The sequence below is a fragment of the Pseudomonas sp. CFBP13509 genome (assembly GCF_005233485.1).
Taxonomy (GTDB): domain Bacteria; phylum Pseudomonadota; class Gammaproteobacteria; order Pseudomonadales; family Pseudomonadaceae; genus Aquipseudomonas; species Aquipseudomonas marginalis.
Genome location: NZ_QGAA01000016.1, coordinates 1 through 56,489 on the forward strand (window position 1 = coordinate 1; position 56,489 = coordinate 56,489).

Genomic DNA, 56,489 nt, shown 5'->3' on the forward strand with positions numbered 1-56,489 from the left:
GGCGGACCAGGCGTTGCGCCAGCACGCCCAGCAGTGACGAGGCCAGCAGGAACGGCTCGACGCCCATATCGATCAGGCGGTTGACCGCCGACACCGCATCGTTGGTGTGCAGGGTCGCCAGCACCAGGTGCCCGGTGAGCGAGGCCTGCACCGCGATTTGCGCGGTTTCCAGGTCGCGGATTTCACCGATCATGATGATGTCCGGGTCCTGGCGCAGGATCGCCCGCAGCGCCAGGCCGAAGGTCATGTCGATCTTGGCATTGACCTGGATCTGGCTGATGCCCGGCAGGTCGTATTCCACCGGGTCTTCCACGGTGAGGATATTGCTGGTGCTCGCATCCAGCCGCGCCAGGGCGGCGTACAGGCTGGTGGTCTTGCCGCTGCCCGTGGGCCCGGTGACCAGCACGATGCCGTGGGGCTGGCGGATCAGGGTATCGAGCCTGGCCAGTACCGAGGGCGCCATGCCGAGGGTTTCCAGTTGCAGACGGCCGGCTTGCTTGTCGAGCAAGCGCATCACCACCCGCTCGCCATGCCCGGTGGGCACGGTCGACACGCGAATATCAATCGGCCGCCCGGCCACGCGCAGGGCGATACGCCCGTCCTGGGGCAGGCGTTTTTCGGCGATATCGAGCTGGGCCATGATCTTGATCCGCGACACCAGCGCACCATGCAGCGCCTTGCGCGGCGACACCACATCCCGCAACGTGCCGTCGACGCGGTAGCGCACCACCGAATGGCTTTCATAGGGCTCGATGTGAATATCACTGGCCTCGTCCCGCGCTGCCTGTGTGAGCAAGGCGTTGATCATACGAATCACCGGCGCGCCATCCTGGGTGTCGAGCAGGTCGGTGATTTCGGGCATGTCCTGCATCAGGCGGTCGAGGTCGACCTCGTTCTCTGCCGCGCCCACCACGGCGGCGGCGCTGCCCGTATCGGCATAAGCACTGGCGAGAAGGCCGTCGAGTTCATCGTCGCGTACCTGCTCAACCCGCGACTGGCCGAACTGGCGCCGCACTTCGCTGATCGACCAACCGGGGGTGGAGGGGCANAGCATGCCGTCGTCGCCGGGACGCAGGAGGATGCGTTGGGATTTGGCCCAGGCGTAAGGGAGAAGGCTCACAAGACATCTTCCTGACCGAGCGCGGTCACAAAACAACGTACCCGCGATGCGAAGCGAGCCGCTTTTGATCTTGATCTTCGGCGCCCCGTAAAACCACGCTGGCCGAACGCAGGCTTGAATCCGTGGGTAACCCGGCAGGACGCCGGGTTAGCCGTCCTGGGCCAGGGATGGCCCATGACGGCGGCCCACGGATTCAAGCCTGCGTTCGGGCACACCGAGCCTAGGCGAGGTGCCGAGTGGTGGGGCGAGGACCTTTTGGTTACTTTTGGGTCCTTCCAAAAGTGACCCGCTGTAAGAGCGGAACCATAGGTGGCCGTTACCGCAGGAATGGATATGTACACGGTCAAAATGTTCACGGTCGCCCCCCAGAAACCGGCACCGCCCGAATCACCGCCCTCGGCCCCTGCTGCTGCCCGCCCGGAATCCCCTTCTCCACCGCCGGTAACTGCGGCGCCTGCACATCCGGCATCGCCCAGCTGTGTTCCGGCTGGGAATGGCCCTGGGCACGGCGCATGTAGTCATAGCGGTTCAGGGTGATCGCGCGCCCGGCCCCACTGTCGCGGATGATATACGGGCGCAGGAACACCATCAGGTTGGTCTTGGTGACCGCCCGGCGTTCATTGCGAAACAGCACACCCAGCCCCGGAATGCTCGACAGCCACGGCACGGCTTCATTGCTCTGGCTGTAACCGTCCTGGAGCAGGCCGCCGAGGACCATGATCTGCCCGTCGTCGAGCAAAATACTGGTGTCGATCGCGCGCTTGTTGGTGACGATCCCGGCCGACGCGGCGCTGCTGGACGCGCGCTCATCGATGCTGCTGACTTCCTGGTAAATATCGAGTTTGACCGTGCCACCCTCGGAGATTTGTGGGCGCACATTCAGCTTCAAGCCGACCTCTTCACGGGTGACCGTCTGGAACGGATTATTGCTGGTACCGCCGCCACCGGTCACGTAGCTGCCACTGACAAACGGGATAGTCTGGCCAACAAAAATACTGGCCGCCTCGTTATCCAGGGTCAGCAGGTTCGGCGTCGACAGTACGTTGCTGCCGCCTTTGCTTTTAAGCGCGCGGGCCAACACCTTGAGGTCCATGACCTTGCCAATGCCGGGCACATCCACGGTACCGTTGATAAAGCCGAGGCTGAGCCCGCCGGGCAGCACGTCAACGCTGGTCTTGCCATTCAGGTTGAACCCCGCGCCGCCCAGGTTAGTCCCGCCAATCACGCCTTTGCCGGCCAGGTCGCCGCTCTGCCACTGCACACCGAACTCATTGGCATCGTCCTCGCCGACTTCAACGATAAGGCTTTCAATCACCACTTGGGCGCGGCGCTGGTCGAGCATGTCGATGACTTCACGCAGGTTGCGGTACAGCGGCTCCGGGGCAGAAATCAGCAAGGTGTTGGTGGTCGAGTCGGCCTGGAGGGTCACGCCACCGGCGGTGAAGGCGACGTTTTGCTCATTCGTTTGCCCGCCGGGCTGGCTGCTCGAGCTGCTGTTCGTCTGCGCCGACTCATTGGCGCTGGTGGTACTGCCTTGGCCACTGCCCTGCCCGGTCTGGCTGCCGGAGATATTGGCACCCATTGTGCTGAGGGCCGACCGCGCATTGTCACCGCCACCGCTGTCGCTTTCACCGGTCAGCAAACCGCGTAACGACTGCGCCAGTTTCGCGGCCTGGGCGTTGCGCAGGTACACCACGTGCAAATTGCTTGGGTTGGCTTGGGCGTTATCCAGCTTGTAGATCAAGTTACGCGCCAACTCGGTTCGCTCCGGGCTGCCGGCACGAATCACGATCGCGTTGGAGCGCGGGTCGCCCACCACCGTGATTTTCTGCGTCGGATCGCTGCCCGGCTGCTCCAGCAGTTGCGAGACCATCTCGGCGATATCCACGGCGATCCCGTTTTGAACCTGCACCACGTCGGTGTCGATGGCGCTCGGTGTGTCGATGCCGTCGATAAGCTGCGCCACCCGCGCCAGGTTCTCGGCGTAGTCGGTGACAACGATGGTGTTGTTGCCCGGATAGGCGTTGATCGGATTGTTTGGCGAAACGATCGGGCGCAGTACCGGGATCAGGTTCACCGCGTTTTCGTATTGCAGGCGGAAGGTGCGCGTGAGCATGCCGCTGCCGCCCGGCTTGTCGGCACTGTAGATCGGCCCGCCGAGCAGCTTGGCATCGGCCTCGGGCACCACGTGCGCGATACCGCCAACATCCACCACGCTGAAGCCCTGCATGCGCAGTGCCGCCAGCAGCATGTCGTAGGCCTGATGCGCCGGCACCTGCCCTTCGGAAACCAGCGTGAGGGAGCCCTTGACGCGCGGGTCGACCAGGAAATGCTGCCCCGTCGCACGGGACAACGCCCGCACCACGGCTTGAATGTCGGCCTCGACGAAATTCAGCGTGACCGGTTGATCGCCCAAGGGTTTGCTCGGCGCCACGCCGCTGTGACCGGCACCGCTGCCACGTGTGGGGTTGGTAACCTTGTGCAAGGGCCGCGACTGCCGTTCGATTTGCACTTGCGCACGCTGCCGGTCTACCAGGGCATCGCCGCTGCGCTGGGTGGTGGCCAGGGGCAGGCCGAGCTCACTGTCCTGGGGTAAATCCGCCGTGGGCTGCGCGCTGCACGCACTCAGTGCGAGCAACAGAAACGGCACAGCCGTACGGACATAATGGGAACCTGACCACTTCATGATGCTTCCTTAGCGCCGTGCATCCGATCCATACGGACGGTTCCTGTGAGAGTGCCTGCCGTGTTGTCGACCGAGGCTTCGCCGGCGCGCTGCAAACGAGCCTCCACCACGTCCAGCGAGAATTGCCCTGGGTCACTCAATAACCAGCCGAGCACCGCATCGGCGGGGGCCGAGTCCAGTGTCAGTTGCCAGGACGCATCCTGGGCCTGTAACCGGTAGTGCCCCGCCAGTCCGGCGGCGTCGAGGGATTGCCGCAATGAGTGTTCAAGGTCCAGCCCGACAGGCGTGGTGACCTCGCGAAGCAACAGCGCCAGTGCCTGGCTCTGGGCGCGCAGCTTCGGGGTTTCGGCTTGCCAATAGTCAATGTTCTTGAGCGCTGGCTGGATCAGCGACAGCCAGACCAACAGGCTGGCGAGAAACACCACCGCACCGCTGAGCATGGTTTTTTCCCGCGGGGCCAGCGCTTTCCAGCGCCCTTTGAAGGCCATCAGTCTCGGATTATTCATCGTCGTTTTCCACGCTGGAATCACCCTCTCCCGACGCGGGTTCGGCCATCGCACTCAGCGTCCAGATGCGCTCGTTGCGGTGGGCGGAAAGTCCCGCCTGGCTCAGCGCAGCCTGTACAGCGCCGTCGGCAGCGGGAGTGGCTTCGGCGGTCATCTGCAGCTGCAACTGGCGCTCGCTGAAGGTCAACCGCTGGACGCTGCCGGCCATGAACGGCAGCGCCATGGCGGCTTGCTGCACCAGGTAAGCAAAGTCGTGATTGAGCTGCGCGGGCCCTCCCCCTTGCCGGTTCGCCAACTGCTGGCGAGCCTGTTGCAGAGGGTTGAGAATCACCGGCAGCTCGGGAAATGCGTGCTTCACGCGCTGGCTCATCTGCTGCTTGAGCTGCTGCCCTTGCGCAACCTCGCGGGCGGCGTAAAGGTTGAGCCCGGCCACCCAGACACCCACGGCCAACGCACAACAGCCCAACGCCCGCCCCCAACCGGCCGCCTGTGCAGTGCGCCGACCGACCCCGGCGTGCAATCCCCAGCCAGGGGCAGCGCCGTTCCAGCGCTGATGGTCCACGGGCCACAGCACACTTTCGCCGGTGGCGGCGAGCGCTTCCAGACGGTCCTCAACCAACGGTTCCACCGCCCCATGGGCGAGGGTGAAGCGCAGCAGCAACTGGCCCTCTACCACACACCCATTGATCTGCCCGGCCGCTGGCACGGCTAAGCGGTAAGGCGCTGGATACAGGCCGCCCAGCTTCAATCCGTGCAGGCCAAGCAACTGACCGAGGCGATCCAGTACAGCCTTGGGCAGCCAGCTCAGGTGCACCTGTCCATCGGCATCTCGAGCGCTGTGCGCCACATGCATCTGCTCGCTGGGCCCCAGGATCAAGGCCTGCGCAGCGCAGGTAACGGCCGCATCGATACGGGACGCTGACAGCGGCGGAAGTTCAATGCGCGTAAGTACCGTGTCCATGGGGTGAAGGAAACACTCGACGGCCTGAGACTTGACCTGTTGTTCCAGCTGGCCAAGGGTGCTGATGCCGGTATGACTGACGTGCCCCTTGCGGTCCAGTTGCGCGAACTCAAGCTCGGTGTCCGACGTCAAGGACTCCAGCGGCGGCAAGGCAAGACGCAGGCGCGTCATACGCCCAGCCTCGACCAGATCACCCTGGGCATTGCGTCTTCCGGACGATGCAGCAGCGCAGCCAGGTGCACACGGCGCTGATTGCGGCGGGCTTGCCCCTGGAGCAGGAACCACTCACTGGTGATCCCGACATTGAGTTCATCCACGTTCAGGTTGGGCAATCGCGCACGGTTAACGAAGTCGCCGCGATTGATAAACCACTGGCCGCGATCGCGCTCGGCGACCAACGCCTTGGCCTGCGCCCAGGACAAACCCGGCACCACCGCGGCCAGCACCTCCGCGCTGGCCGTATTGCTGTTGACCCAGGTGTTGACCGGAAGAATGCTGACGTAGTGCTCCAGCCGTGCCAAGACCCGCTCATTGAGGCCTTCGATACCGCGTAATTGATCAAGACTGCGCAGCATCGGCTGGGTGGCGGGTAATGGCGGGGGCGGCTGCCCCACTGTTGAGGCAACCGGCCTATGTGGGTAGGCCGCAATCACGCGTTGGCTGATGCGCTGCGCCAGGCGGGCCTCGACACCGATCATCTCGCACAACCGCTCAAAGCTGCGCATCTGCCCGAGATCAACAGACTCTTGGGCGATTAAATTGCGCAGGTTGAACTTGCCTTGCAGGTCCTCAAGGCGGCCTTCGAATTCGCCGTCCTGAGCGGTGTTGATCGGCCGGGCCCATGGCTGGTCAAGCCGCGTCAGCACATCCTGCTCGCGGGCGTCCCGAAGCAATCGCCGGCTGACTTCCAGGCCGCCCAGCAGTGATGCACTGCCCTGCACTCGCGCCTGCTCGGCCTCAAGTGAACGGGTAAAAACGCTCTGGCGGGTGAGCATGCCGGCGGCGAACACAGCGACCACCGCCGCGATCAGCATCGCGCTGATAATCGCCATGCCGCGCTGTTTCGCCCCTGTGGGCGAGTGTGATTTCATGGCGGCGCTTAGAGCTGCCAGGATCCGATATCGGCATTCACACCGTCGCCATCAGGCTGTCCGTCGGCACCGAGGGAGAAGATGTCGACTTCGCCGTTCGCGCCGGGATTCAAGTAATGGTAAGGACGGCCCCAGGGGTCGTTGGGCAGGCGCTCCAGATAAGAACGCCAGTTGGTATTTTTTGCATCTGCCGGGCGCTCGACCAATACCTTGAGGCCCTGGTTCATGTTGGGATAGGTGCCGTGGTCGAGGCGATAAAGCTTGAGCGCCTGCATCAGGCCGGCAACGTCCTGCTTGGCCGCAATCGCCCTGGCCTGGTCCGGACGGTCCAGCACTTTAGGCACGACAATCGCCGCCAGAATGCCGAGGATGACCACCACCACCATGATCTCGATCAGCGTGAACCCTTGCTGAACGTGGCGGGCGCGAGGCCCATATTTGATGCGCGCGAAATCCATATCCACCATCCTTGGCTTGATCCTAATTCGGCGCGCAGTGTAACAAAACTAACTATCTGGATAGCAAAAATAATTGGCCGCTGCCCGCGGCGCTCTGAGTGCTACTCTACGGCGTGTTTTTACGCCAAGAGTGACCCATGGAGCTGTCGCGCAAGGAGCAAGGTTTTACATTGATCGAGGTGCTCGTGGCCTTGGCGATCATTGCCGTGGCGATGGCGGCGGCGGTCCGCGTTGCAGGCTTGATGACCCAGAGCAATGGGTTGCTGCGCGACCGCTCGATGGCGCTGCTGTCGGCCCAGGGCAGGCTCGCCGAACTGCGCCTGGAGGGACGCCTGCCCAGGGGGCACAAAGCGTTTGACTGTGATCAGGGCCGCTTGCAGTTGAGTTGCGAGCAGAGCATCGCACCGAGCGCCGATGGACGCCTGATGCGCGTCACCCTGCAGGTGTCGGAGCGCAAGCGCGAGGCGCCACCGTTGGCGCGGGTGGAAACGCTGCTCAACCCGCCGAAGGCAACGCCCCAATGAGCGTTCAGGGTCGGGTCAAGCGCGGTAGCACCACCGAGTCCGGCAGCGTGCTGACCTTAATGCGGGTGTGCTGCGTGCCACGCTCAATCACTACCGCATCGCCCTCGATCGCCGCCAGGCGCACACCCTGGGCCAATGACTCGCCCACCCGAAAACTGCGCGGCGGCCCCTCGTTCAGGCTCAGGATCGCCACCGCCCCGCGCACGCCCGCCATCAGGCCGGAGACCTTGATGTCCACCACCGCCGGCTGGTTGGAAAACCACTGCAACGCCGGGGTATCCGGGCGAGCGGCCAAAACCGGCGGCTCGACTGGCGGCACCTGGGACTCGGCCGATGTCAGCAACACGGAAGACCAGACCAGCCCCCCCGCGAGCGCCGTGGCCAATGCCACTGCCTGCACCACTCGCGGCGCGGTCAAACGAAAAATAGCGACCACGACAAAACCTCCTTGTTGTCCTGCCGGGCAGTCTACAGGAGAGACCCACGACGAAGGAGCGTTGTGTCATGACCAAGGCCAATCAGCAAGGCTTCACCCTGATCGAGTTGATGGTGGTCCTGGTGATCATCGGCATCGCCTCAGCGGCGATCAGCCTGAGCATCAAACCCGACCCGTTGCAATTGCTGCGCAAGGACGCCAACCGCGTGGTCCAGATGCTGCAGATCGCCCAGGCCGAAGCCCGGGCCGACGGCCGCCCCATCACGTGGCGGGCCGACAATAAAGGGTTTCGCTTCAGTCGGCGCAACGCGCCCGGCGAGGGTTGGGATCACTTCATGAGCGACCCGCAACTGCGTCCCCGTGCCTGGGAAACACCCTCGATGAGCGTACGTGTAACCCCCAGGCAACCGGTGGTACTGAATGCCGAATGGTTTGCCTCGCCCTTGCAACTGCAGCTCTCGGATGGCCAGCACCGCCTCACCCTTCACCGCACGGCGACAGGACAAATACGCGTGGCGAACCAACCATGAAAACAGACCAGCACGGTTTTACCCTCATTGAAGTCATGGTGGCGATCATGCTGATGGCCATTGTCAGCCTGATTGCCTGGCGCGGCCTCGACAGCGTGAGCCGTGCCGACAGCCATCTGCAGGCCAGCACCGAGCAAACCGAAGCGTTGTTGCGCACACTCAACCAGCTGGACCGCGACCTGGCCCTGCGCGCCAGCGTTGAACTGAGAACGCCAGCCTTGAACGATGACGAACAGCCCGACGGGCTCGCCGCAATCAGCGTTCGCAGCTCCGACCAGCATGATTTTCAACTGAACGTGATTCGTAACGCAGCCCTTCCCGAAAACGGTCTGCAACGGGTGCGCTGGTGGCTGGAGGGTGACACGCTGTACCGCGCCACATCCGCAGCCAGTGATCGATACCCGTTGCCTGCGCCCAAAAAAGCAGTGGCCGTCTTATCCGGTGTCAGCGACCTGCAAGTGCGCATCTGGGAACCGGGCCAAGGCTGGCGTCAGCTGGCCGGCAACCGTAAAGCCGATCCCATCGGCCTGGAAATCAGCCTGACCCGCCAGACGCCGCAGGGGGAAGAACGCTATCGGCAAGTGGTGGGGCCGCTGCAATAACCTCATCTTTTCAAAGCCGCTTCGCCTTCGCCAGCTCAGCGATCAGAAAATCCCTGAACGCCGAAACCGCCGCCGGTAGATTGCGCCCAGCCATGCTTTGCAGTTCGATGCGCCGCGCCTGCATGCCTTCATCAAGGATCGGCAAGCATTGCAACTGTTTGTCCGCCACCTGTTGGTGCAAGGTCATTTCGCTGGCCAGGCTGATGCCTCCCTCTTCACGGACGAAACTGTAGAGCGCGGCAACGTAATTGGTGGTCAATACCGGGTCGAACAACAACCCCTGGACGCCGCAACAGATGTCGAAGAGTTGCCGTATCGTAGTGTCGGCCTTGGGTAACGCAATGGGCCAGGGTTGCAACTCGGCGAGGTTGACAGACTCCCGCCCGGCCAAGGGATGGGCATTGGAGACCACGGCAAAAATCGCCCCGCTCAGGACATGTTCGACCTTGATTTCCTTTTGCGGCGTCAGGCTGAACGTCATCGCCAGGTCGGCTTCACCGGAGCGAACCTTCTCGGTCGCTTCAGCGGGCGCACAGACCTCCAACGTAAAATGAATGCCCTGATACTCACGCCTGAACGCGCTGATGCTCCTGGGCATGTATTCCAGGGCAAATCCTTCCGAACAGGCAACATGCACATGCCCCCGTTGCAAGCCGTGCAGCTCGGTAATTTCCAGCACCACCTGCTCGGCCTCAAGCTGCGACTTGCGCGCATACGCCGCCAGTCGCGCCCCCGCCTCGCTGAGCACCATGCCGCGGGCGCGACGCTCAAACAGGCTGGCATCCAGGGCCAACTCAAGCTTGGAAATTTGCCGGCTCACCGCTGATGCCGCCACATTCAGCCGCATTGAGGCCTCGCTGATCGATCCGCATCGGGCGACTTCAAGAAAATAGCGCAGTGCCGTGGACTGCACGCCATACAGCTGCATCGGAGCCCCCAAGGATTGCCTTTTCGGCAAAGGAAGTATCGAAATATTGTGCTTGCGGCATTGATAGCCCTTCCCTACATTCGTGTCCAGACCAAAAAAAACAGCGCCCGACCTTTTCCTCCTCCTTCTACGCATTTGCGATTCGCTGCCCTTTGATTCAACCACTCTCGCCAACGGAGACGACGGCATGGGCATCAAAGGTTTCGCCTGCAGTATCGCGCTGATGGGCCTTATCAGCAGCTTTCCGGCGCATGCCGGCAAAGCCAACGACACCCTGGTTTACGCTTCCGACAGCGAGCCTGAAAACATCAGCCCCTATCACAACGATTTACGCGAAGGCGTGATTCTCGGCCGGCTGATCTGGGACAACCTGATCTACCGCGATCCCAAAAGCGGCGAATACAAACCCATGCTGGCTACCAGCTGGAAGCAGGTCGACGACACCACCCTCGACTTTGAGCTGCGCAAGGGCGTCAAATTTCACAACGGCGACGCCTTCACCGCCGACGATGTGGTGTTCACCCTCAACTACGTGGTGTCGCCCGAAGCGAAAGTCGTTACCGTGCAAAACGTAGACTGGATCAAGGGCGCCGAAAAAACCGGCGACTACAGCGTCCGCCTGTATTTGAAGAAGCCTTTCCCGCCGGCACTGGAATACCTGTCCAACGCCGTTCCGATGTTTCCCAAGCAGTACTTCGAGAAGGTCGGCCTGGCCGAATTCAGTCGCAAGCCCATTGGCACCGGGCCGTATAAAGCCGTGTCGGTGGTGGCCGGCGAAGGCGTGACCATGGAGATCAACAAGGACTACTTCCCGGACAGCCCACAAGGCAAGCCCCATATCAGCCACCTCAAGTTCCGCGTGATCCCGGATGCAGAAACCCGTCTGGCCGAGTTGATGACCGACGGTGTCGACTGGACCTGGCGTGTGACCTCGGATCAGGCGGTCGACCTCAAGGGTATGCCGAACCTGACCGTGACCAGTGGCGAAACCATGCGCATCGGTTTCCTGATTCTTGATGCACGTGGCACCTCCACTGAAAACTCACCGATGAAGAACCTCAAGGTGCGCCAGGCCATCAACCATGCGATCAACCGCAATGCGCTGGCCACGCAATTGGTGGGGGGCGAAGCCAAGCCCTTGCAGGTTGCCTGTTATCCCGGCCAGTTCGGTTGCGATACCACTGCGGCCACGGTCTACGACTATGACCCCGCCAAGGCCAAGGCGCTGCTCGCCGAAGCCGGTTACCCAAATGGCTTCGAGACAGAAATCTTCGCTTATCGCGACCGTGATTACGTCGAAGCCATCATCGGCAACCTGCGCGCAGTGGGCATCAACGCCAAGCTGCGCTACTTGAAGTACGCCGCCCTGCGCGATCAGCAACGTGGCGGCAAGGTGCCCATGTCGTTTCAGGCCTGGGGCTCGTTCTCGATCCTCGACACCTCGGCGTCGGCCGGTACCTGGTTCAAGGGCAATCCGGACGACAATATCAAGGACCCACAAGTCCAGGGCTGGTTGCAGACCGCCGACAATGCCCTCGACCCGCAAGTGCGCAAGGATAACTACCGCAAAGCCTTGCAGCGCATCAGCCAGCAAGCCTACTGGGCGCCGCTGTTCAACTACTCGATGAACTACGCCTACACCTCGGAACTCGCGTTCACACCGTACCCGGATGAGCTGCCGCGTTTCGTCGAGTCCACGTGGAAGTAATACGTAACCGGGCGCACGGACTCTCGTGCGCCACGGACACGTCCTCACACTTGTCATCCATTGGATATGAGGAAACTTGCCATGCTTGGATTCCTTCTGCGCCGCCTGGGCATCGCCATTTGCGTTGCCATTACCGTGTCGGTGATCAGCTTTTCTCTTTTGCACCTGTCCGGCGACCTCGCCACTGCCATTGGCGGACCGGAAGCCACCAGCGAACAGATCGAACAGATTCGCGTGCAGTACGGCTTGAACAAACCGCTGCCGACCCAGTACTTCAACTGGCTGGGCGATTTGCTGCGGCTGGACCTGGGCAACTCGTTTTTCTTTCAGGAATCGGTCTACAACCTCGTCGCCAGCCGCCTGCCGATTACCCTGGGGCTGGGTGCCATGGCGCTGGGGATCGCCTTGCTGGTGGCCATTCCACTGGGCGTGCTGGCCGCAGTCAAACGCGACACCTGGGTTGACCGGCTGGCCTTGAGCATCGCGGTGCTGGGCCAGGCAATGCCAAGTTTCTGGTTTGCGCTGATGCTGATCGTGGTGTTCGCGGTGACGCTCAAGTGGCTGCCGGTGTCCGGCAACGCGACCCTGTTGCACTTCGTCATGCCGGCCATTGCCCTGGGCTACTACGCGACGCCGGCAATCATGCGCCTGACCCGCGCCGGCATGCTTGATGTGCTCAGTTCCGATTACATCCGCACCGCCCGCGCCAAGGGCCTGCGCCCTGCCCGCGTGCTGTTCAAGCATGCACTGCGCAACGCGCTGATTCCGGTCGTCGCGCTGGCGGCGGTGGAGTTCGGTTTCATGCTCGGCGGCTCGGTGGTGATCGAAACCGTGTTCTCCCTGCAAGGCATCGGGCAACTTGCCTGGGACGCTATCGCCCGTGACGACTTTCCGGTGGTACAGGCCGTGGTCCTGTTGATTGCGGTGATCTACATCATCCTCACGTTGCTGGCCGATGTGCTCAACGCACTGCTCGACCCGCGTATTCGCGTGCGCTAGGAGGCCTACATGAGCACCCCCACTACCCTCGCGATCAATGACTACCTGCCACCACCGAGCAGCCTGAGCCGAGTGCTTGGCAAGAGCTTGCGTCATCGGGGTTTCGCCATCGGCGCGGTGTTGTTGCTGATTATCTTCGCAGGTGCACTGTTCGCGCCGTGGCTGGCACCTTACGACCCTTATGCGCAAGACGTGATGCTGCGCATGAAACCGCCGGTATGGATGGCCAACGGCACCTGGGAATACGTGCTCGGCACCGACAAGCTGGGCCGTGACTACCTGTCGAGGCTGCTCTACGGCGCACGTATTTCGCTGTTCATCGGCATTGCAGCGGCGCTGATTTCCGGCTTTATCGGCACGCTCATGGGGCTGTTGGCGGGCTACTACGGCGGCAAGGTCGATGGGTTTATCAGCTACCTGATCACCACCCGGCTGGCGATGCCGGTGGTGATGGTCGCGCTGGCCTCGGCCTCGTTGATGGGCGGCTCACTGAAAGTGGTGATCGTGCTGCTCGGCTGCCTGTTATGGGATCGCTTCGCGGTGGTGGTCAGGGCCTCGGTGCAACAGATTCGCGATGCTGAATATGTGGCGTCGGCCCAGGCGCTCGGCTGCTCGACCCTGCGCATTCTGGTGAGTGAAATCCTGCCCAATCTGGTCGGCGCACTGATCGTCGTCGCGACGCTGGAAATGGCCCACGCGATCCTGCTGGAGTCGGCCCTCTCGTTCCTCGGGGTTGGCGTGCAGCCACCGACGCCGTCCTGGGGCCTGATGATCGCGGAAGGCAAACCCTACATGTTCTTTTCCCCGTGGGTTATCGCCATTCCCGGCGTCGCCCTGATGATTCTGGTGCTGGGCATCAACCTCGTCGGCGATGGCCTGCGCGATCTGATCCTGCCCGACGGCCGTAACTGATAGACCGCCGTAACTGATAGAGGGAACCGAACATGGCACTACTCCATGTAGAAAACCTGCGCGTGGACATCCCCATGGGCAACAGCCCGACGCCGGATGACATGCTGCATGCCGTACGCGGCCTGAGTTTTGAAGTCGAGCGCGGTGAAATGCTGTGCATCGTCGGGGAATCCGGCTGCGGCAAATCCCTGACCTCGCTGGCGTTGATGGACCTGTTGCCACGCAAGGCCAAACGCACCGCGTCCCGGCTGACGCTGGACGGCATCGACATGCTCGGCCAGAGCGAGCGGCGCATGTGCGACCTGCGCGGCAACCGCCTGGCGATGATCTTCCAGGAGCCGATGACCTCGCTGAACCCGGCCTACAGCATTGGCGATCAACTCAGCGAGGTACTGACCCAGCATCGCAAGGTCTCACGCAAGGAGGCCCTGGCGCGCGCCGCGCAGATGCTGGAGAAGGTCGGGATCAGCAATGCCACCGAGCGCTTGCGCCAGTATCCGCATCAACTTTCCGGCGGGCTGCGCCAGCGGGTGATCATCGCCATGGCATTGATGTGCGAACCGGACCTGATCATCGCTGATGAGCCCACCACGGCGCTGGACGTGACCATTCAAGCGCAGATCCTGCGCTTGATCCGCGACATTCAGAAAGAACTCGGCCTGGCGGTGATCTTCATCACCCACGACCTTGGGCTGGTGGCACGGATCGCCGACCGGGTCGCCGTGATGTATGCCGGGGAAATCGTCGAAACCGCCCCTGCCCTGCAACTGTTCGAGAATCCGCAGCATCCGTACACCCGGGGTCTGCTGGCGAGTATTCCAATCCCTGGCCGGACCAAACCGGGTGAGGCGCTGGGTTCGATTCCAGGCCTGGTGCCGAGTCTGGTCGGCGAACAGCAAGGGTGTGCGTTCCGCAATCGTTGCAGTCAGGCGATCCCGGCCTGCGCGCAAAACATCCCCGAAGTCGAACAGGACGGGCACATGGCGCGCTGCCTGTTCGCCGCCCCGGCCCCGGCACCGATTCGCCTTCAGGAGCGTGCAAGGTCATGAAAAAAGATATCGCTTTGGAGCTGTGTGACATCCGCCGTGAGTTTCGGATCAACCAGGGCTTTTTCAAACCCGCCGCCACCCTGAAGGCCGTGGATGGTATTTCCCTGCGCCTGATGCGTGGCGAGACCCTCGGTCTGGTGGGCGAGTCCGGTTGCGGCAAAAGTACCCTGGCCAAGATGCTGCTCGGTCTGTTGCCGCCCACCAGCGGCGACGTGTTGGTCAATGGCAAACACCTGGCGGCGACTGATCGCAAGGCAATGTCCCGGCATATCCAGCCGATTTTCCAGGACCCGTATTCCTCGCTGAATCCACGCAAGACCCTGCGCGAAATCGTTACCCTGCCGCTGATCGTGCATGCCATCGGCAGCACCGCCGAGCGCCGCAGGAAGACCGAAGCGATGCTTGATGTGGTCGGCCTGCCCAAACGGGTGATCGACAGCTACCCGAGCCAGCTGTCCGGCGGGCAACGCCAGCGGGTGGCGATTGCCCGGGCGCTGATCATGCGCCCTGACTTGTTGATCTGCGACGAGCCCACCTCAGCGCTGGATGTGTCGGTGCAGGCGCAGATTCTCAATCTGCTGCAGGACCTCAAGCGTGAATTCGGCCTGACCTATCTGCTGATCAGCCATAACCTGGCGGTCATCGAACACCTCGCCGACCGGGTCGCCGTGATGTACCTGGGGCGCATCGTCGAAGAACGCACGCGCGAATCGTTGTTCGCGGAGCCCGGTCACCCATATACCCGCGCCTTGCTGGATTCGGTGCTCACGCCCGATCCGCGCCTGGGCATTCCCGAGATCGGCCTGCACGGCACCTTCCCCAACCCCATGTCACCGCCGTCCGGCTGCGCTTTCCATCCGCGCTGCCCGAGCTGCCTCGCCCCCTGCAAAACGGCCTACCCGGCCAATGGTCCGCTTATCGGCGGCAACGTGCGTTGCCACCTTCACGACACTTCTGCCCAAACACTGGAGCTTGTCCACTCATGAGTCGTTCACTGGCTATCAGCAACACCACAGCACAATTCGACAATGGCGAGTTTTTCAATCTGCTCCAACGCAGCGTCGCCTTGCACACCGAAAGCCAGGCAGCGGACAGCCAGCCCGAGCTGTATCGCTACCTCAATGAGTTCATCACCCCACATGTCGAGGCGATGGGTTTCAGCGTCAAGATCTATGACAACCCAGTGGCCGAGCGCGGCCCCTTCATGATCGCCACGCGCATTGAACACCCGGACCTGCCGACCGTGCTCAGCTACGGCCACGGTGATGTGGTGCGCGGCTATGAGGCGCAATGGCGCGAAGGCCTGTCGCCGTGGCACGTCATTGCCGAAGGCGATCGCTGGTACGGCCGCGGCACGGCGGATAACAAAGGCCAGCACCTGATCAACCTGACCGCGCTGGAACAAACGCTCAAGGCGCGCGATGGCCAACTGGGTTTCAATGTCAAGCTGCTGCTGGAAATGGGCGAAGAAGAAGGCTCGCCGGGCTTGAACGCATTCTGTGCCGCGCACAGCAAAGAGCTTGCGGCGGATATTTTCATCGCCTCGGACGGCCCGCGCCTGGCGGCATCACGCCCGACGATTTTTCTCGGCTCGCGCGGGGTATTCAACTTCGAGCTGGTGGTCAATTTACGTGAAGGCGCCCACCACTCCGGCAACTGGGGCGGGTTGCTGGCCAATCCCGGCATCATCCTGGCCAATGCCATCGCGAGCATGGTCGATGAACACGGTCGGGTGAAAGTGGCGGGCCTGATGCCCGAGACACTGCCGGAGCCGGTTCGGCAGGCGCTGGCCGATATTGCCGTGGGTGGCGGACCGGGCGATCCGGACATCGACGCCAACTGGGGTAACCCGGCGCTTTCGCTGAGCGAAAAGGTGTTCGGCTGGAACACCCTCGACGTCATCGCCTTCAAGACCGGCAACCCAGACGCCCCGGTGCATGCGATTCCCGGCAAGGCTAACGCCCACTGCCATATCCGCTTCGTGGTCGACAGCGACTACACGACCTTTATCCCGGCGGTACGTACCCACCTGGATGCGCATGGCTTCAGCAATGTCGAGGTCAAGCAAAGCCGCATCGATGTGATGCATGCCACTCGGCTGGACCCGCAGAGCCCTTGGGTCGATTGGGCGCTCGGCTCCCTGGCACAGACCACCGGCAAAAAACCTGCGCTGCTGCCAAACCTCGGTGGTTCGCTGCCCAACGACGTGTTCGCGGACGTGCTGGGCCTGCCGACATTGTGGGTGCCGCACTCGTACCCGGCCTGTTCACAACATGCGCCGAACGAACACTTGCTGGCGCCGGTGGTCAAGGAAAGCCTGCAAATCATGGCCGGGCTGTTCTGGGACCTGGGCAACGATGCGGCACGCCTGACCCGGGAACATCAGTTACGGGAGCAGGCGCAATGAGCGCCACGCCACAACAGGCCCTGGACTGGCTAGCCGACCAGCGCCCAGCCATGGAAGCACTGCTGCGGCGCATCGTCGACACCGACTCCAACAGCTATGACAAGGCGGGTGTCGACGCCGTGGGCGCGCTGCTCGCGGCTGAACTGGAGGCCGACGGCATCCTGCTCAAGCGCATCCCGGTCGAGGGTTTTGGTGACGTGCTGCTCGCCGAAGTGCCAGGCGATTCTGGAAAACCGGTGCTGTTGCTGGGCCATCGCGACACGGTCTTCCCCAAGGGCACCACCACGACTCGCGGCTACAGCCGCGACGCCAACCTCGCCTATGGCCCCGGCGTCGCCGACATGAAAGGCGGCCTGGTGCTCAATTGCTTCGCGCTCAAAGCACTCAAGCGCGCCGGCCGGTTGCCCTATCCGGTGCAGGTCCTGTACACCGGCGACGAAGAAATCGGCTCCGGCAGCGCCAGGCCCCATATCGAAAACGCCGCCCGTGCCGCCCGCGCCGTGCTCAATACCGAACCCGGCCGGGCCAGCGGCAACGTGGTCAGCGCACGCAAAGGCGGGGCCACGCTGATCATCGAAGTCAGCGGCCGCGCGGCGCATGCCGGGGTCAACCATGCCGACGGGGCCAGCGCCATCGAGGCCCTGGCACACAAGATCGTCAAGCTGCATGCCTTGACCGATTACCCGGCCGGCATCACCACTAACGTTGGGCTGATATCCGGTGGTACGTCGAGCAACACCGTCGCGCCCAGCGCCTGTGCGCGGCTGGACGTGCGCTTCATCGAACTCAAGCACTGGGATCGGATCTTCAGCGCAATCCAGGCCATCGTCGCCGAAGAAGAACTGATCGGCACCCGCGCCGTCCTCAAGGAAGCGACGACCTTTCTACCGATGGAAGCACGCCACAGCGAACGACTGCTGCACCTCTATCAACAAAAAGCACTGGCATTGGGTTTCAGCGTCGAAGGCGAATTCACCGGCGGTTGCGCCGACTCCGGCTTTACCGCCAGCCTGGGCGTTCCAACCCTGTGCGGGCTCGGCCCGGTGGGTGGCAAGGTCCACACCGATCGTGAATACCTGGAGCTGGACACCCTGGTACCTCGCGCCCTGGCCCTGGTGGCGACCATTCTGGCGGTCGGCGACAGCGTTTGAGGCCATGGTTTTCTACGTGTGGTCCCCGACAGGTTCACAGGCAGCTCCCGGCGCTGTCGGGTATCGTTTCAAGGTGACGGGAATAGCTCACTCGGGCGAAGTTTTTGACCTGTTCTACTGCTGCAATCACCGAACATTCGGCCGACACGTCTGGCGCTATGGAGTAGAGGCATCGCTTACCCATGGAAAGGCTATGCAATACACGTTCATCCAGTTCACCGAGCACGACAAAAGAACAGTCACTCCTGGCCACTTGCACATCAACGTGCTTGCCAGGGACGGTGTCCACCGCATCGACATGGAGCAGCGCAACATTGTCAAAACAGCTGAACCCTTGATGAATCAAGTCAATATGAGCGCTATCAAGTCCGCACACGATGACCACGATGCGCGTGCAACTTGATGGCTCGCGCATCCACCTCATTGCGTTGGGACGACAATCGACAGCTTGGCTCATAAGCGATGCCTTTATGGTTCCAACAGGCGAATGGACCAGGTCATTGGTTAAATGACGCCGCGTGCCTGCAACACGCTTTTCGCCAGGCTTCGGGTCGCCGCTAACACAACCTCCACCTGTTGATCCATCTGTGCAGTGGAGGAGGCTACTTCTCCAAGCTCGACCACGCGCAGCGGATGACCAAAGACGGACCCCAGCCACGTCATGCCGCAATCCGTGCCAGTTTCGACATCCAGTAAAAAGCTGCCGTGGGAGACGCCGCGCAACAGTTGGCTGGCATGGCACGCGTAGGCCCCGTCGGACGGCTCCGGGCTGGACCCGACCTGCAACCAGTCGAGCCTCAACGCCTCGGACTGTTTGATGGCTAGATAAGCCACCTGGTCCCACTCATCTATCGCCACATGCAGCTTGTCGATCATGTACGGGGGCAACGCGGCGCTGGTAACGATCACTACTCCGGCATCCGCCGAAGGCTCCTTGATCCAGACTGCAGATTGCGTTATCGCATGCATGGCGGTACTTCCGGCGGTTGGATAGGAGCAACGTGCTCCGGGTGGCGATTCGACGATGGGGTCGTGACATTCAATATTGATGCCGACTCACCCATCGCTTCGTGAGCTCCCTGGTTTTTTGGCGTTAATCAGCCGTTGCGAAACAGGAAGCTGTAGGCATTCAGCGCAGGCGCCCCACCCAAGTGCGCATACAGCACTTTGGAGCCTTCGGGAAACTCACCACGGCGGACCATTTCAATCATCCCGTGCATGGATTTGCCTTCGTACACCGGATCGGTCAGCACACCTTCCAGGCTCCCGCACAAACGAATGGCTTCCAGCGTGCCTTCGTTGGGCAAACCGTATTCCGGGTAGGCAAAACGTGTATCGAGCACCACGTCGTCTTCGGTGATCTCACGGCCCAGTTCCACCAACTCTGCGGTGTGCCGGGCGATACGCAGGATCTGCGCCTTGGTTTGCTCCGGCTTGGCCGAGGCATCAATGCCGATAACGTTCTTCGAACGGCCGTCCGCGGCGAAACCGACGACCATGCCGGCCTGGGTACTGCCGGTCACAGAGCAGACCACGATGTAGTCGAACGTGAACCCCAGTTGTTTTTCCTGCTCTCGCACTTCCTCGGCAAAGCCGACGAACCCAAGGCCGCCGTAGGGGTGTTCGGAACAACCCGCCGGTATCGGGAACGGCTTGCCACCCCGCGCCACCACATCGTCCATGGCCTTCTCCCAACTGGGCCGAATGCCGATATCGAACCCGGCGGCGTCCAGTCGTACCTCGGCGCCCATGATGCGAGACATTTCGATATTGCCAACGCGGTCATATACCGCATCGGAGTAGTTCACCCAGTTTTCCTGCACCAGCACGCACTTCATGCCCAGGTGAGCGGCAACGGCGGCCACCTGGCGGGTCTGGTTCGACTGGATGCCGCCGATGGAAACCAAGGTATCGCAGCCTTGCTCGAGCGCTTCGGGAATCAAATATTCGAGCTTGCGCGTTTTGTTCCCGCCGAAGGCCAGGCCACTGTTGCAGTCTTCACGTTTGGCATACAGCTCGACCTTGCCACCCAGGTGTTCACTGAGGCGCTTCAAGGGCGTGATGGGAGAAGGACCGAAGGTCAACGGATAACGTTTAAAACGATTCAGGTTCATGACGCTGCTCCTTGATTACTGGACATCAAAGCGCCAGACCGAAAGGCAAAGGTTGCCTTCCAGGTTCTTTCAGGCGGGCTTCGATGAGTTCAATATTAAGAAGATTTCCAAAAAGATGTGTTGCAAACTTCTACCACTTAAAGAACTATAATTTCTCGCTATAAATATCGAACATACTTTAATTGCGAATAAACAGTCATGAACGCAATAAACACTCGCAAGAAGCCAAGTGTATCGGCCCCGGTGCCGCAGCCGCTGGATCGAACCGACCGCGCCATTCTCAAGGCCCTGCAGCGAGATGCCTCCATCTCCAATGTGGCGCTGGCAGAGAAGGTGAAATTGAGTGCACCGGCGTGCCTCAGGCGCGTCGAGCGGCTCAAGCAAGTCGGCCTGATCAAAGGCATAGTCGCGCTGCTCGACAATGTCGCGCTGGATGCGGGGATGGTGGTGTTGATCGGCGTGGTGCTGGACCGCTCCACACCGGAATCCTTCGCCGCATTCGAGGCAGCCGCACAAAAAGTGTCCGGCTGCATGGAGTGCCATGTGGTGACGGGGGAGTTCGACTACTTCATGTTGATACGAACCAAGGACAGCAACAGTTTCAACCGGCTCCACGCGGAACAGTTGCTTTACCTGCCTGGGGTTCGCCAGATTCGATCGTTCATGGGCTTGCGTCAGGTCTTGTCGACCACCCACATTCCTCTTTGAAGCGTCGCTAGTCGAGCAGTCCGCCCTGCTCCCGTACGTGCTTGATGTCTCTCGAGGGCGGGGCTCCGAAACGCCGGGCATATTCACGGCTGAATTGAGCGACACTTTCATAGCCGACGCGCAACGCGGCGGTGTTCACGTCAACACGATCGGTCAACATCAGGCTGCGTGCGGCTTGCAGCCGTAACGCCTTTTGATACTGAACAGGGCTGGTGCCTGTCAGCTTGCGAAAACTGTGATGCAGCGTAGAGCTGGCCATTCCTGATCGTTCGGCGAGATCGGCCACGTGCAGCGGTTTGTCGTAGTGATGTTTCAGCCATTCAATGGCTCTTACGATGCCCTTGTCTCGATAACCGTCGCGGGTGACGCTGCGCAGCCAGTGCCCTGCACTACTTAGCAATAGCCGAACGCATATTTCCCGCTTGATCAGATCCGACATCAAGCCTGCTTCAAGCGGCCGTTCGATCAGCGTAGCGAGTCGAGCGAATGCGTCGAGCATCTCACTCGACGCCGCACCGGATACGAAGCCCCGCGCTTCAGTAGCCATTTCCTGCGCAGGCGGTTCCAAGGTCTGGATCACCTCGTTGAGCATGGAAAGGTTGAGCTTCAACACGACGGATAAATAGGGGGTTTCCTCGCTGGCAGCGGTAACACGGGCCAGTGTGGGGATGTCGACCGACGTGACGAAGAACGCCCCCTGCCCGAACTCACAGGCCTCCTCACCGAACGTGATCTCCTTCGCGCCCTGCAGAATGATGGCCACGCAAGGCTCATAAATGCAGTAAGTGGGCGTACCCAGGTCAGCCATTCGATAAAAGGCCAGACCTGGAATCGATGTTTTGCAGACCTCGTTCAAACCAATCTGCCGGGTGACTTTTTCGATCAGCCGCCTGAGCGCCTGGAGACGCTCGTTGGGCTGTATGGGATCGCGCAACGCCAGAGAATGCAGATGGCTGGAACCGAACTGCGAGAAGGAACCGCTCGTCATTACATGCGCCCCTGTTTACGGAATGTTCGAGTCTGCTGAGAGTGCGTGACCAACACAAGCGCATCGGCAGGATTGTGCAAAAAATATGGCGTATTAGGGTCACCCGGCCAACCCTCGTTGTTCTAACTTCCAGTACGAATACCGGCTTCGATGATCCCGTGAAACCTCGGTCGCGAAAGGAACGTTGGATGGACAGACGAGATTTTCTTACTTACTCGGCAGTGGGTACTGTTGCAGCCGCTTTGCTGCCAGCCTCGAGTGTCGCCAGTTCGGCAGCCCCAGCGCCCTCTTTACTGACAGAGCGCGGGAGCGTGATGCGTACTGAAGGCCGGCCAGTGCGCACAGGCCTGCCCCTCAATTCACCCTCGCCTACCCTGCGATACATGACGCCTCAACGCTTTGGCATGGGCGGGACACAGATTGGCAATATCTTTGCGCCGCTCAGCGACGAGCAGGCGGGCCTGGTTCTACAGGCCGCCTGGGACGCGGGTGTAAGGCTTTACGACACGTCGCCGTTCTACGGGTTTGGTTTGAGTGAATATCGGGTAGGCCGCTTTCTGCACGGCAAACATCCGAACGACTATGTGGTCTCCACCAAGGTAGGACGCGTTTTGACTGCCGCGGGTGGCCCCCGCGCGGACCATGCCATCTGGAAGTCACCCGCGCCCTTCAACTACCGGTATGACTACACCGCGGCAGGCGCACGGCGTTCCGTGGAAGACAGCCTGCAGCGGCTGGGGCTGCCGCGTATCGATATCGTGTTTATCCATGACATCTCGCCCGATAACAGCGAACTGGAAGGCGGTTGGGAAGCGGCGTATCGCATTGCGCGCACAGGGGCGATGGTTGAGCTTGAAAAGATGCGTGATGAGGGGCTCATCAAGGCATGGGGCTTCGGCGTCAATACGCCGAATGCTGTGGTCCAGGCAATGGCCGGTGATGACCCGACTCCCGACATCGTGTTGCTTGCCTGCCAGTATTCGCTCCTTGAGCACAGCGATGCGTTACGCAACACCTTTCCGGCGTTGAGCAGGAAGGGCACCAGCGTTGTGGTTGGAACACCACTGAACGATGGATTCCTGGGAGGACGCAGCCGATACAACTTCAGTCTGGATCTGCCTGCCGGAGCGGTGGAAAAGCGCGCGCGAATCATGGCGGTTGCCAAACGACATGGCATCGACATTCATACTGCCGCCCTGCAGTTCGCGGCAGCACATCCGCAAGTGTCAGCGATCATTCCGGGTGCCCGCACGCCGGGGCAGATCGTTTCCAATGTGCAGGCGATGAAGGTCGGTATCCCGGCAGCCTTTTGGGAGGAGCTCAAGAGCCGGAACCTGATCGATGCCCAAGCACCGGTCCCTTCCTGAGCAGGGTCTACGCCCGTGCAACCTACTGATGTGACGCTAGCGTCGCTGGCCTCATTTAACCCGAAACGTATCTTCCTGGTTGCAGCAACGCTGCAGATAGCAGCCGCTTGATCCGCCTGTTCCAGTAAGCAAACTGCGCACGCGTCCAACTAAAAACACTCGTCCAAGGCCGTAATAAATGAAGATACGCACGTCTTTCATGATTTTAGGCGGCCTGCTTGCGCTGTCCGGCAGTGGCTACTTACTCGCCGACACACTCGCGCTGAGCGTTACATTGCCGGCTCCACTCCCACAGCTAAAGGTGCTGACACTCCTTATAGGTATACACCTGCTCGGCATGTGCTTCGGTCTCGGTGGGGCGACGATGCTGGACCTCTGGATCCTGCGTTGGATGCGCCGGGGCAGCCTCCCGGTTGAAATCGGACGCACCTTTCACTTCATCAGCGACGCGGTCACTATTGGACTCTGCCTCCTGTGGCTTTCAGGCCTTGGTTTCCTTGCCCTTTACGCGATGGAGTCGCCGGAAAAGTTTGAAAACCCCAAACTCTGGGCGAAAGTCATTGTGGTGATCGTCCTGACCATCAACGGAATAATCATCCACGCGCTTGTGCTGCCAGAAGCCCTACGCGACCTGAGTCGCCCCCTGCTCTTTGGCGTATCCCGCAAAAGAGCGGCCTTGTTTCTCGCCTCCGGTGCAGTTTCGGGGGTGTCTTGGTACACGGCTTTTGCCTTCGGCATTTTTCGTGAGTTAAACAACAGTGTCACCTTCACCCTGCTGGTCATCATGTGGCTTACGCTGATAGTCGCCGCCTCTCTCGCCGCAATGCTGCTCTGGTTAAACTCTGCCGCGGGAACCAGAAAACCTCCGTCGCTCAGTCATCCGACGTGAAGATAAAGACCCGCTTGGGCATTGCGCGTAACTGAGCGCTCGTCATGTGGGAGCTTGGGGGTCACTACCCGCCCGGCTCCAAAACTCTTCAGCAGATTGACTGAGGATTGCTTTCGGGCGGGTCAGATGAATTTCCAGAGGTATGTCCCAGCTTTCGTCGAGCGCTCTGACTAAGCGCCCATCAAGAACTTCCTGCTCGGTAAGGCTCTTGGGCAGCCACGCCACACCTTTGCTTTCCAGGGCCATGGACATGAGTACCGCTGCAAGGTGGCTGCTGAAAAGCGGCTTGAGGTGAAGGTAATCTTCCTTGCCACGCAACCTGTGGGCGACGATACGTCCCAGTCCAGACTCATGGGTGTATGCGAGGTATGGCAATGCCGCGGGTGAGGTGCCGAAGTGAGTGGAAGCACTCGCAAGCGGAACGAGGACGTCCTCCCCCACCTTCTTGCCGGTGAACTGATCAGGCGCCAGTAAAGGCGGAACGTCGGGATGGCGGTGGCAGAGCAGGAACTGAACCTGACCATGTATCAGCATCTGCTCACAGACGGCCATGCTGTCCGAGTGCAGTTTCACTGCCTCAATGGGGGCACCGTTTTCTGAGCTTCGAAGCCACTTGGGAAAAAACGTAAACGACAGCGAATGAGTTGCCGCGAATTGCAACGACTTGGCGGCGATTCCTGCTACCTCTTGAGCCTCGTTGCGCATCCTGTACAAGTGTCGGGCCGCTTCCTGAGCACTGGGCAAAATTTGCCTTCCGGCCTCGGTAAGGGTTGCGCCTTGTGGTGTGCGCACAAACAACTCGACGCCCATCCAATTCTCCAGTGAGCGTACTCTTCGACTGAAGGCTGGCTGAGTAACATGGCGTGCCTCAGCGGCACGGACAAAGCTGCCGTACTCCGCAAGCGCTGAAAGATCTTCAAGCCAAACGAGTTCCAAGGGGCCATGCCTCCTGTGCATAGGGTCCGGCATTAATAGCATTGGGCGGGTGACATCGCAAAGCATAACGTGGGGCCACAAACAACAAGAGGAGCCCGTCATGCGTATCGTAGACATCCGTGAAAAAACAGTTTCCATTGCCTCCCCAATTGCCAATGCCTATATCGATTTTTCCAAGATGACCTGCTCGGTCGTCGCGGTCATCACCGATGTGATTCGCGATGGCAAACCCGTCATCGGCTACGGTTTCAACTCCAATGGCCGCTATGGCCAAGGCGCTCTGATGCGGGATCGTTTCCTGGCGCGTATCACGGAAGCTGATCCTGACACGCTCGTCGACCATGAAAACAACAACCTGGATCCGTTCGCCATCTGGAAAACCCTGATGACCAACGAAAAGCCAGGCGGCCACGGCGAGCGCTCGGTCGCGGTTGGCACCATCGACATGGCTGTATGGGATGCCGTCGCCAAGATTGAGGGCAAACCTCTGTATCGCCTGCTGGCTGACCGCTACCGTAACGGCGTGGCAGATGACAAGGTCTGGGTCTACGCAGCCGGTGGGTATTACTACCCAGGTAAAGACCAGACCAAGCTCAAAGCAGAAATGCAGAGCTATCTGGATCGTGGCTACGACGTCGTCAAAATGAAGATTGGGGCAGTACCGCTGGATGAGGATATTCGTCGCATCGAAGCGGTGCTTGAAGTGGTGGGTGACGGTCGTCGACTGGCGGTCGATGCCAACGGTCGTTTCGATCTACAGACCGGTATTGCTTACGCGGAAGCCATCAAGCAGTACAACCTCTTCTGGTACGAGGAGATCGGCGACCCGCTGGACTACGCACTTCAGGCTGAGCTCGCCAATCACTATGAGCTGCCCATGGCCACCGGGGAAAACCTGTTCTCCCACCAGGATGCCCGTAACCTTCTGCGTCACGGCGGAATGCGCCCTGATCGCGACTTCCTCCAGTTCGACTGCGCCCTGTCCTACGGGCTGGTGGAGTACATGCGCACCCTGAAAGTGATGGAAGACATGGGTTGGTCTTCCCGCCGCGTGGTTCCCCATGGTGGCCACCAGATGTCCCTGAACATCGCAGCCGGCCTGCACCTGGGCGGCAACGAATCCTACCCCGACGTGTTCCAGCCTTTCGGCGGCTTCGCCGACGGAATCAAGGTGGAAAATAGTTATGTCGGCCTGCCGGATATTCCAGGTGTTGGTTTCGAAGCCAAGTCCGCCTTGTACGCAGTCATGCGCGAGTTAGGCGAAGGCTGATCAACCTCGGTCTGCGGTTTCTTTTAAAGGGGCCGCAGACTCAGGCGTCATCCATTGACGCCAAACCACATGCCCATCACAAAAATAAAATGAGGTGCTTCCGTGGAAATGTCCAAGTCCCGCTGGTACAGCCAGCTGTATGTGCAGGTGCTGATCGGTATCGTCATCGGCGCTGCAATCGGTCACTTTGAACCGCAATTCGGAGCCAAGCTTCAACCTTTTGCGGATGGCTTTATCAAACTCATCAAAATGCTGTTGGCGCCGATTATTTTCGGTACTGTCGTGGTGGGTATCGCCAAGATGGGCAGCATCAAGGAGGTCGGGCGGATCGGCGTGAAGGCGCTGCTCTATTTTGAAATCCTTTCAACCATTGCGCTGGTCATCGGCCTTATTGTGGTCAATGTCGTAAAGCCAGGCGCCGGGATGAATATCAACGCTACCACGCTTGATGCCAGCGCTATCGCCAAGTACAGCCAAGCCGCCAGTGAGCAGGGCGGGACTATCGATTTCTTTCTCAACATCATCCCGAGCACCTTCATTGGCGCATTCTCGAATGGCGTCATGCTTCAGGTCATCTTGATTTCGGTATTGATGGGCATCGCCCTCGTTCAAATGGGTGAAACCAGCAAACCGCTGATCAATACCATCGACTTGTTTCTGCAAGGGCTGTTCAAGATCGTAGCAATGGTTATGCGCCTGGCGCCGATTGGCGCCGGCGCCGGGATGGCGTTCACGATAGGCAAGTACGGCATTGGTACCTTGCTGTCACTCGGCCAGTTGCTGGTCGCGCTCTACATCACGACCTTGATTTTCATCGTGGTCGTACTAGGGACGGTTGCTAGATGGTCAGGCATGCCGCTTATGCAATTTCTGCGTTATTTCAAAGATGAAATTCTCATCACGCTTGGCACCTGCTCAACCGAGGCCGTGCTTCCGCGAATGATGGTGAAACTTGAAAAGCTGGGCTGCAAGAAGTCAGTGGTGGGCATGGTGCTACCCACTGGATATGCCTTCAATGCGGATGGCACCTGCATTTACCTCACCATGGCGGCGATTTTTATCGCACAGGCAACCAATACGCCCCTGACGTTTATGGATCAGATGATTCTGCTGGGTGTCTTCCTGCTGACCTCAAAAGGCTCCGCTGGCGTGGCGGGTGCCGGGTTCATAACCCTTGCGGCAACGCTCACGACCATCCACTCCATTCCACTGGTAGGCCTTGTCCTGCTGTTGGGCATCGACCGCTTCCTCAACGAAGCGCGTGCCGTGACCAACCTGATCGGCAACGGTATCGGCACCATCGCCATTGCCAAATGGGACAACTCCTTTGACGTCGAAGCCTGCGAGCATGAAATTGCTGCAATGAAACACCAAAAAGCAGTGCGCAAAGCACTGTTGCCGCAAAAGTAATCAGCACAGTTTACCGGTCATTTGCGCATCAACCATGGCCATGACCGGTCGTGATTTCCAGGTCTCGTTCAACGCGGGACGATCCCAACGAAAACCGCGAATGAAGTGGATGGAGCCGAAAAAATGATCGAGCGATCTCATCATGAATTGCGCAAGACGTTTGGTGACTTACTTCACGGAACCGCCTGTAAATTTGCCGCGTCCGTATTCGATCCTATCTCGGTTCGCATGGCATCCGACCTTGGCTTTGAGGTTGCCATCCAAGGTGGTTCCGTCGCCTCGCTTCAAGTGCTCGGGGCACCTGACATTGCACTGCTCACGCTTGATGAGTACGTCGAACAGGTTTCTAGAGTCGGGCGGGCCAGTCAAATCCCAATCATCGGCGACGCTGATCATGGGTTCGGTAACGCACTTAATGTCATGCGAACAGTGACCGAACTTCAGAAAGCCGGGGTTGCCGCCCTGACGCTGGAAGACACCCACCTACCGGCCAAGTACGACGAGCAGTCGAACGTGCTTATCGAAAGGCAAGAAGCCGCAGCCAAGATCTACGCTGCACGATTTGCCCGTTCGGATGATGCGCTCAGCATCATTGCCAGAACGAATGTGGCCGCTACCACGCTGGAAGACTCCATCGCTCGCACTGCGGCCTATCAGAAGGCCGGAGCAGATGCGATTTGCCTGGTTGGCGTTAAGGATTTCCAGCACCTGGAAGCACTCACGGCACACCTCAGCGTGCCAATCATGCTGATCAACTACGGCAATCCGGCCCTGAGCGATGTCGAGAAACTGAGTGCCGCCAATGTGCGGGTCGTGGTCAATGGGCATGCCCCTTATTTGTCCGCAATCAAAGCGACCTACGAGGCGCTGCGCGAACAAAGCGGCACACACGCAAGCGAGCTTTCCCTTCCTGAGCTGCTTTCAAAATACACGCTCTCGGATAACTATCGTGAGTGGGCCAAGACCTACTTGAAGTCAGGGTACGATTCAAATTGCCCCTGAAACAGGCGGGCGGAGTGACCACCAGGTTGCTGGCAATAGGGCTGCCCTAAAGGCTACACGTTTTTCTTCAGGCTCTCGGGGCTGCCAGCGCACAGACCATCCATCACCAGGTTCATCAATCTGGCGAGACGCGAGCGCCATTCACTCTGGGCATCCATTTGCCATATGCCAGCAATGGCTAGAAAGAAATCGTCGTTGGTAATCCCGCTACGAATAGTTCCGGCCTTTTCATTCGCCCTCAAAAGCAACTCGGCGGCGGCCTGGACTGGAGCGTATCCCGATTTCCCTGGGAACTCGTAAACAGACGCAGCTTGTTGAATCGCAGCAGCGAGTCCTGCCTTTGTCATTGCGTATTCAGCGAGGCTGTCCATCCATTCCCGCAGGGCCTCCTTGGGCGGTTTTGTCGCGAGAAGCTGTTGCGCCAACGATGCCACCTGTTGCATCTCGAATTGATAGACCTCGAATACCAGTTTCTCTCGGGTGGCGAAGTGGCGATAGAACGTGCCCTGCCCCACCCCGGCCTTCTTCGCGATCGTGCTCAACGCAACCGCAGGATCGCTGGTCAGCTCGAGCACAGCGACTTCCAGTATCCGTTCGCGGTTTTTCTTGGCGTCAGAACGCATCACCAATTCGTCAGTCATGGACAAAGTTTTCCTTCATTGCATTGCTAATCGGACAATTGTCCGGTAATTTTGATCAAGCGGACACCTGTCCGTTTAAGCGTCGTTTCTGGAGTTTACTATGAACAGCACTGGCAACACGATTCTGGTTACTGGCGGCACCTCAGGCATCGGCCTCGGTCTGGCGCTCAGGCTTCACAAGGCGGGCAACACCGTCATCATTGCAGGACGTCGCAAGGCTCTGCTCGACAAGATCGTGTCGGAGCATCCGGGGATTGAATCCGTCGTGCTGGACGTCTGCGATCCACAATCCATCCAGCGCAGCTGCACAGCGCTTGCGACCAGCCATCCGAATCTGAACGTCCTTATAAACAACGCCGGGATCATGCACTGGGAGGATCTGACTGATCCGCAAAGCCTGAGCACGGCCGAAGATATCGTGACCACGAACTTACTTGGCACGATTCGTATGGTTTACGCGTTCACTCCCCAACTGATCAAGCAACCCAGTGCAACGATTGTGAATGTCAGTTCGGCGCTGGCATTCGTACCGCTGCCAGCCACACCGACCTACAGCGCAACCAAAGCTGCAGTTCACTCGTTCACTCAAAGTCTTCGAGTACAGCTGGAGAACTCGCCGGTTGAGGTTATAGAGCTTGCACCACCGGGGGTACGTACCACGTTGCTTGGGCAGGAAAACGACGAACACGCCATGCCCCTGGAGGCGTTTTTGGATGAAGTCTTCGAACTGCTCGAGATCTCTCCGACCCCACGGGAACTTGTCGTCGAGCGCGCCAAGCCCTTACGGTTTGCTGAAGCAAGCGGATCACATGATGATGTGCTGAAAATGCTGGCGGGATACAAACCACCGGCAGAATGATGTCAACCGTGTGAGTAGCCTCTGCTGCCATCGCGGTCACCCGATGGCATCTCGCAGCGCCCAGGATTGATCGGCACGGCTTGATAGCTTGATTATTGTTCGTAGGTGAGGATCCAATTGAAATGAAAATCGGAATTATCGGCGCAGGCAACATTGGCGCAACGCTTGCCCGTAAGCTCGCGGCGTGCGGCCATGAAGTCAAACTGGCAAATTCAAAGAGCCCTCATACCCTTGAGAACCTTGCCAACAAAATCGGTGTACACGCGGTGACCAAAGAAGACGCGGTGTGCGACGTGGACGCCGTAATCCTCTCTATCCCCTTTGCAAAGTACCCGGATCTGCGGCAAACATTGAGCAATCTTCCCGAGAAGGTCGTCATCATCGACACCTCCAATTACTATCCAGGACGAGACGGAGCGATCAAAGAAGTGGACGACGGCAAGCCCGAAAGCGTTTGGGTAAGCGAGCAGATTGGCCGCCCGGTGGTTAAGGCATGGAATGCCGTCCTCGCAGCAACGCTTGCCGACCACGGCCAACCGGTCGGGTCTTCCTCACGCATAGCCTTACCTGTAGCTGGCGGTGACATCAATGCTGAAGCGATCGCGCAAGATCTTGTAGAGGACACCGGCTTCACCGCGCTTGCCGCGGGTAGCCTTGAAGACTCGTGGCGTCAGCAACCCGGTACACCTGCCTATTGCACCGAACTGAAGTTGCCAGCGCTGAAGGCAGCCTTGTGCGCGGCAGATAAGTTGAGGGCGCCTCAAAACCGGGATGCCCTGATGGCCACGTTCATGACGCCCGGTGGCCATTTCACACACGAGGACATTGTTGCCATGAATCGGGAACTGACCGCCTGACTATCGGATTGGAGGGACTCTTGCCTAAGGTCCCGCCTGAGTGATCAATAGGTCGCAAGCCCGTTATGAAATCTGGCGAGAGCGTTGTTCCTCCAGAATCTTTGGCAGATTGCCTTCGATCCAGTCAACCAGGCCTTCGACATGGCGGGCTACTTCAGTTCCCATAGGGGTGAGGCTGTACTCAACGTGAGGCGGCACGACCGGATAGGATTTGCGCAGGACGAAACCATCGAGTTCCAAAAACTGGAGGGTCTGCGCAAGCATCTTTTCGCTGACGCCTCCAATCTTGCGACGCAGATCGCTGAAGCGATGCGTACCCGCGAGCAAGGCCACCAATACTAATACTCCCCAGCGGCTGCTGACGTGCTGGAGCACGACCCTCGAGGGACAATCCGGGTCGAATAATTCACCGCTGCGCAGTCGGTTGGCCACTGTTGCGGGACGGGTTGCTCCAGAGGGCTCGGAATCCGGCATGTTTACTTACCTTTAGGTACGTACTTACGAAAAGTTAGTTAAGGCCCTACTCTGCCTGTTCTATCACTTTTTGTAAAAGGAACCCCTCATGATCGCCGTCACCGGAGCCACCGGCCAACTTGGCCGCCTCGTTGTCCAGCAACTCAAGCAAAAAGTACCCGCGTCCAACCTGGTCGCGCTGGTGCGCAGCCCTGACAAGGCGAGTGATCTAGGCGTGGAGGCTCGTGTTGCCGACTATGACAATCCGCAAACCCTGGTCGCGGCGCTCAGCGGAGTCGACACGCTTCTACTCATTTCCTCAAGCGAAATAGGTAAGCGACTCTCACAGCATCGAAATGTCATCAACGCTGCAAGGCAGGCCGGTGTGAGTCGCGTCGTTTATACCAGTGTACTGCACGCGGATACCTCTTCATTGAGCCTCGCCGAGGAGCATCGGCAAACGGAAGCCGAGCTCAAAGCGTCGGGGTTGGCATTCACGATATTGCGTCATGGTTGGTATACCGAGAACTACACCGGCTTTATCGCTGGCGCGTTATCGGCCGGTGAATTTATCGGCAGTGCAGGTGATGGAAAGATTGCCGCGGCGACACGGGAAGATTTTGCCCAGGCCGCTGCCGTCGTGCTGACCCGCGACGATCAAGAGGGGAAGGTCTACGAGTTGGCGGGTGACAGCGCCTGGACGTTATCGGAACTCGCAGCCGAGGTTTCTCGGCAAACGGGTAGGAACATTCCCTACAAGAACTTGCCTGAAACTGACTACGCCTCTGCGTTAATCAATTTCGGCCTCCCGGAGCCACTCGCACAGGCCCTGGCTGGCTACGATGTCAACGCATCCCAAGGCGCACTTTTCGATGATAGCCATCAGCTTTCGACGCTGATCGGCAGGGCCACGACTTCACTTTCAGCAGCAGTGGCAATCGCGCTCAAAGGGCAATGATCGCAGGACACCGTGACGCCGCCGAGCAGCCACACCAACAAAGAGCGCAAGGGCTGTAAACCCCTGCGCACCGTTGAGCAATGGCGAATTCGGGTCAGTGACGATCGGGTGGCCAGCAAGGCTTAAGCTTATTGCTGGTGCATGATTGCTCCATACCGGCGCCCGTCAAAAATCGACGGTCGCCGATAGTTGCAAGGTACGCGGATACCCCGGGGAAAACGCACCATAAGAGGCCACGCCGGACCAGTACTCACGGTCGAACACATTCTGTACCGTGGCGCGGAATGTCGTCGGCCGCCCTTCTATCTTGGTGGCGTAACGCGCACCGGCGTCAATGCGGGTCCAGGCGTCGAGTTCCTGGGTGTTGGCCTGGTTGACGTATTGGCTGTCGGTGTAGATCGCACCACCCGTGAGGGTGAAACCTTCCAGCCAGGGGGTGTCGTATTCCGCCCACAGGTTGGCCTGGATATCGGGCACGCCGACCGGCTTGTTGCCCTGGTTAGCGGCAGTCGCCGACTTGGTCAGCTCGCCATCGAGGAAGGTCACGCCCCCCATCAAACGGGTGCCGGTGGCCACTTCGCCGAACACGCTGAGTTCCAGGCCACGGTTGCGCTGTTCGGCCTGCACCGAATACACGCCATTGGCGCCCAGTTCGCCGGCAGGTTTCTCGATCTGAAACAGCGCCAGTGTGGTCATGAAGGTGCCGTGTTCATACTTCACCCCCAGTTCGTGCTGCTTGGACTCATACGGCGCAAAGGTTTCCCCGGCGTTGCTCGCCGTGCCCGGTGCCGCATCGCCTTTGCTCAGCCCTTCGACGTAGTTGTAGTAGAGGGAGACGTCCTCCCAAGGCTTGACCACCACACCCAGCAACGGCGTGGTGGCGTTGGCGCTGTAACGCGAGCTGACGGTGCCGGCGGCATTGTAGTTACGCGACTCGATAAACTGCCGGCGTACGCCCAGGGTCAGTTGGAAACGGTCATCCAGCATCCCCAAGGTGTCGGTCAACGCCACGCCGGACAACTCCGACTCGGAGATTCGCAGCACCTTGGGCGTGTTGATGTATTGCTTGGGCGTGTCCACCGGGTGGTAGATATTGGAGAGGATTGTGGTGCCGTTGTTGATGCCCCGCGACAGCTCATCCTGGTAACGGGTCGCCATCAGCGTGGTGGTATGGGTTACCGGCCCGGTGGCGAAGAGCCCGCGCATCCCCACATCGGCGGTAGAACGGTCGACGTTGAACTTGTAATAGCCCGGGACGTTGCTGGTGTCACCCGCGTCATTGAGGATGCGCGGCACTTGGTCGGACATGCGTTTCACATCCGACTTGCCGCCCCCTGCATGGGCGAAAACGGTGAGGTTGTCGCTCAGATCATATTCACCGCCGAGCAATGCGGACTGTTCCTTGGTATCCGACCAACCCCACTTTTGCGGCAGACTGGTGCGGCCATTGGGGGCGGATGGCACGTCAACGCCCGGCGCGATGGTGAACGGGCGTGAGGCACCGTCGAAGCTTTCTTTCTGGCTGATGTAGTCCAGGTTCAGGCGCAGCCGCTCGCCACGATAATCCAGGGCAATCGCACCGATCCCTACGTCGCGATGCTGGTCGTTCACCGCCGTGTCGCCGCCCTGCAGGCTGCCGTTAAAGCGCACGCCGAACTGGTTTTCCTCACCAAAACGCCGACTGATATCCAGGTGCCCGCCCGCCTGGGAATCTGACGCGTAGCTACCGGTGAACCGGGTCAGGTCTTCCTCCAGCGGCCGTTTGGGAACGATGTTGATGACCCCACCCACGCCACTGTTGGGCGAGATGCCATACATCAAGGCACCCGGTCCCTTGAGCACTTCGACACGCTCGGCATACTCGGTAAAGACCCGGTAATTGGGGGCTACGCCATACACACCGTCGTAGGCCAGCTCACCCAGGTTGCCTTCGCCGATGGCGAAACCGCGAATGAAAAACGAATCGACGATACCGCCGGTCTGGCCGGTCGAGCGCACCGAGGGGTCGCGTTCCAGGGCATCGGCAACGGTAACGGTTTGCAGGTCGGCGAGGGTTTTGGCGGTGTAGCTGGTGACGCTGAACGGCGTGTCCATCACGTCTTTGTTGCCCATCATGCCCAGCCGCGCGCCGCGCGCCACCTGTCCACCGGGGAGGACTTCGGGCAACGCCGTCGGGCCGTTGTAGCGGCCGTCGATCGTGGTGGTGTCGAGGGTCAGGCTGGGCGTGCTGTCATCCGTGGCGGCAGGCGTTGGTGTCTCAGCCCAGGCATTGGCGCCCGCTGCGACCATGACGAAATTCAACAGGGCGGTTCGAATAGCGAGGGTTAACGCGCGTTCACCGCAGGGCCGACTGGCAACAGGCATGACGAGAGGATCCTTTCAACGAGAGAAAATGGGAATCACTCCTAATGCCAGTCGACGTGCGAAAAAGTATCACCCACCCACCTGATTTTTTTGCACGGCTCACTCGTACAGGCGATCCAGCGGGATCGCGATGACCGGTAGCGCCGGATCAAACACATGCCGTGTGGTCTTGTACGGAAAGATCTCGCCGCGGGCGATGGTGTTGAAAATCCGCGCGACCTCGAACGCGTGCCCCGTGTGCCAGTGCCGTACGCACACCCGTGGGTCCGCGTAGTCGAGCTGGATGCACGGCACCCGACACAGACCCAACTGCAACGCTGCATTCAGGCGATGGTTACCGTCCATCACGATGCCTTGCGAGCGCTCGACAATGATCGGTTCCAGCCAATGCCCTGCGCGGATAATCGAGTCGCATAGCCACTGCACATTCGCCGGGTCCACCTGTTCCGATTGCAGCACTTCGCACACCGGTCGCAGCGCAATCTGATAGGTCTGCGCAATGGCCCCTTCCTGTCCTGGCAGCATGTTCAGCAAGCTCCGGTCTTGGCGACCGCTGCGTGTCGGCGGGCCATGTCCAACAGGCGTTGCGCCTGCTCGATCAGCGGCAGGTCGACCATTTCGCCGTCAACTTGCACCGCATGGCTGCCCCCGGCCACGGCACTCATCACCCGACCCGCCCAGGCCAATTGCTGCGCATCGGGTAGAAATGCGCGCTGCACCGTCGCCAACTGCGCGGGATGGATGCACAGCTTGGCCCCGAACCCGAGGGAGCGAGCGTAGAGCGAGTCCTGGGCGACCACCGCCAGGTCGTTGATCGCCGGTGTGACTCCGTCGATCGGCGCCGGCAAACCTGCAGTGCGAGAGGCCAGCACGATGCGGTTGCGTGCGTACACAAACGCCTCAGGCACCTGGCCGCAATTGATATCCAGGGAAAAATCCAGCGAGCCAAAGGCCAGGCGTGACAGGCCGGGAACCGCAGCAATCGCCTCCACCTGCTGCAAGCCTCTGGCCGTCTCGATGATCGCGACAATGTGCAATTGGGGTTGCCACGCCAGCAACTGCTCGACCACCCGCGCCAAAGCTTGCGGCGCCTCGGCCTTGGGCAGGAATACCCCGGTGCAACGCTCGGGGTAACGCATGTCGCCCAACCACGTCAGGTCCTGGCGGAACAACGCGCTGCCGACGCTGTTGAGCCGGATAAACCGCTGGCACGCCACACTTGGCGCACTCTCCTGCCACGTCCAGATGGCAGCTCGAGCAGCGGCTTTGCTATCGGGATGAACCGCATCCTCAAGGTCCAGGATGATTGCATCCGCTCCGGCCTCAGCCGCTTTGGCAAAGCGCTCCGGACGGTTCCCCGGAACGAACAGGTAGCTGATGGGAAGCAGGGCAGTCGTGATCGGACGATCAGTGTTCATAGCAGTTCTCCTTGGCGTGCATCAGTCGTGGTTTTTGCAAAATTTTCAGGGGCCTCGGGGCGGCTGAATTGCGCCTCTGTCAGCGCCCTCGCCGATCAACGTTTAACCCCTTATTGATCAATGAATTAACAACGCTTTCAAACTTGGTACGAACGCCCGCAAGAGCGTGCAAATACACGTTCGCGCAACGCTGTTCGGCCGGGATCAATTAGAAATATTTGAAAACCTTACTTGATAATCGTTCTCGGTAGCAATATTGTTCACGCCGCCAAGAGAAACTTTTCATGATCCTAGGCAAGTCTTAACGCTCACCGAAAGTATGGCCTCTCGACATCATTTAACCATCACTCAGCGGTGAGTCAGATCAAGAAAAACGGCAGTTAGTGGCCGATAGCTACACCCGTATAAACCTTATGGAATGGGGTTCTTATGCAATTGTTTTATGAACCGGTTATTACCATCAAAGCCACAGTTTCGCCTGCAGGATTCGTGTGGCATCCACCGCCAAACGCATAAGCGTTAAAAACACGACGAACGACAAGACCACATTCATCGATCTCTTCCAGAGATTTAAATATGAATGACGACGCTATAAGCGCCAGGGGATAGTTATGTCTATTGAAATAACGCGCCTCAATGAAGCGCGCACTGAAGTTCATCTTTCGAAAATGCTTAATCCATTATTGGACGCATGTATCGCACAGCTGTTACATAGCCAACCCGACAAACTGCTTGAACTCGTTGCGCAACACGGCTCCCCCCTGAATCTTGTATGGCCACACGCCTTTGCACTGAACACCGGCGCATTGCAATCCGTGCTGGAACAGCATGAAGTCCGACATGCGATCTTCTATGGCGCCAAAGCCAACAAGTCACAATGTTTACTCGGCGCAGCCAAGGCGTCCGGTATCGGCGTCGACGTTTCCAGCATTTACGAGATGCAAGCAGCACTGCGCGCCGGTGTGCCGGCCGCTCAGTTGTGTGCCACCGGCCCGGCCAAAACCGAGGATTTTCATCGGGCGCTGGTCCATGCCGGTGCACTGATCTGCGTGGATTCGCTGGAAGAGTTCGACCATTTGAAAACACTGGTCGAAGCCAGCAGCGAGGCCATAAAGGCCAGGGTTTTACTGCGTTACAGGCCTAAAGCCTGTGGGACCAGCCGCTTCGGAATGGGGGCCGCGGACCTGCTGGTGTGCTTGCACTTACTGACCGGACTCAGGGCATTTTTTGACTTCGAGGGTTTCCATTTCCACCTCGGTGGCTATGGGTTCGAATCTCGAGCACAGGCCTTTCGTGAAGTGACCGATTTCGTCGATGTGGCTCGGACGATGGGGTTGGCTCCGACCATGATCGATATCGGCGGAGGTTTGCCCATCCGCTATGTCGAGCCACACGCCTACGAGCGCTTTCTACAAAACGACAATACGCCCAATCACTATTACAACCAGTCAGTACCCAAGTCTTATTACCCTTACGGCAGCAACTTGACGGCGAGCCAATGGTTAACGTTGTTTCTGGAAAGTGCCTTCTCGCCGCGACAAAACATTGCCCAGTACTTGAAAGCCAACAGCATAACCCTGGCATTGGAGCCGGGCCGAAGTCTGGTGGACCAAGCGGCAATTTCGGTATTTCGCATTACACGCAGCAAAAAACTGGCCAATAACAAAACGGTGTTATTTGTCGAAGGCAGCAGCTTCAGTGCCTGCGAAACATGGTTCGCGTCGGAATATCTGGTCGACCCGATTTTAATCAGCTCAGCGCCAACATCCGCCACACCAATGCAAGCCTATATTGCCGGGCATAGTTGCCTGGATGATGACGTCATCACCCACCGCCTGATCAACTTCACGACTTCCCCCAAGGCCGGCGACTTATTAATTTATGCCAACACCGCCGGCTATCAAATGGACTTACTGGAGAATGAGTTCCATCGTCACCCCCTGCCCCGGCGAATGGTGGCGACCTGTTGCACGTACGGTAACTACGCGTTTTCACCTGACGACTAAAGGAAGTACTTCATATGATACTGACTAAAGTTTCCGAGCTGATCGGCAATACGCCTATGTTGGGTATTTATATTCCGGGCACTGATGCCCGGTTGTTATTAAAGATAGAGAAAAACAATCCCGGCGGCAGTATCAAGGACCGCATGGCGCGCAACATGGTACTCGCCGCGCTCAAGTCCGGACGCTTGAAACCAGGTGGCGTGGTGGTTGAGTCGTCGTCGGGCAATACCGGCATCGGCCTGGCCATGGCCGCCGTCGAATTCGGCCTGCAATTTATCGCCGTGGTCGACCATCACGCGGCGCAGGACAAGATCGCGGTGATGAAGGCACTGGGCGCCGATATTCGGTTTGTCGCGGGAACTTATCGTGAAGATGAAGTCGCGGTGGTAGAGCGCCAGCGCCTGGCGGCCGAACTCGCCGAGCAGATCCCGGGGGCCGTGTTCATGAACCAGTCCGACAACGCGGCCAACGCCGGCGGCTACAGCGACTTTGTGCGGGAAACCATCGTTCAGGCCGAAGGTGTGATCGGCGCGTATGTCGGTTGCGTCGGTACCGGTGGGTCGATGACCGGGATTGCCCGAGGCCTTAAACAGCACAACCCCGACATTGTGACCGTGGCGGTGGAGCCCGCAGGTTCCATCGTTTTCGGGCATCCCGGCTATCCGTACTATCAGTCCGGTACCGGCACGCCTGCCGGGGACACAGTGGGGCTGGTGCTCGATTACAGCTGCATCGACCTGGGCGTGCAGGTCACCGACTCACAAGCCTTCGAGACCTCGCGCTATATCGCCCGCCACCTCGCCCTGCTGGTAGGCGGCTCGACCGGTGGCGCAATTTTCAAGGCCCTGGAGCTGATTCACAAAGGTGTACTGAGCGGCAATGTAGTAGTGCCGATTGCCGATGGCGGCGAAAAATACCTGCACACGGTCTTCGATGATAAGTGGCTGGAGGAACGCGACTTGCTCGACCCCGGCGTCGCGTCGCAGTTGGATGCCTGGCTGGGCAAGAACCACTGGCAGGAGTCCAGCTCCGCCCCGCTGCAACTGAGCGTCGCATGACCCTCTTTCGACCAAGGAGCGCCTCTGAATGAAACCGCTGAAAGTCGCCATTTGCGGCGGTGGCCGAACAGGTCATCTCAACGCCATTCTGTTCAAGCAACTGCCTGACGTCCAGGTTTCGCTGCTGACCAGCAACCTGGAAGTCGTCGACCACCACACGCGGCAGGTGCCGCTCCAGGCCCTGCTGCCGGACGGCTCCACATTGAACGCCCGGCTGGATCGGGTGACCGCCGAGGCCAGGCCCGCCGTCGAAGACGCCGACATCGTCATCATCACGGTGCCAGCCCATGCCCGTGCCAAAACCCTGCAGGCCATCGCGCCGCACTTGAGCACGAGCAAACCGGTGTACATCGGTGCGATTCCGGGCTTCTGCGGGTTCGACTGGCTGGCCGAGGCCACACTGGCAAACCACCCGAACCTGGTGATCTGGGGCATGAAGGACGTACCTCATACCGCCTTCGATCTCACCCCCGGTAGGTCGATAAAAATGGGCGGCGGCAAAAGCCAGTTATATGTCGCGACCCATGCCCGCGAATCCCAGGTGTCGCGCCAGCACTTGCACGACATCCTCACACGCCTCTACGGCCCTTGCGTCACGCTGCTCGATCACTACCTGGAGATCACCCTGACGCCCGGTAACCCGATCATGCACAGCTCGGTGATCTACGGGTTGATCGGCCCCTACGGGCAATGGCACCGCAAGATCTTTCCCCAGCGCCTGTGCTGGTGGACGGAGTGCCCCGAACTGGGCGCCTACTTCCTGGAACGCATGGATCAGGAAAGCCAGGAACTGTGCGCGGTCATCAGTGCGCGCATGGGCGTCGACCTGTCGTCCGTCAAATCCTTGAAACAGGAAATCGTCGAGGCGTACGGCGATCAGATTCGCGACCAGAGCAGCATGTTGTCCATTCTGCGCACCAACCAGGCCTACAACGACATCCTCGCGCCCATGGTGCCAGCCGGTGATAACCGCGCCGGGTATGTGATCGAGCGTGAGAGCCGTGCGTTCAACGAAGACGTCGCCTATGGCCTGGTGCTGCTGGTGGAAATGGCCAGGCGTTTTGAACTGAAAGTGCCCTATATCGAAGAAGTCCTGCACTGGAGCGTTGCCTACATGCAAGGCCTGCGCGACTCGGCGCTGGATTACTTCCCGAGCCAATGGCCTCGCACGGCATAACCCTTTTAATGAATGACTCAACAAGCAGAGAGCTGATATGGATGACCTCAACACCTTGATCGCCTACTCCCGCAAGAACGCCCTGCGCCGGCTGATTCGTTGCTTGTTTGCGGAAAATATCCTGGATCGTTCGGCGCTGGCGTTTACCCACGACGGCCAGCAGGCCACCTACCCGCTCAAGCAGAACGGCGCGCAGCTGTTTTTCTCCGAGATTGCGCTGGGCCCGGCCGACACGCTGGTCAATGACGGCGACGTGGTGCTACTGACGGCCGAAGGCGTGCGCCAGGTGATCACCCGCCATCAGGACCTGCTGGATGTACTGCGCGACAGTTTCGACTTCGAGCCCAGCGACGAAGGTGTGGCCGGTCTCAAGTCGGATATGGAAAACAGCCTGCTGAACGACGCCCACGCACGTCAGTTCCGCCAACACTGGAACGCGCGCCTGGCGCAGGCCGCTCAACGCCAGGGCCTCAGCAGCCTCACCGATTACCTGCGTCGGCATGCAAGCACCAAGGACGCCGCGATCTTGCTGGATCAGTGGGGCTCGCTGGAAGGCCACCCCTACTACCCGACCTGGAAAGCCCGCCCCGGGCTGAATGACGCTGAGGTCGAGCAACTGTCTCCGGAGTTCAACGCCCAGGTGCCCCTGCGGATAGCCGCCTTGCGTGCCGACATGGCCAAAAGCGAAAGCATGCCTCACGTGACCAACTACCACGCCTGGTTCGCCAGCAATTTCCCGGCACACTGGGAGCAATGGAAAGCGGCGCTCAACGCCAAAGGCCTGGATGAAACGCAATGGCTGCCCCTGCCGATTCATGTCTGGCACTTGCAGGCCTATGTGCTCAAGACGTTTGCTGCGGAAATCGAAGAAGGCCTGCTGATCACTGAGGGGCCGGATATTCAGACGCTGCCGACCATGTCATACCGCACGATGATGCCGGTCCTGGACCACGCTGCACCGCTGATCAAATTGCCCATCGCGTTGTGGATGACCAGCGAGTTGCGCAGCCTGCAAGCCAAGTCGATCCATATGGGGCCGCGCATCAGCACAGTGATCACGCAAATCCTGGAAGCCGAAAACGGTTTCGACCAGCAACTGGAAATCTTCCCGGAAGAAATCGGCGTGCGCTACCGCCACGCAATCACCCAGGACGACGTACCGGGAAAACACCTGTCCGTGGTGTTTCGTGCCAGCCGGCAAGCGTTCGAACGCAGCGATGAGCGTCTGCCGATCACCGTGGCTTCGTTGTTCACCCGTTTACCGGGCAGCGGTCGGCCGCTGTTTACCGACCTGATCGAACGCGACGGGGTGCGTGCCGACGCCGCCAGCGTAGAACAGTGGTTTCGCCACTATGCCAAGGTCGTCACCCACCCCGTGGTGGCAATCTATCTGCTGTACGGTATCGGGCTCGAAGCGCACCAGCAGAACACCATGGTGCTGTTCTCACCCGATGGCGTGCCGCGCAGCCTGCTGATCCGCGATTTTGGCGATGGCAGAACCTACGCCCCCCTGCTGGAAGAACGCGGTTATACGTTACAGCCGCATGTGCAGCCTGGCATTCTGCCTACGGTATTTAGCGGCGATATCGAGCCGGTGCGCATGTTTGTACTGGACGCCGCGTTCCTCACCCACTTGCATGAAATGGCCCTGTGGCTGACCAAGGAGTACGGCATGGACAACACACGTTTGTGGGCAATATTGCGCGAGGAAACCGAAAACGCCTTTGCCGCCGTGCGCGAGCGGGTCTCGCCGCAGGTGTGGGAGGTCGAGCGGCAGGCCTTTGTCGAGGATCCATGGCCTACCCGTTCGTTACTGCGCATGCATTTGATGCAGTATTCCAACTATCGTTTGCAGCACACCCTGACCAACCCGCTAGCTGCCGTTTAATCACTGAGGCCGTCTCATGTCCCAAGCAGGTGCCATCCAGGGTTCGCGTGTAAGAATCCTCATTTATCTTCTGTTCGCGATCCAGCTGGTCTCCATGGGCGCGATGGAAATGAGCGGGCCGTTCTGGCCCGTGCACCTGCGCGGGCTGGCGTCCTCGGAGTCGGTATTCAGCTTCGCCAGCATCGCCGTGTACGTCGGGCCGATGCTGGGCATCATGCTGACCAGTGCATTCTGGGGCCGTATCGGCGATCGCTACGGCCACAAGCTGATGATGATCCGCGCACTCGCGGGGTTGTCCCTGACCCAGCTCGGGCTGGCCTTTTTCAGTGACATCTGGGTCATCCTGGTCCTGCGTTTTCTGCAGGGCGCCTTTGCCGGCTATATAGCCCCGGCGCAGGCTTACGGGGTCAGTATCGAAGCGCCGTCGCGGCGGGCGCGGTTATTCGCGATCCTGCAGATATCGACCAATGTCGGCTCACTGCTCGGTGCGGTCGTAGGCGGCCTGATCCTCGATTACGCGACGTTTTTCTGGATCAACATCGTCGCCTCGGTGCTCTGTGCACTCTGTACCGTCATCGCCGCCGTGACCTTGCCGGATGTGCCTCCCGTACCAAAAAAGCCGACGGTGGCCACCCGCACGCCGGTCGCAGGCACCGACAGCGTATGGCGCAGCTCTCCGCTGCTGTCGCTGCTGTGCGTCATGGGCATCCTGCTGCTCGCGCGCATGCTGCCGCAGACCTCGTTCTCGCTGTATGTGAGCTCGACGTTCGAGGTCAACAACTCCGTCGTCGGCTTGTGCTACGGGTTGCTGGCGCTGGGCTTCATCCTGTCGGCAACGGCATGGTCGCGCTACTTCGAGCATCGTTCCCAGGCAGAAACCCTGCAACGCATCACATATGTCGTCATGGGCTGCATCGCCCTGACCGCCGTGGCGGGCGTAACGCGCAGCGCCGTGGTATTTATCGTCGCCTACTTCATTTGGGGGGTGCTGTTGGGGGCGACCACCCCCGTGCTGATGGCGTTGGTCTCGAAAACCGCCGACAGCTCGCGACAAGGCTACGTACTGGGTATTGCCCAAAGCACTGCGCAGTTCGCCTCGATTGCCGGCATCTCCATCGGTGGCTTGCTGAGCCAGGTCTACGGCCTGCAATACACCTATCTTTTCGTGTGCCTGGCCTATGCAGTGGCGCTGATTCCCATGGTCGCGCTGCGGTACTGGTCGGTGTCCGCGCCTTCCAATGGCGTTGCAGGCAGCGACTGAACAAGGAGTGAGGGTTTGAACATTGAACAACTGCGTGCCGATACACCGGGTGTCGAGCATCTGATCCATTTCAATAATGCCGGTGCGGCGCTGATGCCTGAGCCGGTGGTCCAGGTCATGACCGGGCACCTGCAACAGGAAGCCCGCCTCGGCGGGTATGAAGCGGCCGCCCGATGCGCGCCTGAACTGGACAATGTCTACACCGCCGTCGGGCGCCTGATCAATGCGCACCCCACTGAAATCGCAGTGGTCGAAAACGCCACCCGAGCCTGGGACATGGCCTTCTATTCACTGGCGCTCAAGCCCGGCGACGCCGTGCTGACCTCCATGACCGAATACGCCGGCAACTACATCCCATACCTGCAATTGAGGCAGCAGCGCGGGATCGAGATCCGGATCATCCCCAACGATGAACACGGCCAGGTGTGCCTCGCAGCCTTGGCGGCCATGCTTGAAGACGAGCGCGTCGCCCTGGTATCGCTGCCGATGATCGCCACCAACGGCGGGCCTGTGCAACCCGTCGAGCAGATCGGTGCCCTCGCCCGGGCGGCGGGTGTGTTGTTCCTGCTGGACGCTTGCCAAGGGGTGGGCCAGGTGCCGATCGATGTGCAAAAGATCGGCTGCCATATGCTCGCCGCCACCAGTCGAAAATACCTGCGCGGGCCGAGGGGCGTGGGGTTCCTGTACGTAGAACAATCCCTGTGCCAACGCCTGGAGCCGGTTTTTCTGGACCTGCATGCGGCGTCCTTGCTCACGGCAGACAGCTTTGAAATTCGTGCGGATGCGCGACGTTTTGAAAATTGGGAATGCAATGTTGCGGCCAAGCTGGGCCTGGGGGCCGCAGCGGAGTATGCGTTGGCGCAGGGTATCGAACCGATATGGCAGCGCATCCAGCACCTGGCGGGTTACTTACGCCATCGACTGACCGACGTGGCGGGTATCACCTCGCAGGACCTGGGCCCTGTAAAGTCCGGCATCGTCACCTTCAGTCATCGCCACCACAGCGCCCCACAGGTGCAGCAGTGGCTCGCAGCGCAACCCAAACGCATCAACGTGAGCACTTCGACAGCAGGCTCGACCCTGCTCGACATGCAGCAGCGGGGCTTGCTTGAGGTCAGCCGTGCATCGGTTCACGCTTACAACACCGAAGCTGAAATCGATTTGCTGATTGACGCCTTGATACGCCTGTCACACGCCTGATCACGGGACACGATGGCGCTTGCGCTCAAGCTGGTTTGTCAACTAGCATTGGGAATACTTCTCAATTACAAACAAATCTGCCGCCATGAGCGAAATCTCTTCCGCGAATCACCTCAATCACCTGCGCGCCATCGAGGCCCTGTACAGCGGGCATCACGGCTGGCTGTATGCCACGCTGAAGAGAAAACTGGGTAACGCCATGGATGCGGCGGATCTGGCGCAGGACACCTTCACCCGGATCCTCGCCTCACAAGTCACGGTGATTGACCAGCCACGGGCGTACCTGAGCTGCGTGGCCAAGGGCATCCTGGTCAACTGGTACCAGCGCAAGGCACTGGAACGCGCCTACCTGGATGCGCTGGCGAACGTGCCCACCCACGAAGCGCCGTCGCCCGAGGCGCACTTCATGGTGCTGGAAACCCTGCACGAAATCGACGCCATGCTCGATACCCTGGCGCCCCTGGTCAAGCGCGCCTTCCTGCTGTCGCAGATCAACGGCCTCAAGTACGACGACATCGCCGAGCAACTGGGTGTATCGCTGATCACCGTCAAGCGCTACATGAAACAGGCCTTCGTACAGTGCCTGATGCTGGTGGAGTGAATGCTCGGTCTGCGCAAGGAGCCGCCGCTGGACCCGCAGGTACTCGAAGAAGCCGCCGAGTGGCTGATGCGCTTGAGCGAACGCGAACTGAGCGAGCACGAGCGCGCCGAATGGGAGCGCTGGAAGGTCAGCAGCCCGGAGCGGGATCGCGCCTGGTCCCGTGCGCAATTGCTGCAGAGCAAGTTCGGCGGCCTGCCGCCCGCCCTGGCGATGTCGGCGCTGGACCGGCCAGACAGCCCTGAACGTCGTGCAGCACTGGGCAAGCTGGCGATCCTGCTGGCGCTGGCGCCCGCGGGTTGGGGGAGCTGGAAGCTGGCGCAATCGCAGCAATGGTCAGCGGACTATCGCACCGACGTTGGCCAACGCCGCGAACTGACCCTGGCCGATGGCTCACGTATCACCCTGAACACCGCCACCGCCATCGACGTCGTATTCGACGACCGTCAACGGCTTATTCACCTGCGCGAGGGCGAAATCCTGGTGCAGACCGCCGTGGACACCGCCCCCCTGCCCCGGCCGTTCCTGATCAGCACCCGCCAGGGAAGCATGCAGGCGCTGGGCACACGGTTTACCGTGCGTGAAGTCAGCCCCCGCACCCATCTTGCGGTCATCGACGGCGCGGTGCGGGTGATATTGGCCGATAACCGCCAGACCCCGCCGCTGATCGTCAATGCAGGGCAGCGCACCGACTTCTCCTCACAGACCTTTGGTGACCTGGCGCCGACCGATCGCTACATCGGTTCATGGACCCAAGGCATGTTGATGGCCGACAAGATGCGCCTGGCGGATTTCGTCGCGGAACTGACGCGCTACCGCCGAGGTTTCCTGCGCTGTGATCCGGCCATCGCCGACTTGCGCATTTCCGGGGCCTTTCCGATCAGTGATACCGATCGCACCTTGAGCATGCTGGTGCACACTTATCCCGTGCTGGCGAACAGTCATTTGCGCGGTTACTGGGTCACCCTGTCGCCCGCCTGACTCTCACGCAAAAATAAACGGCGGCCGGGGTGATACTTTTTTCGATCTCGACTGGCAAAGACAGGAACAGCCTTTTCCTCTCGTCCATGGGTCATCCTTTCATGCTCGTAGCACGGCCCCTGCGTCCGGCTCGTCCGCTCAAACCGATGGTGCACGGCGTTGTGCTCAGCCTGCTGCTGGCCGGAGCCATGTGCCCGGTGGCGTTGGCGGATGCACCGGCCCAATTGGACTCAGTCGCTGTGCAGGCCTACCACATTGCCCCCGGCCCGCTCGGCGCGACGCTCTCAAGCTTTGCCGTGGACGCCGGTATTGCCCTGTCGTTCCAGCCGTCGATCACGGAGGGCCTGATCAGCCCCGAACTGAACGGCACCTACTCCACGCAGGAAGCCGTCACGCGTTTGCTCGAAGGCAGCGGCCTGGAGATGGTGTTGCGCAGCGATGGCAGCTACACCCTGGTACTGCGCAGGCTGACGCTGTCGGCGACCACGGTGGAGGCGGCGCAAAAACACACCGATAGCCTGCCGCCGGTGTACCCGGGCGGCCAGGTGGCCGAGGGCGGGCGTCTCGGCCTGCTGGGCAATACGGATGTGATGGACGCGCCGTTCAGCATCAGCACCTATACCGCGTCATTGATCAAAGACCAGCAGGCGACCACCGTGGGCGACGTGCTGGAGCGCGACTCTTCGGTCCGCTCCACCGGCCAGACGGGAGGGATCGTCGACTCATTCTTTATCCGCGGCTTTCCGGTGGGCGAAGGCAACCTCGGGGAACTGGCGTTCGACGGTGTGTACGGCGTGGCCTCCAATTACCGGGTATTCACCGACTACGCCGAACGCATCGAAGTGGTCAAAGGCCCTGGCGCCCTCCTCTACGGCATGTCCCCCAACAGCGCCGTCGGTGGCGTGATCAACGTGGTCCCCAAGCGCGCCCTGGACGAGGACCTGACCCGCGTCACGGCCACCTATGCCCAGGACCGACAACTGGGCACCCATATCGACCTGAGTCGGCGGTTTGGTGAGGACCGGCGATTCGGCATGCGCGTCAACGGCCGCGTGCAGCAGGGTGACACTGTCATCGACAAGCAATCGCGGGATGTCGGGGTCAGTGCCATCGCCCTGGATTACCAGGGCGATCGCCTGCGCACCAGCCTGGACCTGATCAACCAGCAAGAGCAATTCGACGCGGCGTCACGGCCCTTCCTGATCGCGCCCGGCGTGCCGATTCCCCACGCCGCCAACGGGCGTACCAACGTCAGCCAGGCGTGGGGCTGGTCCAAGACCCGCGACGAGTCGGCATTGCTGGGTGGCGAGTATGACGTGAGCGACGCACTGACCCTGTTTGCCCATGCCGGCGGTGGGAAGTCGAACGTGGCACGCCTTTCCGACCAGACCCCGACCATCATCAACACCGTCGGCGACACCTCGTCGATCCCCGGCTATTACAAATTTAAAGTACGGCGCTACACGGTCGACAGCGGTGCCCGACTGCGTTTCGACACCGGGCCGATCAGCCACAGCACCACGCTGCAAGTGACGCGCTATCGCGACGAGTTGTCGCGCGGCATTATTTCCGGCCCGCCGATCCTGTCGAACATTTACCACCCTGTCTCACGACCCGAGGCCGACATTGCTACGCCTGCCACGCCGAAAGTCTCGGCGACCGAATTGTCCGGCGTCGCCGTTGCCGACACCTTGTCGATCCTCGATCAGCGCCTGCAGGTGACGGCCGGCCTGCGCAAACAGACCATCCGCTCCAACAACTACGACGCGGCGGGTACGGTGACCACGGCTTACGACGACGGCAGGACCACGCCGCTGTTCGGCGCAGTTGTCCGGCCCTGGGAGCATGTGTCGTTCTACTACAACTACCTGGAAGGCTTGAGCAAAGGCGATATCGCCCCCGCCACGGCCTCGAACGCGGGCCAGATCTTTGCCCCCTACGTCTCACGCCAGCATGAGGTGGGGGTCAAGCTCGACTACGGCACGGTCATGTCCACACTCGCGCTGTTCCAGATCACCAAACCCAGTGGCGAGCTGTCAGGTACCACCTTTGCGGTACAAGGCGAACAGCGCAACCGCGGCCTGGAGCTGAACGTATCCGGTGAGGCCGGCCAAGGCACACGCCTGCTGGGCGGGGTGACGCTGCTGGATGCGCAACTGACCAAAAGCGCGGTTGCGGCCAACCGGGGCAACACCCCAGTGGGGGTGCCGAAGGTGCAAGCCAACCTCTGGGCCGAGTGGGACGTGCCCTGGGTCGAGGGGCTGACGCTAACCAGCGGGGCGTTGTACACCGGCAGCCAATATGTGAACCAGGCCAACACCCAGCAGTTGGACCCCTGGACCCGCTTCGACATGGGCGTGCGCTACAGCACGCGCATCGCCCAGCGGCCGACGACCTTTCGCGCCACGGTACAGAACGTGTTCGACCGTGAGTATTGGTCGGGGGTCGCTTCCTATGGTGCGTTCTCTCAAGGCTCGCCACGCACCCTTCTACTGTCGACCACGGTCGATTTCTGAAACCTTCGGCCCGGCACGGCAAGCTGCACCGCCACCCGGCCCGACCACTGCAAAGGCTTTAACCATGGTTACCATTGTTCGACGCAGCCACGCCTTCGCCGGGCTGCTGCTTGCGGGTTTGTTGGGATGGGCTCTGCCGTCGACGGCCGCCGAGCCGCAGGCACCACGCAGCACCGTCACCGATTTGCTCGGGCGCCAGGTCAAGGTGCACCTGCCGGTCCGGCGGGTGATTCTCGGGGAAGGCCGTCAGTTGTACCTGGTTGCCGCGCTGGATACGCAAAACCCCATCGAGCGAATCGTCGGCTGGCGCAAGGACCTGATCCAGTCCGACCCGGACACCTATGGCGCTTACCTGCGTAAATTTCCCGCCATCGCCAAAATCCCCACCTTTGGCGGCTTTGAAGACGGCACCTTCGATATCGAGCAGGCCATCTCCCAGCGCCCGGACGTGATCATCCTCAATATCGAGGCCCAGCACGCGACCGAGGACGCCCGCTATATCGAAAAGCTCGATGCCCTGGGGATTCCAGTGGTGTACGTCGACTTTCGCAACCACCCGATGCAGAACACCGAACCGACCATGCGCCTGTTCGGCCAGTTGTTCGGCAAAGAGGCGCGTGCCGAAGCGTTTATCGACTTTCGCAACCAGCAGATCCGCCGCGTCACCGACGTGATCAACGCGCAACACCCTTCGCGCCCCAGCGTGTTCATCGAGCGTATCGGTGGCTACACCGACGATTGCTGCCTGAGTTTCGGCAATGAAAACTTCGGTCTGTTCGTCGATATGGCGGGGGGCAATAACATCGCCAGAGGCGTTATTCCCACCACCTTTGGCCAGCTGAATCCCGAGCAAGTGATCGTCGCCAACCCGGAACAGGTGGTGGTCACCAGTGCCAACTGGGAAGCCTTTGCCCCCGGTGGCCACTGGGTCGGGGTGGGGCCCGGTGCCGACATGGCCCAAGCCCGGCGCAAACTGGCCTGGTATACCCAACGCCCGGCCTATGCCGGGATCAAGGCGCAGGATGACCAGGCGTTCCATGCCATCTGGCACCAGTTCTACAACAGCCCTTATCAGTTCGTGGCCATCCAGCAGTTGGCCAAGTGGTTTCATCCGACATTGTTTACCGACCTGGACCCTGAAGCCTCGTTTCGCGAATTGCACGAGCGATTCCTGCCGGTGCCCTATGAGCCGGGTTACTTCGTGAGCCTCAAGCCATGAGTGCCGTGATCCAACGCGACACCTACCGGGCCCTGGTGCTGCGCAAACGCCTGATCCTCAGTGGCCTGCTCTTGCTGCTGTTGTGCAGTGTGCTGCTTGACCTGGCCCTCGGGCCGGCGCGCTACAGCTTCAATGAAGTACTCGGTGCACTGTTTGCGCCGGACAGTGCGCCGGCACAGGTTCGCGTGGTGATGTGGGACATCCGCCTGCCGATCGCCCTGATGGCCGTTGCCGTGGGTGCAGCGTTGTCACTGGCCGGCGCGCAGATGCAGACCATCCTCAATAACCCGCTGGCCAGCCCCTTCACCTTGGGCATTTCCGCCGCCGCCAGTTTTGGTGCAGCCATGGGGCTGGCGTTTGGTGTGGCGCTGTTTCCGTTGGCGGCGCAGTACATGGTGCCGGTCAACGCGTTCATCATGGCCATGCTGTCGGCGTTGCTGATTCACTTCCTGAGCATGCGTCGCGGGGTCACCGCGGAAACCATCGTGCTATTGGGTATTGCCCTGGTCTTCACGTTTAACGCGTTATTGGCCCTGGTGCAGTTTTTCGCCACCGAGCAAGCCGTGGCGGCCGTGGTGTTCTGGACCATGGGCAGCCTGACCAAAGCCACCTGGCCCAAACTCGGGGTGATCTGCCTGGTGATCGTGATCACCCTGCCGATCTTTGCCAAGCGCGCCTGGGCCCTGACCGCACTGCGACTGGGGGACGACAAGGCCGCCAGCTTCGGGATCAACGTACGCAGCCTGCGCTTTCAGACGCTGATCATGGTCAGCCTGCTCGCCTCGTTCCCCGTGGCCTTTGTGGGCACCATCGGCTTTATCGGGCTGGTCGGCCCGCATATTGCGCGGATGTTGATCGGCGAGGACCAACGCTTCTTCCTTCCGGCCTCGCTGCTGACCGGCGCACTGATTCTGTCCGCCAGTTCAGTGGTGAGCAAAACCCTGATCCCCGGCGCCATCTTCCCGATCGGGGTGGTCACTTCACTGATCGGCGTGCCGTTCTTCATATCACTGATCCTCAGCGGGAAGAAAAACACATGGTGAAGATTCAGCTGCAAGACCTGGGTGCCCGCTATGGCCAGCGCACGATCATCCGTGGCGTTACCACCGCCGCGTTCACCGGCGGCCAGGTGGTCGCGGTGGTGGGGCCCAATGCGGCGGGCAAGTCCACCTTGTTCAAACGCATGGCCGGGCTGATCGACGGGCCTGGACAGGTGATCCTGCAGGACTCGAAAAAGGGCCGGCAGGGCATCTGCTACATGCCCCAGGGCTTGAATGCCAGTGCGCGGTTGACGGTCTACGAATCGGTACTCCTGGCCCGCAAGCAACTGTCGCCGCAATGGACCGTCCACGATGACGAGTTGAACCTGGTCGACGAAATGCTCGAGGCCCTTGGCATCAGCGACTTGTCCTTTCGCAACCTCGGCGAACTCAGCGGCGGCCAGCAGCAACTGGTGTCCATCGCCCAGACCTTGGTGCGCGAACCGGAAGTCCTGCTGATGGACGAACCCACCAGCGCCCTCGACATGCATCGCCAGGTGCAAGTGTTGAACTTCATGGGCGCACTGGCCCGCCAACAGCAGGTCATCGTGTTTATTGCCCTGCATGACCTGAACCAGGCGTTGCGCTTTGCCGACCAGGTATTGGTGATTGCCGACGGCACCGCCCAAGGCAGCGGCGCGAGTCATGAGGTGATCACCGAACGCATGCTGCGCGAGGTGTACCAGGTTGAGGCGCGGATCGAGCAGTGCAGTCGGGGACAACGGCATATTTTGATCGACGGCATAACTTGACCGCGTACCCAGCACGAGCCATAGATTGATGCGAGAACATGCCGATAGCCGAAACCCGCGTCGTCAGCTTGGCTTGTTTCGTCCTCGCAGTGACTCCAGGCTTAACCCTCATTGACCGCGCGTTCGCATTGCACCTTCACAGGTCAGGCAACGACACGCTCTGGAGCGCCGTCAGCCCAAGCAACAGGTACCCTGGCTACTGCCGACGGCGCCAGGTCACTCACGCTATCAAGTCGACCAATTTGCTCCGCAGAGAGCTGCAGTGTCAGCGCTCCAAGGTTATCGGTAAGTTGGCCAAGTGAGCGCGGGCCGATAATGGGAACCGCACCATGCGTGCCTGCCCAAGCAATGGCAACCTGGCCCGGGCTGACGCCGTGTTCACCCGCTATAGCGACTACCGCGTCCAGCGTCTGCGTGCGCTGTGCCGAGTTCTCCGGCTGGAACACACGCCCTGCGAACCCTTCAGCACGCCCCTTTTCACCTTGCCGGTACTTTCCGGTCAACATACCGCCCCCCAGGGGCGACCACGTCACGATGCCGAGACCGAGCGCATGCGATGCCTTGAACAAATCGGCCTCGGGCTCGCGATGCACCAAGCTATGTTCGAATTGTGCAGCCGCAATCGGAACGGCATGGGACAGTTCGGCCAACGTGACCGCACGGGCGAGGCGCCAGGCGGGGAAGTTCGACAGGCCCGCGTACAGGATCTTGCCGGCACGCGCCAGGTCCTCGAAGCCTCGGACGATTTCCTCAAGGGGCGTGGTGCCATCCGGGTGATGCGCCCAGTAAATATCAATCCGATCGGTTTTGAGCCGTTTCAGGCTTGCCTCCACGGAAGCCACCATGGCCTTACGGCTGTTGCCGGTGACCAGTCGGTTCGCATTCTGCACTGCGCCACTGCTGAACTTGGTGGCGAGCACAAAATCCTCACGCCGCCCTTCCAGCAATGTACCGAGCAGTTCTTCGGATTGCCCGAATTGGTAGACGTCAGCCGAATCGATGAAGTTGCCGCCAGCTTCGGCATAAGCGTTGAACACAGCTTTGCTGGCGTCGGGATCGGCGCCATAACCCCAGCCTGTGCCGAAGTTGCCCGTGCCGAGCGCCACCTGTGAAACCTGCAAACCGGTCTTTCCAAATGATGTGTACTTCATGCTGTGCTCCGTCAATTGAATCGGCCCTGTTGTCGGGATCGACTGGGCGCATGACCGCCTCGATAGCGTTCCCCTGCGCTTTAGTGACTTTCATCTTCAAGATCTGTGTAGATAGGCCAGCAGTGAAGCCTATAGCCTTCATTGATGTCAATCGCAATCAAAGATCTTGACGACGAAGATTATGATCGACATCATTGAGGTGCTTGCCTCACCAGGGTGCTGGAAATTTGCGCGCCCATCTGACCGCGCCCACCTGCTTTCGTCGAGGCGGGCTTGGCCTTCGAGTTTGCCGCCATGGTCCAGGAAAACCTCGCTGGGACGCGCAAGGACAAGGGCATCGTCACCTTCAACTACCCTCAGGTGGGTCGCAGGCGAACCCAAGGTTTTCCAGCTGGGTCAACTGATTTAGCACAACGCACGTGGTCACCTGACCAGGAGAAGACGATGACATTCAAGGCACTGCTCGCCAGCAAGACCGGTGACACCCTTTCAACCCGCTTGGTTGACTTTGAGGACGAGGATTTGATGCCGGGCGACGTCACCGTCGCGGTCGAATACTCAACGGTGAACTACAAGGACGCGATGGCGCTCAGTGGCCGGTCACCGATCATCCGCAAGTTTCCGCTGATTCCGGGGATCGACTTTGCCGGGGTCGTAGAGTCGTCGACCTATCCCGGCATTGTGGCCGGCGACCGTGTGCTGGCCAACGGCTGGGGACTCAGCCAGACTCACCACGGCGGCTTCGCCCAAAGGGCACGGGTGAGCGGTGATTGGCTGGTCAAGGTTCCCGCAGCGTTTTCGGCCCGGGATGCCATGGCCATCGGCACAGCGGGGTACACCGCAATGCTGTCCGTGCTGGCACTGGAACATGGCGGTCTGACGCCTGCGCGCGGCGACATCCTGGTGACCGGCGCCAATGGCGGCTCTGGATCGGTGGCGATTGCCCTGCTGTCCAAACTGGGCTATCGCGTGATCGCGTCGACCGGGCGGCTTGAAGAAGCCGATTACCTGCGCGCGCTCGGCGCGAACGAAATCATCGACCGCCACACCCTGTCCGCACCGGGCGCACCGATTTCCGAAGAGCGCTGGGCGGGCGCCATTGACTCGGTCGGCAGCCATACGTTGGCTAACGTGCTGGCGCATACCCGGTATCGTGGCGTGGTCGCGGCCTTCGGACTTGCACAAGGCGCGGATCTGCCCGCCTCTGTGCTCCCCTTCATCCTGCGCAACATCACCCTTGCTGGCATTGATTCGGTCAATGCGCCTCAGCAGATACGGCTGCAGGCTTGGTCGCGCCTTGCCAGTGACTTGGATCTGGACAAGCTTGCCCGAACCTCAAAGGTGGTTGGCCTCGGCGATGTTCCTGACATCGCCAGCCGCGTGCTCGCAGGGAAAATTCAGGGGCGGACCATTGTTGACGTGAACGCGTGACGGGGCGGCGGGGTTTTCCAGTGCCACAACGCGCTCTTGTCCGAGGCGCTGCCTCTGCTGGCGAAAATCGATGATCAACCGAGGATCGACCGCTTGCTCTCTCGCACCCCCATGAAGCGCATCGGCAGGCGCGCTTGAGGTCTCCCGGACTATTGCTCGCTGCCTGGCGATACCGGCAAGGAAGCCGATATCCGGGCGTGGCAAACCTCGAGTATTTCATCGGCGAGCGGCGAATCATCCGGACACGCTCGCGACAACACCATCGCGCCAACGGCATGAGCCAGTACGTCGATCATCTTCGCTCTCGTCTCGCCCGGCGCAGCGTCTTCGACGGTCGGAGACTTTTGCACCAGCGCTTGCAGCATGCGGTCTATGCCTTCGGCGAATGCACGCTTCAGCTCATCCGACTGACGCGCGGCGTCTCCACACAGGGCCGCCATGGTGCAGCCCTCGCCACGCCGGTCACGGTGATCCCTCGACACGTAGATATCGATGAACGTCTGAATATCAAGCGCCTCGGTGCCGGCGAGCGACCGGGAAAGACTGCTGGCTGCAGCCTCGGCCATCAGATCGGCCTTTGAGCCGAAATGTTTGTAGAAACCTCCGTGGGTGAACCCGGCGGCCCCCATGAGATCCACCAAACCTACGCCGTCAAACCCCCGCTCACGAAACAACACGGAGGCCGTCTCGACGATGTGCTCGCGATTTGCCTGCGCCTGCGCTTTGGTCACTTTCACCTGCGATACCTCGAACTTGCACAAAAAACCTACGCCCATAGTACATAGATGTTGATTGCAATCAAAATAATTGACAGCTTTGATTATGATCACCATCATAAAGGCAAACCAAATCCCTCTTCCGCCACAGCCACAGAAGACACCTCACATGACCGATCAAAATCTGTTTACTGCCTATACCCTTGGCTCACTGACCCTCGCCAACCGCATCGTGCTCGCGCCCCTGACGCGCAATCGCGCCGGCACTGGACTGGTGCCCAGCGAGTTCGCCCCCACTTACTACAGCCAGCGCGCTTCGGCCGGACTGCTGATCACCGAGGCCACCCAGATTTCGGCGCAGGCGCAGGGTTACCAAGACACACCCGGTCTTTACACCCAGGCGCAGATCGACGGCTGGCGCCGGGTTACCGAAGCGGTGCATGCCAAGGGCGGCAAGATTTTTGTGCAGCTGTGGCACGTTGGCCGGGTTTCCCATGTGGAGCTGCAACCGGGCGGTGCCGCCCCAGTAGCGCCGTCAGCCATCCGTGCCCAGACCAAGACCTTCGTCAATAACGGCTTTGCCGACGTGTCCGAGCCACGCGCACTCGAACTCGACGAACTGCCAGGCATCGTCAACGATTTCCGCCAAGCGGCAGCAAACGCCATTGCGGCCGGCTTCGACGGAGTGGAACTCCACGGTGCAAACGGCTATTTACTCGATCAATTCATCAAGGACGGCGCCAACCAGCGTACCGATGCCTACGGCGGTTCGATCGAAAATCGTGCGCGCCTGTTGCTGGAAGTGACCGCTGCAGTGGTCGCCGAGATTGGCGCGGACCGCACGGGCATTCGCCTGTCGCCGGTCTCGCCCGCCAATGGTGTGTCGAGCAGTGAGCCGCAGGCTCAGTTCGATTACATCGTCGACCAACTCAATGCGCTCGACATCGTTTACCTGCACGTCGTCGAAGGCGCGACCGGTGGGCCACGCGACGTGGCGCCGTTTGATTTCGACGCCTTGCGCCAGCGCTTCAAGAACACCTACATCGCCAACAATGGCTACGACCAAAACCTGGCCAACTCGCGGCTTGCGCAGGACAAGGCTGACCTCATCGCCTTTGGCCGCCCGTTTATCGGCAACCCGGATCTGGTGGAGCGGCTCAAGGCCGGTGCGCCGCTGTCCGCCTTCGACCCCA

At 60.4% G+C, this 56,489-nt stretch carries 53 protein-coding genes and 1 pseudogene (1 of these 54 running past the window's edge); 33 read left to right on the plus strand and 21 right to left on the minus strand.

What is annotated here, in order from left to right; all coding sequences use genetic code 11:
- The 7 genes and pseudogenes from PspCFBP13509_RS23350 to gspG all read right to left on the minus strand — a co-directional run.
- Positions 1-1,048: ATPase, T2SS/T4P/T4SS family (locus PspCFBP13509_RS23350; protein ID WP_242001096.1), on the minus strand; the 1,048-nt coding region annotated here is incomplete at both ends.
- Position 1,049: 1 nt separating this feature from the next.
- Positions 1,050-1,120: pseudogene (locus PspCFBP13509_RS31830) on the minus strand (hypothetical protein); the annotation flags it as partial.
- A gap of 352 nt (positions 1,121-1,472) precedes the next feature.
- Entirely contained in the window at positions 1,473-3,806 is a 2,334-nt protein-coding gene (gene gspD / locus PspCFBP13509_RS23360; protein ID WP_137212764.1) for a type II secretion system secretin GspD, read from the minus strand.
- Positions 3,803-4,312 (minus strand): type II secretion system protein GspM, encoded by a 510-nt coding sequence (gspM, locus tag PspCFBP13509_RS23365; RefSeq protein WP_065926133.1) that lies wholly within the window; start codon positions 4,310-4,312, stop codon positions 3,803-3,805. The genes gspD and gspM overlap by 4 nt, the downstream gene beginning before the upstream one ends.
- Positions 4,305-5,444, minus strand: coding sequence for a type II secretion system protein GspL (gene gspL, locus PspCFBP13509_RS23370; RefSeq protein WP_137212765.1), 1,140 nt, complete (start codon positions 5,442-5,444; stop codon positions 4,305-4,307). The genes gspM and gspL overlap by 8 nt, the downstream gene beginning before the upstream one ends.
- Positions 5,441-6,364 carry a type II secretion system minor pseudopilin GspK gene (gspK, locus tag PspCFBP13509_RS23375; RefSeq protein ID WP_065926131.1) on the minus strand — a complete coding sequence of 308 codons (924 nt, stop codon included), beginning with the start codon at positions 6,362-6,364 and terminating at the stop codon, positions 5,441-5,443. Before gspK ends, gspL begins: the two co-directional genes overlap by 4 nt.
- An 8-nt stretch (positions 6,365-6,372) precedes the next feature.
- Positions 6,373-6,822, minus strand: coding sequence for a type II secretion system major pseudopilin GspG (gspG, locus tag PspCFBP13509_RS23380; RefSeq protein WP_065926130.1), 450 nt, complete (start codon positions 6,820-6,822; stop codon positions 6,373-6,375).
- Positions 6,823-6,959: 137 nt separating this feature from the next.
- Between gspG and gspI the strand changes: the two genes are divergently transcribed.
- Positions 6,960-7,346: a type II secretion system minor pseudopilin GspI gene (gene gspI, locus PspCFBP13509_RS23385; RefSeq protein WP_137212766.1), complete on the plus strand. Its 387-nt coding sequence runs from the start codon at positions 6,960-6,962 to the stop codon at positions 7,344-7,346.
- Between the two features lie 4 nt (positions 7,347-7,350).
- Here the strand turns inward: gspI and PspCFBP13509_RS23390 are convergent, their stop codons facing one another.
- Positions 7,351-7,782, minus strand: a complete 432-nt coding sequence (locus tag PspCFBP13509_RS23390) for a type II secretion system protein N (protein ID WP_065926128.1) — start codon at positions 7,780-7,782, stop codon at positions 7,351-7,353.
- Between the two features lie 68 nt (positions 7,783-7,850).
- Between PspCFBP13509_RS23390 and gspH the strand changes: the two genes are divergently transcribed.
- Both gspH and gspJ read left to right on the plus strand, forming a co-directional pair.
- Positions 7,851-8,312, plus strand: coding sequence for a type II secretion system minor pseudopilin GspH (gspH, locus tag PspCFBP13509_RS23395; RefSeq protein ID WP_065926127.1), 462 nt, complete (start codon positions 7,851-7,853; stop codon positions 8,310-8,312).
- Positions 8,309-8,914, plus strand: coding sequence for a type II secretion system minor pseudopilin GspJ (gspJ, locus tag PspCFBP13509_RS23400; RefSeq protein ID WP_074845782.1), 606 nt, complete (start codon positions 8,309-8,311; stop codon positions 8,912-8,914). Before gspH ends, gspJ begins: the two co-directional genes overlap by 4 nt.
- A 10-nt stretch (positions 8,915-8,924) precedes the next feature.
- Here the strand turns inward: gspJ and PspCFBP13509_RS23405 are convergent, their stop codons facing one another.
- Positions 8,925-9,842, minus strand: a complete 918-nt coding sequence (locus tag PspCFBP13509_RS23405; RefSeq protein ID WP_027603431.1) for a LysR substrate-binding domain-containing protein — start codon at positions 9,840-9,842, stop codon at positions 8,925-8,927.
- A gap of 187 nt (positions 9,843-10,029) precedes the next feature.
- Between PspCFBP13509_RS23405 and PspCFBP13509_RS23410 the strand changes: the two genes are divergently transcribed.
- The 7 genes from PspCFBP13509_RS23410 (at position 10,030) to PspCFBP13509_RS23440 (ending at position 18,068) form a co-directional block, all read left to right on the plus strand.
- A complete protein-coding gene (locus PspCFBP13509_RS23410) occupies positions 10,030-11,550 on the plus strand; it encodes an ABC transporter substrate-binding protein (protein WP_137212767.1) in 1,521 nt (506 codons plus the stop codon).
- Between the two features lie 81 nt (positions 11,551-11,631).
- Complete coding sequence (locus PspCFBP13509_RS23415; protein WP_027603429.1) at positions 11,632-12,549, plus strand: ABC transporter permease; 918 nt, start codon at positions 11,632-11,634, stop codon at positions 12,547-12,549.
- Positions 12,550-12,558: 9 nt separating this feature from the next.
- Positions 12,559-13,461, plus strand: coding sequence for an ABC transporter permease (locus PspCFBP13509_RS23420; RefSeq protein ID WP_065926124.1), 903 nt, complete (start codon positions 12,559-12,561; stop codon positions 13,459-13,461).
- 32 nt (positions 13,462-13,493) lie between these two features.
- Positions 13,494-14,510, plus strand: coding sequence for an ABC transporter ATP-binding protein (locus PspCFBP13509_RS23425; protein WP_065926123.1), 1,017 nt, complete (start codon positions 13,494-13,496; stop codon positions 14,508-14,510).
- Complete coding sequence (locus PspCFBP13509_RS23430; RefSeq protein ID WP_137212768.1) at positions 14,507-15,496, plus strand: ABC transporter ATP-binding protein; 990 nt, start codon at positions 14,507-14,509, stop codon at positions 15,494-15,496. Before PspCFBP13509_RS23425 ends, PspCFBP13509_RS23430 begins: the two co-directional genes overlap by 4 nt.
- On the plus strand, positions 15,493-16,917 hold the full coding sequence (locus PspCFBP13509_RS23435; protein WP_065939601.1) for a M20 family metallopeptidase: 1,425 nt from the start codon (positions 15,493-15,495) through the stop codon (positions 16,915-16,917). Before PspCFBP13509_RS23430 ends, PspCFBP13509_RS23435 begins: the two co-directional genes overlap by 4 nt.
- Positions 16,914-18,068: a M20 family metallopeptidase gene (locus PspCFBP13509_RS23440; protein ID WP_137212769.1), complete on the plus strand. Its 1,155-nt coding sequence runs from the start codon at positions 16,914-16,916 to the stop codon at positions 18,066-18,068. The genes PspCFBP13509_RS23435 and PspCFBP13509_RS23440 overlap by 4 nt, the downstream gene beginning before the upstream one ends.
- A gap of 34 nt (positions 18,069-18,102) precedes the next feature.
- Here PspCFBP13509_RS23440 and PspCFBP13509_RS23445 read toward each other — a convergent pair whose 3' ends face one another.
- From PspCFBP13509_RS23445 to PspCFBP13509_RS23455, 3 genes are all read right to left on the minus strand, one after another.
- A complete protein-coding gene (locus PspCFBP13509_RS23445; RefSeq protein ID WP_137212770.1) occupies positions 18,103-18,525 on the minus strand; it encodes a hypothetical protein in 423 nt (140 codons plus the stop codon).
- A 47-nt stretch (positions 18,526-18,572) separates the two neighbouring features.
- Positions 18,573-19,037, minus strand: coding sequence for a transketolase (locus PspCFBP13509_RS23450; RefSeq protein ID WP_065947787.1), 465 nt, complete (start codon positions 19,035-19,037; stop codon positions 18,573-18,575).
- A gap of 128 nt (positions 19,038-19,165) precedes the next feature.
- Positions 19,166-20,182 (minus strand): 1-aminocyclopropane-1-carboxylate deaminase, encoded by a 1,017-nt coding sequence (locus tag PspCFBP13509_RS23455; protein ID WP_065926117.1) that lies wholly within the window; start codon positions 20,180-20,182, stop codon positions 19,166-19,168.
- 198 nt (positions 20,183-20,380) lie between these two features.
- Between PspCFBP13509_RS23455 and PspCFBP13509_RS23460 the strand changes: the two genes are divergently transcribed.
- Positions 20,381-20,890, plus strand: coding sequence for an Lrp/AsnC family transcriptional regulator (locus PspCFBP13509_RS23460; protein WP_065926116.1), 510 nt, complete (start codon positions 20,381-20,383; stop codon positions 20,888-20,890).
- A 7-nt stretch (positions 20,891-20,897) separates the two neighbouring features.
- Here PspCFBP13509_RS23460 and PspCFBP13509_RS23465 read toward each other — a convergent pair whose 3' ends face one another.
- Entirely contained in the window at positions 20,898-21,878 is a 981-nt protein-coding gene (locus tag PspCFBP13509_RS23465) for an AraC family transcriptional regulator (RefSeq protein WP_161985737.1), read from the minus strand.
- A 188-nt stretch (positions 21,879-22,066) separates the two neighbouring features.
- On the opposite strand from PspCFBP13509_RS23465, the gene PspCFBP13509_RS23470 reads away from it, so the two are divergent.
- Both PspCFBP13509_RS23470 and PspCFBP13509_RS23475 read left to right on the plus strand, forming a co-directional pair.
- On the plus strand, positions 22,067-23,245 hold the full coding sequence (locus tag PspCFBP13509_RS23470) for an aldo/keto reductase (RefSeq protein ID WP_065926114.1): 1,179 nt from the start codon (positions 22,067-22,069) through the stop codon (positions 23,243-23,245).
- 178 nt (positions 23,246-23,423) lie between these two features.
- Positions 23,424-24,134 carry a hypothetical protein gene (locus PspCFBP13509_RS23475; RefSeq protein ID WP_170252189.1) on the plus strand — a complete coding sequence of 237 codons (711 nt, stop codon included), beginning with the start codon at positions 23,424-23,426 and terminating at the stop codon, positions 24,132-24,134.
- A gap of 42 nt (positions 24,135-24,176) precedes the next feature.
- Here the strand turns inward: PspCFBP13509_RS23475 and PspCFBP13509_RS23480 are convergent, their stop codons facing one another.
- A complete protein-coding gene (locus tag PspCFBP13509_RS23480) occupies positions 24,177-25,070 on the minus strand; it encodes a LysR family transcriptional regulator (RefSeq protein WP_027603417.1) in 894 nt (297 codons plus the stop codon).
- A 100-nt stretch (positions 25,071-25,170) separates the two neighbouring features.
- Between PspCFBP13509_RS23480 and PspCFBP13509_RS23485 the strand changes: the two genes are divergently transcribed.
- From PspCFBP13509_RS23485 to PspCFBP13509_RS23495, 3 genes are all read left to right on the plus strand, one after another.
- Entirely contained in the window at positions 25,171-26,340 is a 1,170-nt protein-coding gene (locus tag PspCFBP13509_RS23485) for a mandelate racemase/muconate lactonizing enzyme family protein (RefSeq protein ID WP_065939592.1), read from the plus strand.
- Between the two features lie 102 nt (positions 26,341-26,442).
- Complete coding sequence (gene dctA, locus PspCFBP13509_RS23490) at positions 26,443-27,750, plus strand: C4-dicarboxylate transporter DctA (RefSeq protein ID WP_027603415.1); 1,308 nt, start codon at positions 26,443-26,445, stop codon at positions 27,748-27,750.
- A 123-nt stretch (positions 27,751-27,873) separates the two neighbouring features.
- Positions 27,874-28,752 carry an isocitrate lyase/PEP mutase family protein gene (locus PspCFBP13509_RS23495; protein ID WP_027603414.1) on the plus strand — a complete coding sequence of 293 codons (879 nt, stop codon included), beginning with the start codon at positions 27,874-27,876 and terminating at the stop codon, positions 28,750-28,752.
- A 53-nt stretch (positions 28,753-28,805) separates the two neighbouring features.
- Here PspCFBP13509_RS23495 and PspCFBP13509_RS23500 read toward each other — a convergent pair whose 3' ends face one another.
- Positions 28,806-29,393: a TetR/AcrR family transcriptional regulator gene (locus PspCFBP13509_RS23500; RefSeq protein ID WP_065926110.1), complete on the minus strand. Its 588-nt coding sequence runs from the start codon at positions 29,391-29,393 to the stop codon at positions 28,806-28,808.
- Between the two features lie 100 nt (positions 29,394-29,493).
- Between PspCFBP13509_RS23500 and PspCFBP13509_RS23505 the strand changes: the two genes are divergently transcribed.
- Together PspCFBP13509_RS23505 and PspCFBP13509_RS23510 are read left to right on the plus strand one after the other, a co-directional pair.
- Positions 29,494-30,252 carry an SDR family oxidoreductase gene (locus tag PspCFBP13509_RS23505; RefSeq protein ID WP_137212771.1) on the plus strand — a complete coding sequence of 253 codons (759 nt, stop codon included), beginning with the start codon at positions 29,494-29,496 and terminating at the stop codon, positions 30,250-30,252.
- A 122-nt stretch (positions 30,253-30,374) separates the two neighbouring features.
- Positions 30,375-31,109 (plus strand): NADPH-dependent F420 reductase, encoded by a 735-nt coding sequence (locus PspCFBP13509_RS23510; protein WP_074845762.1) that lies wholly within the window; start codon positions 30,375-30,377, stop codon positions 31,107-31,109.
- Between the two features lie 63 nt (positions 31,110-31,172).
- On the opposite strand, the gene PspCFBP13509_RS23515 is transcribed toward PspCFBP13509_RS23510, so the two are convergent.
- Entirely contained in the window at positions 31,173-31,583 is a 411-nt protein-coding gene (locus tag PspCFBP13509_RS23515) for a winged helix-turn-helix transcriptional regulator (protein WP_074845758.1), read from the minus strand.
- An 88-nt stretch (positions 31,584-31,671) separates the two neighbouring features.
- On the opposite strand from PspCFBP13509_RS23515, the gene PspCFBP13509_RS23520 reads away from it, so the two are divergent.
- The gene (locus PspCFBP13509_RS23520) at positions 31,672-32,520 is read left to right on the plus strand and encodes an SDR family oxidoreductase (protein ID WP_065947793.1); all 849 of its coding nucleotides are present in this window, start codon (positions 31,672-31,674) and stop codon (positions 32,518-32,520) included.
- 165 nt (positions 32,521-32,685) lie between these two features.
- Here the strand turns inward: PspCFBP13509_RS23520 and PspCFBP13509_RS23525 are convergent, their stop codons facing one another.
- From PspCFBP13509_RS23525 to PspCFBP13509_RS23535, 3 genes are all read right to left on the minus strand, one after another.
- A complete protein-coding gene (locus tag PspCFBP13509_RS23525) occupies positions 32,686-34,884 on the minus strand; it encodes a TonB-dependent receptor (protein WP_074845749.1) in 2,199 nt (732 codons plus the stop codon).
- A 99-nt stretch (positions 34,885-34,983) separates the two neighbouring features.
- Positions 34,984-35,409, minus strand: a complete 426-nt coding sequence (locus PspCFBP13509_RS23530) for a ParB N-terminal domain-containing protein (RefSeq protein ID WP_065926104.1) — start codon at positions 35,407-35,409, stop codon at positions 34,984-34,986.
- Positions 35,410-35,411: 2 nt separating this feature from the next.
- Positions 35,412-36,302 carry an HpcH/HpaI aldolase/citrate lyase family protein gene (locus tag PspCFBP13509_RS23535; RefSeq protein WP_065926103.1) on the minus strand — a complete coding sequence of 297 codons (891 nt, stop codon included), beginning with the start codon at positions 36,300-36,302 and terminating at the stop codon, positions 35,412-35,414.
- A 611-nt stretch (positions 36,303-36,913) separates the two neighbouring features.
- Between PspCFBP13509_RS23535 and PspCFBP13509_RS23540 the strand changes: the two genes are divergently transcribed.
- From PspCFBP13509_RS23540 to PspCFBP13509_RS23595, 12 genes are all read left to right on the plus strand, one after another.
- Entirely contained in the window at positions 36,914-38,308 is a 1,395-nt protein-coding gene (locus PspCFBP13509_RS23540) for a Y4yA family PLP-dependent enzyme (protein WP_242001097.1), read from the plus strand.
- A gap of 14 nt (positions 38,309-38,322) precedes the next feature.
- A complete protein-coding gene (locus PspCFBP13509_RS23545; protein ID WP_065939576.1) occupies positions 38,323-39,366 on the plus strand; it encodes a PLP-dependent cysteine synthase family protein in 1,044 nt (347 codons plus the stop codon).
- Positions 39,367-39,394: 28 nt separating this feature from the next.
- Entirely contained in the window at positions 39,395-40,543 is a 1,149-nt protein-coding gene (locus PspCFBP13509_RS23550; RefSeq protein WP_065926100.1) for an NAD/NADP-dependent octopine/nopaline dehydrogenase family protein, read from the plus strand.
- Between the two features lie 37 nt (positions 40,544-40,580).
- Positions 40,581-42,431, plus strand: a complete 1,851-nt coding sequence (locus tag PspCFBP13509_RS23555) for an IucA/IucC family protein (RefSeq protein WP_137212772.1) — start codon at positions 40,581-40,583, stop codon at positions 42,429-42,431.
- A gap of 16 nt (positions 42,432-42,447) precedes the next feature.
- Complete coding sequence (locus PspCFBP13509_RS23560) at positions 42,448-43,692, plus strand: MFS transporter (protein WP_065926098.1); 1,245 nt, start codon at positions 42,448-42,450, stop codon at positions 43,690-43,692.
- Positions 43,693-43,707: 15 nt separating this feature from the next.
- Positions 43,708-44,892 (plus strand): aminotransferase class V-fold PLP-dependent enzyme, encoded by a 1,185-nt coding sequence (locus PspCFBP13509_RS23565; RefSeq protein WP_065926097.1) that lies wholly within the window; start codon positions 43,708-43,710, stop codon positions 44,890-44,892.
- An 85-nt stretch (positions 44,893-44,977) separates the two neighbouring features.
- A complete protein-coding gene (locus PspCFBP13509_RS23570; protein WP_065926096.1) occupies positions 44,978-45,493 on the plus strand; it encodes a sigma-70 family RNA polymerase sigma factor in 516 nt (171 codons plus the stop codon).
- A complete protein-coding gene (locus PspCFBP13509_RS23575; RefSeq protein ID WP_065939571.1) occupies positions 45,494-46,471 on the plus strand; it encodes a FecR domain-containing protein in 978 nt (325 codons plus the stop codon).
- 101 nt (positions 46,472-46,572) lie between these two features.
- On the plus strand, positions 46,573-48,987 hold the full coding sequence (locus PspCFBP13509_RS23580; protein WP_065926094.1) for a TonB-dependent receptor: 2,415 nt from the start codon (positions 46,573-46,575) through the stop codon (positions 48,985-48,987).
- 64 nt (positions 48,988-49,051) lie between these two features.
- Entirely contained in the window at positions 49,052-50,206 is a 1,155-nt protein-coding gene (locus tag PspCFBP13509_RS23585) for an ABC transporter substrate-binding protein (RefSeq protein ID WP_065926093.1), read from the plus strand.
- Positions 50,203-51,249, plus strand: a complete 1,047-nt coding sequence (locus tag PspCFBP13509_RS23590; RefSeq protein ID WP_137212773.1) for a FecCD family ABC transporter permease — start codon at positions 50,203-50,205, stop codon at positions 51,247-51,249. The genes PspCFBP13509_RS23585 and PspCFBP13509_RS23590 overlap by 4 nt, the downstream gene beginning before the upstream one ends.
- On the plus strand, positions 51,243-51,998 hold the full coding sequence (locus PspCFBP13509_RS23595) for an ABC transporter ATP-binding protein (protein ID WP_065926091.1): 756 nt from the start codon (positions 51,243-51,245) through the stop codon (positions 51,996-51,998). Before PspCFBP13509_RS23590 ends, PspCFBP13509_RS23595 begins: the two co-directional genes overlap by 7 nt.
- A 143-nt stretch (positions 51,999-52,141) precedes the next feature.
- Here the strand turns inward: PspCFBP13509_RS23595 and PspCFBP13509_RS23600 are convergent, their stop codons facing one another.
- Positions 52,142-53,149 carry an aldo/keto reductase gene (locus PspCFBP13509_RS23600; RefSeq protein ID WP_065926090.1) on the minus strand — a complete coding sequence of 336 codons (1,008 nt, stop codon included), beginning with the start codon at positions 53,147-53,149 and terminating at the stop codon, positions 52,142-52,144.
- Between the two features lie 444 nt (positions 53,150-53,593).
- On the opposite strand from PspCFBP13509_RS23600, the gene acuI reads away from it, so the two are divergent.
- Positions 53,594-54,580 carry an acrylyl-CoA reductase (NADPH) gene (gene acuI, locus PspCFBP13509_RS23605; protein WP_065926088.1) on the plus strand — a complete coding sequence of 329 codons (987 nt, stop codon included), beginning with the start codon at positions 53,594-53,596 and terminating at the stop codon, positions 54,578-54,580.
- Between the two features lie 149 nt (positions 54,581-54,729).
- On the opposite strand, the gene PspCFBP13509_RS23615 is transcribed toward acuI, so the two are convergent.
- Positions 54,730-55,317: a TetR/AcrR family transcriptional regulator gene (locus tag PspCFBP13509_RS23615; protein ID WP_065926140.1), complete on the minus strand. Its 588-nt coding sequence runs from the start codon at positions 55,315-55,317 to the stop codon at positions 54,730-54,732.
- 148 nt (positions 55,318-55,465) lie between these two features.
- Between PspCFBP13509_RS23615 and PspCFBP13509_RS23620 the strand changes: the two genes are divergently transcribed.
- On the plus strand, positions 55,466-56,489 hold the 5' portion of the coding sequence (locus PspCFBP13509_RS23620; RefSeq protein WP_137212774.1) for an alkene reductase. It continues 77 nt past the right edge of the window; the window shows 1,024 of its 1,101 coding nt (coding positions 1-1,024); its start codon is at positions 55,466-55,468; the stop codon falls past the right edge of the window.

What these genes read in the sequence shown, in the direction of transcription:
- PspCFBP13509_RS23515 (WP_074845758.1), bottom strand. Translation starts at nt 31,583, where the DNA reads ATGCCGGATTCCGAGCCCTCTGGAGCAACCCGTCCCGCAACAGTGGCC.
- PspCFBP13509_RS23600 (WP_065926090.1), bottom strand. Translation starts at nt 53,149, where the DNA reads ATGAAGTACACATCATTTGGAAAGACCGGTTTGCAGGTTTCACAGGTG.
- gspI (WP_137212766.1), top strand. Translation starts at nt 6,960, where the DNA reads ATGGAGCTGTCGCGCAAGGAGCAAGGTTTTACATTGATCGAGGTGCTC.
- PspCFBP13509_RS23415 (WP_027603429.1), top strand. Translation starts at nt 11,632, where the DNA reads ATGCTTGGATTCCTTCTGCGCCGCCTGGGCATCGCCATTTGCGTTGCC.
- gspK (WP_065926131.1), bottom strand. Translation starts at nt 6,364, where the DNA reads ATGAAATCACACTCGCCCACAGGGGCGAAACAGCGCGGCATGGCGATT.
- PspCFBP13509_RS23580 (WP_065926094.1), top strand. Translation starts at nt 46,573, where the DNA reads ATGCTCGTAGCACGGCCCCTGCGTCCGGCTCGTCCGCTCAAACCGATG.
- PspCFBP13509_RS23595 (WP_065926091.1), top strand. Translation starts at nt 51,243, where the DNA reads ATGGTGAAGATTCAGCTGCAAGACCTGGGTGCCCGCTATGGCCAGCGC.
- PspCFBP13509_RS23475 (WP_170252189.1), top strand. Translation starts at nt 23,424, where the DNA reads ATGAAGATACGCACGTCTTTCATGATTTTAGGCGGCCTGCTTGCGCTG.
- PspCFBP13509_RS23505 (WP_137212771.1), top strand. Translation starts at nt 29,494, where the DNA reads ATGAACAGCACTGGCAACACGATTCTGGTTACTGGCGGCACCTCAGGC.
- PspCFBP13509_RS23440 (WP_137212769.1), top strand. Translation starts at nt 16,914, where the DNA reads ATGAGCGCCACGCCACAACAGGCCCTGGACTGGCTAGCCGACCAGCGC.
- PspCFBP13509_RS23425 (WP_065926123.1), top strand. Translation starts at nt 13,494, where the DNA reads ATGGCACTACTCCATGTAGAAAACCTGCGCGTGGACATCCCCATGGGC.
- gspG (WP_065926130.1), bottom strand. Translation starts at nt 6,822, where the DNA reads ATGGATTTCGCGCGCATCAAATATGGGCCTCGCGCCCGCCACGTTCAG.
- PspCFBP13509_RS23555 (WP_137212772.1), top strand. Translation starts at nt 40,581, where the DNA reads ATGGATGACCTCAACACCTTGATCGCCTACTCCCGCAAGAACGCCCTG.
- PspCFBP13509_RS23550 (WP_065926100.1), top strand. Translation starts at nt 39,395, where the DNA reads ATGAAACCGCTGAAAGTCGCCATTTGCGGCGGTGGCCGAACAGGTCAT.
- PspCFBP13509_RS23405 (WP_027603431.1), bottom strand. Translation starts at nt 9,842, where the DNA reads ATGCAGCTGTATGGCGTGCAGTCCACGGCACTGCGCTATTTTCTTGAA.
- PspCFBP13509_RS23525 (WP_074845749.1), bottom strand. Translation starts at nt 34,884, where the DNA reads ATGCCTGTTGCCAGTCGGCCCTGCGGTGAACGCGCGTTAACCCTCGCT.
- acuI (WP_065926088.1), top strand. Translation starts at nt 53,594, where the DNA reads ATGACATTCAAGGCACTGCTCGCCAGCAAGACCGGTGACACCCTTTCA.
- PspCFBP13509_RS23530 (WP_065926104.1), bottom strand. Translation starts at nt 35,409, where the DNA reads ATGCTGCCAGGACAGGAAGGGGCCATTGCGCAGACCTATCAGATTGCG.
- PspCFBP13509_RS23455 (WP_065926117.1), bottom strand. Translation starts at nt 20,182, where the DNA reads ATGAACCTGAATCGTTTTAAACGTTATCCGTTGACCTTCGGTCCTTCT.
- PspCFBP13509_RS23485 (WP_065939592.1), top strand. Translation starts at nt 25,171, where the DNA reads ATGCGTATCGTAGACATCCGTGAAAAAACAGTTTCCATTGCCTCCCCA.
- gspM (WP_065926133.1), bottom strand. Translation starts at nt 4,312, where the DNA reads ATGAATAATCCGAGACTGATGGCCTTCAAAGGGCGCTGGAAAGCGCTG.
- PspCFBP13509_RS23460 (WP_065926116.1), top strand. Translation starts at nt 20,381, where the DNA reads ATGAACGCAATAAACACTCGCAAGAAGCCAAGTGTATCGGCCCCGGTG.
- PspCFBP13509_RS23445 (WP_137212770.1), bottom strand. Translation starts at nt 18,525, where the DNA reads ATGAGCCAAGCTGTCGATTGTCGTCCCAACGCAATGAGGTGGATGCGC.
- PspCFBP13509_RS23510 (WP_074845762.1), top strand. Translation starts at nt 30,375, where the DNA reads ATGAAAATCGGAATTATCGGCGCAGGCAACATTGGCGCAACGCTTGCC.
- PspCFBP13509_RS23470 (WP_065926114.1), top strand. Translation starts at nt 22,067, where the DNA reads ATGGACAGACGAGATTTTCTTACTTACTCGGCAGTGGGTACTGTTGCA.
- PspCFBP13509_RS23450 (WP_065947787.1), bottom strand. Translation starts at nt 19,037, where the DNA reads ATGCATGCGATAACGCAATCTGCAGTCTGGATCAAGGAGCCTTCGGCG.
- PspCFBP13509_RS23420 (WP_065926124.1), top strand. Translation starts at nt 12,559, where the DNA reads ATGAGCACCCCCACTACCCTCGCGATCAATGACTACCTGCCACCACCG.
- gspH (WP_065926127.1), top strand. Translation starts at nt 7,851, where the DNA reads ATGACCAAGGCCAATCAGCAAGGCTTCACCCTGATCGAGTTGATGGTG.
- PspCFBP13509_RS23545 (WP_065939576.1), top strand. Translation starts at nt 38,323, where the DNA reads ATGATACTGACTAAAGTTTCCGAGCTGATCGGCAATACGCCTATGTTG.
- PspCFBP13509_RS23520 (WP_065947793.1), top strand. Translation starts at nt 31,672, where the DNA reads ATGATCGCCGTCACCGGAGCCACCGGCCAACTTGGCCGCCTCGTTGTC.
- PspCFBP13509_RS23495 (WP_027603414.1), top strand. Translation starts at nt 27,874, where the DNA reads ATGATCGAGCGATCTCATCATGAATTGCGCAAGACGTTTGGTGACTTA.
- PspCFBP13509_RS23410 (WP_137212767.1), top strand. Translation starts at nt 10,030, where the DNA reads ATGGGCATCAAAGGTTTCGCCTGCAGTATCGCGCTGATGGGCCTTATC.
- PspCFBP13509_RS23590 (WP_137212773.1), top strand. Translation starts at nt 50,203, where the DNA reads ATGAGTGCCGTGATCCAACGCGACACCTACCGGGCCCTGGTGCTGCGC.
- PspCFBP13509_RS23465 (WP_161985737.1), bottom strand. Translation starts at nt 21,878, where the DNA reads ATGACGAGCGGTTCCTTCTCGCAGTTCGGTTCCAGCCATCTGCATTCT.
- PspCFBP13509_RS23585 (WP_065926093.1), top strand. Translation starts at nt 49,052, where the DNA reads ATGGTTACCATTGTTCGACGCAGCCACGCCTTCGCCGGGCTGCTGCTT.
- gspJ (WP_074845782.1), top strand. Translation starts at nt 8,309, where the DNA reads ATGAAAACAGACCAGCACGGTTTTACCCTCATTGAAGTCATGGTGGCG.
- PspCFBP13509_RS23560 (WP_065926098.1), top strand. Translation starts at nt 42,448, where the DNA reads ATGTCCCAAGCAGGTGCCATCCAGGGTTCGCGTGTAAGAATCCTCATT.
- PspCFBP13509_RS23500 (WP_065926110.1), bottom strand. Translation starts at nt 29,393, where the DNA reads ATGACTGACGAATTGGTGATGCGTTCTGACGCCAAGAAAAACCGCGAA.
- PspCFBP13509_RS23435 (WP_065939601.1), top strand. Translation starts at nt 15,493, where the DNA reads ATGAGTCGTTCACTGGCTATCAGCAACACCACAGCACAATTCGACAAT.
- PspCFBP13509_RS23540 (WP_242001097.1), top strand. Translation starts at nt 36,914, where the DNA reads ATGTCTATTGAAATAACGCGCCTCAATGAAGCGCGCACTGAAGTTCAT.
- PspCFBP13509_RS23430 (WP_137212768.1), top strand. Translation starts at nt 14,507, where the DNA reads ATGAAAAAAGATATCGCTTTGGAGCTGTGTGACATCCGCCGTGAGTTT.
- gspD (WP_137212764.1), bottom strand. Translation starts at nt 3,806, where the DNA reads ATGAAGTGGTCAGGTTCCCATTATGTCCGTACGGCTGTGCCGTTTCTG.
- PspCFBP13509_RS23570 (WP_065926096.1), top strand. Translation starts at nt 44,978, where the DNA reads ATGAGCGAAATCTCTTCCGCGAATCACCTCAATCACCTGCGCGCCATC.
- PspCFBP13509_RS23575 (WP_065939571.1), top strand. Translation starts at nt 45,494, where the DNA reads ATGCTCGGTCTGCGCAAGGAGCCGCCGCTGGACCCGCAGGTACTCGAA.
- gspL (WP_137212765.1), bottom strand. Translation starts at nt 5,444, where the DNA reads ATGACGCGCCTGCGTCTTGCCTTGCCGCCGCTGGAGTCCTTGACGTCG.
- PspCFBP13509_RS23535 (WP_065926103.1), bottom strand. Translation starts at nt 36,302, where the DNA reads ATGAACACTGATCGTCCGATCACGACTGCCCTGCTTCCCATCAGCTAC.